The organism is Pelosinus baikalensis (assembly GCF_020819555.1).
GTDB lineage: Bacteria > Bacillota > Negativicutes > DSM-13327 > DSM-13327 > Pelosinus > Pelosinus baikalensis.
Genome location: NZ_JAJHJB010000029.1, coordinates 1 through 57,671 on the forward strand (window position 1 = coordinate 1; position 57,671 = coordinate 57,671).

Annotated in this window: 57 protein-coding genes and 1 pseudogene (1 of these 58 running past the window's edge); 16 read left to right on the forward strand and 42 right to left on the reverse strand. The window is 38.6% G+C overall.

From position 1 onward, the window contains the following. Positions 1 to 130 precede the first annotated feature (130 nt). From LMF89_RS17655 to LMF89_RS17670, 4 genes are all read right to left on the reverse strand, one after another. Positions 131 to 1,273, reverse strand: a complete 1,143-nt coding sequence (locus LMF89_RS17655; RefSeq protein ID WP_229536218.1) for a tRNA nucleotidyltransferase/poly(A) polymerase-related protein — start codon at positions 1,271 to 1,273, stop codon at positions 131 to 133. A gap of 211 nt (positions 1,274 to 1,484) precedes the next feature. Further along, positions 1,485 to 2,939 (reverse strand): DEAD/DEAH box helicase, encoded by a 1,455-nt coding sequence (locus tag LMF89_RS17660; protein WP_229536219.1) that lies wholly within the window; start codon positions 2,937 to 2,939, stop codon positions 1,485 to 1,487. A 140-nt stretch (positions 2,940 to 3,079) separates the two neighbouring features. Beyond that, positions 3,080 to 3,880, reverse strand: a complete 801-nt coding sequence (gene modA, locus LMF89_RS17665; RefSeq protein ID WP_229536220.1) for a molybdate ABC transporter substrate-binding protein — start codon at positions 3,878 to 3,880, stop codon at positions 3,080 to 3,082. 90 nt (positions 3,881 to 3,970) lie between these two features. Then, a complete protein-coding gene (locus tag LMF89_RS17670) occupies positions 3,971 to 4,777 on the reverse strand; it encodes a beta/alpha barrel domain-containing protein (RefSeq protein WP_229536221.1) in 807 nt (268 codons plus the stop codon). A 181-nt stretch (positions 4,778 to 4,958) separates the two neighbouring features. Between LMF89_RS17670 and LMF89_RS17675 the strand changes: the two genes are divergently transcribed. The 4 genes from LMF89_RS17675 (at position 4,959) to LMF89_RS17690 (ending at position 8,621) form a co-directional block, all read left to right on the forward strand. After that, a complete protein-coding gene (locus LMF89_RS17675) occupies positions 4,959 to 5,897 on the forward strand; it encodes a substrate-binding domain-containing protein (RefSeq protein WP_229536222.1) in 939 nt (312 codons plus the stop codon). 378 nt (positions 5,898 to 6,275) lie between these two features. Beyond that, a complete protein-coding gene (gene modA, locus LMF89_RS17680; protein ID WP_229536223.1) occupies positions 6,276 to 7,079 on the forward strand; it encodes a molybdate ABC transporter substrate-binding protein in 804 nt (267 codons plus the stop codon). A 151-nt stretch (positions 7,080 to 7,230) separates the two neighbouring features. After that, positions 7,231 to 7,899, forward strand: coding sequence for a molybdate ABC transporter permease subunit (modB, locus tag LMF89_RS17685; RefSeq protein ID WP_229536224.1), 669 nt, complete (start codon positions 7,231 to 7,233; stop codon positions 7,897 to 7,899). Positions 7,900 to 7,916: 17 nt separating this feature from the next. Then, entirely contained in the window at positions 7,917 to 8,621 is a 705-nt protein-coding gene (locus LMF89_RS17690) for an ATP-binding cassette domain-containing protein (RefSeq protein ID WP_229536225.1), read from the forward strand. Positions 8,622 to 8,863: 242 nt separating this feature from the next. Here the strand turns inward: LMF89_RS17690 and LMF89_RS17695 are convergent, their stop codons facing one another. The 17 genes from LMF89_RS17695 to LMF89_RS17775 form a co-directional block, all read right to left on the reverse strand. Continuing rightward, positions 8,864 to 9,067: a TOBE domain-containing protein gene (locus tag LMF89_RS17695; protein WP_007931475.1), complete on the reverse strand. Its 204-nt coding sequence runs from the start codon at positions 9,065 to 9,067 to the stop codon at positions 8,864 to 8,866. A gap of 155 nt (positions 9,068 to 9,222) precedes the next feature. After that, the gene (locus LMF89_RS17700; RefSeq protein WP_229536226.1) at positions 9,223 to 10,242 is read right to left on the reverse strand and encodes an ATP-binding cassette domain-containing protein; all 1,020 of its coding nucleotides are present in this window, start codon (positions 10,240 to 10,242) and stop codon (positions 9,223 to 9,225) included. A 52-nt stretch (positions 10,243 to 10,294) separates the two neighbouring features. Continuing rightward, positions 10,295 to 10,981: a GTP-binding protein gene (locus LMF89_RS17705; RefSeq protein ID WP_007955691.1), complete on the reverse strand. Its 687-nt coding sequence runs from the start codon at positions 10,979 to 10,981 to the stop codon at positions 10,295 to 10,297. Continuing rightward, positions 10,972 to 12,210 (reverse strand): ABC transporter substrate-binding protein, encoded by a 1,239-nt coding sequence (locus LMF89_RS17710; protein ID WP_229536227.1) that lies wholly within the window; start codon positions 12,208 to 12,210, stop codon positions 10,972 to 10,974. The genes LMF89_RS17705 and LMF89_RS17710 overlap by 10 nt, the downstream gene beginning before the upstream one ends. Positions 12,211 to 12,609: 399 nt before the next feature. Further along, on the reverse strand, positions 12,610 to 13,143 hold the full coding sequence (locus tag LMF89_RS17715) for a pyridoxamine 5'-phosphate oxidase family protein (RefSeq protein ID WP_229536228.1): 534 nt from the start codon (positions 13,141 to 13,143) through the stop codon (positions 12,610 to 12,612). Continuing rightward, positions 13,143 to 13,856, reverse strand: coding sequence for a type 1 glutamine amidotransferase (locus tag LMF89_RS17720; protein ID WP_229536229.1), 714 nt, complete (start codon positions 13,854 to 13,856; stop codon positions 13,143 to 13,145). The genes LMF89_RS17715 and LMF89_RS17720 overlap by 1 nt, the downstream gene beginning before the upstream one ends. A 40-nt stretch (positions 13,857 to 13,896) precedes the next feature. After that, entirely contained in the window at positions 13,897 to 14,442 is a 546-nt protein-coding gene (locus LMF89_RS17725) for a gamma-glutamylcyclotransferase family protein (protein WP_229536230.1), read from the reverse strand. Positions 14,443 to 14,486: 44 nt separating this feature from the next. Next, positions 14,487 to 14,921, reverse strand: coding sequence for a hypothetical protein (locus tag LMF89_RS17730; RefSeq protein WP_229536231.1), 435 nt, complete (start codon positions 14,919 to 14,921; stop codon positions 14,487 to 14,489). 30 nt (positions 14,922 to 14,951) lie between these two features. After that, positions 14,952 to 15,875, reverse strand: coding sequence for a nitrogenase cofactor biosynthesis protein NifB (nifB, locus tag LMF89_RS17735; RefSeq protein ID WP_229536273.1), 924 nt, complete (start codon positions 15,873 to 15,875; stop codon positions 14,952 to 14,954). 131 nt (positions 15,876 to 16,006) lie between these two features. Then, a complete protein-coding gene (gene anfK, locus LMF89_RS17740) occupies positions 16,007 to 17,395 on the reverse strand; it encodes a Fe-only nitrogenase subunit beta (RefSeq protein WP_229536232.1) in 1,389 nt (462 codons plus the stop codon). 70 nt (positions 17,396 to 17,465) lie between these two features. Beyond that, the gene (gene anfG / locus LMF89_RS17745) at positions 17,466 to 17,816 is read right to left on the reverse strand and encodes a Fe-only nitrogenase subunit delta (protein ID WP_007955671.1); all 351 of its coding nucleotides are present in this window, start codon (positions 17,814 to 17,816) and stop codon (positions 17,466 to 17,468) included. 17 nt (positions 17,817 to 17,833) lie between these two features. Continuing rightward, entirely contained in the window at positions 17,834 to 19,399 is a 1,566-nt protein-coding gene (gene anfD / locus LMF89_RS17750) for a nitrogenase iron-iron protein, alpha chain (protein WP_229536233.1), read from the reverse strand. 50 nt (positions 19,400 to 19,449) lie between these two features. Continuing rightward, the gene (locus LMF89_RS17755; RefSeq protein ID WP_229536234.1) at positions 19,450 to 19,857 is read right to left on the reverse strand and encodes a P-II family nitrogen regulator; all 408 of its coding nucleotides are present in this window, start codon (positions 19,855 to 19,857) and stop codon (positions 19,450 to 19,452) included. A 13-nt stretch (positions 19,858 to 19,870) separates the two neighbouring features. Beyond that, on the reverse strand, positions 19,871 to 20,197 hold the full coding sequence (locus tag LMF89_RS17760) for a P-II family nitrogen regulator (protein WP_229536235.1): 327 nt from the start codon (positions 20,195 to 20,197) through the stop codon (positions 19,871 to 19,873). Between the two features lie 33 nt (positions 20,198 to 20,230). Next, positions 20,231 to 21,058, reverse strand: coding sequence for a nitrogenase iron protein (gene nifH / locus LMF89_RS17765; RefSeq protein ID WP_229536236.1), 828 nt, complete (start codon positions 21,056 to 21,058; stop codon positions 20,231 to 20,233). A 387-nt stretch (positions 21,059 to 21,445) separates the two neighbouring features. After that, positions 21,446 to 22,426 carry a hypothetical protein gene (locus LMF89_RS17770; protein ID WP_229536237.1) on the reverse strand — a complete coding sequence of 327 codons (981 nt, stop codon included), beginning with the start codon at positions 22,424 to 22,426 and terminating at the stop codon, positions 21,446 to 21,448. Positions 22,427 to 22,730: 304 nt separating this feature from the next. Beyond that, positions 22,731 to 23,894: an aminotransferase class I/II-fold pyridoxal phosphate-dependent enzyme gene (locus LMF89_RS17775; RefSeq protein WP_229536238.1), complete on the reverse strand. Its 1,164-nt coding sequence runs from the start codon at positions 23,892 to 23,894 to the stop codon at positions 22,731 to 22,733. A 1,033-nt stretch (positions 23,895 to 24,927) separates the two neighbouring features. Here LMF89_RS17775 and LMF89_RS26320 point away from each other — a divergent pair. The 5 genes from LMF89_RS26320 to LMF89_RS17795 all read left to right on the forward strand — a co-directional run bounded on the left by LMF89_RS26320 (position 24,928) and on the right by LMF89_RS17795 (position 28,914). Further along, a complete protein-coding gene (locus LMF89_RS26320; RefSeq protein ID WP_369412637.1) occupies positions 24,928 to 25,128 on the forward strand; it encodes a transposase in 201 nt (66 codons plus the stop codon). A 227-nt stretch (positions 25,129 to 25,355) separates the two neighbouring features. Then, positions 25,356 to 25,526 carry a hypothetical protein gene (locus LMF89_RS17780; protein ID WP_229536239.1) on the forward strand — a complete coding sequence of 57 codons (171 nt, stop codon included), beginning with the start codon at positions 25,356 to 25,358 and terminating at the stop codon, positions 25,524 to 25,526. 282 nt (positions 25,527 to 25,808) lie between these two features. Next, entirely contained in the window at positions 25,809 to 26,489 is a 681-nt protein-coding gene (locus LMF89_RS17785) for a response regulator transcription factor (protein ID WP_229536240.1), read from the forward strand. 140 nt (positions 26,490 to 26,629) lie between these two features. Continuing rightward, the gene (locus LMF89_RS17790) at positions 26,630 to 27,979 is read left to right on the forward strand and encodes a sensor histidine kinase (RefSeq protein WP_229536241.1); all 1,350 of its coding nucleotides are present in this window, start codon (positions 26,630 to 26,632) and stop codon (positions 27,977 to 27,979) included. A gap of 227 nt (positions 27,980 to 28,206) precedes the next feature. Continuing rightward, positions 28,207 to 28,914, forward strand: a complete 708-nt coding sequence (locus LMF89_RS17795) for a hypothetical protein (RefSeq protein WP_229536242.1) — start codon at positions 28,207 to 28,209, stop codon at positions 28,912 to 28,914. A gap of 662 nt (positions 28,915 to 29,576) precedes the next feature. Here LMF89_RS17795 and LMF89_RS17800 read toward each other — a convergent pair. From LMF89_RS17800 to LMF89_RS17840, 9 genes are all read right to left on the reverse strand, one after another. Next, positions 29,577 to 29,849, reverse strand: coding sequence for a beta/alpha barrel domain-containing protein (locus tag LMF89_RS17800; protein ID WP_229536243.1), 273 nt, complete (start codon positions 29,847 to 29,849; stop codon positions 29,577 to 29,579). 57 nt (positions 29,850 to 29,906) lie between these two features. Then, a complete protein-coding gene (locus LMF89_RS17805; protein ID WP_229536244.1) occupies positions 29,907 to 30,848 on the reverse strand; it encodes a sugar kinase in 942 nt (313 codons plus the stop codon). Between the two features lie 243 nt (positions 30,849 to 31,091). After that, positions 31,092 to 32,498, reverse strand: coding sequence for a glucuronate isomerase (gene uxaC, locus LMF89_RS17810; RefSeq protein ID WP_229536245.1), 1,407 nt, complete (start codon positions 32,496 to 32,498; stop codon positions 31,092 to 31,094). Between the two features lie 22 nt (positions 32,499 to 32,520). Continuing rightward, positions 32,521 to 33,810 (reverse strand): MFS transporter, encoded by a 1,290-nt coding sequence (locus tag LMF89_RS17815; RefSeq protein WP_229536246.1) that lies wholly within the window; start codon positions 33,808 to 33,810, stop codon positions 32,521 to 32,523. A gap of 229 nt (positions 33,811 to 34,039) precedes the next feature. Beyond that, a complete protein-coding gene (locus LMF89_RS17820; protein WP_229536247.1) occupies positions 34,040 to 35,659 on the reverse strand; it encodes a mannitol dehydrogenase family protein in 1,620 nt (539 codons plus the stop codon). A gap of 22 nt (positions 35,660 to 35,681) precedes the next feature. Further along, positions 35,682 to 36,752, reverse strand: coding sequence for a mannonate dehydratase (gene uxuA, locus LMF89_RS17825; RefSeq protein WP_229536248.1), 1,071 nt, complete (start codon positions 36,750 to 36,752; stop codon positions 35,682 to 35,684). Between the two features lie 314 nt (positions 36,753 to 37,066). Beyond that, entirely contained in the window at positions 37,067 to 37,771 is a 705-nt protein-coding gene (locus tag LMF89_RS17830) for a GntR family transcriptional regulator (protein WP_229536249.1), read from the reverse strand. A 173-nt stretch (positions 37,772 to 37,944) separates the two neighbouring features. After that, positions 37,945 to 38,424, reverse strand: a complete 480-nt coding sequence (locus LMF89_RS17835; protein ID WP_229536250.1) for an MFS transporter — start codon at positions 38,422 to 38,424, stop codon at positions 37,945 to 37,947. A 315-nt stretch (positions 38,425 to 38,739) separates the two neighbouring features. Beyond that, complete coding sequence (locus tag LMF89_RS17840; protein ID WP_369412638.1) at positions 38,740 to 39,447, reverse strand: sugar O-acetyltransferase; 708 nt, start codon at positions 39,445 to 39,447, stop codon at positions 38,740 to 38,742. A 306-nt stretch (positions 39,448 to 39,753) separates the two neighbouring features. On the opposite strand from LMF89_RS17840, the pseudogene LMF89_RS17845 reads away from it, so the two are divergent. The 3 genes and pseudogenes from LMF89_RS17845 to LMF89_RS17855 form a co-directional block, all read left to right on the forward strand. Beyond that, positions 39,754 to 39,885, forward strand: a pseudogene (locus LMF89_RS17845) (winged helix-turn-helix transcriptional regulator); the annotation flags it as partial. Positions 39,886 to 40,404: 519 nt separating this feature from the next. Next, the gene (locus tag LMF89_RS17850) at positions 40,405 to 41,343 is read left to right on the forward strand and encodes a cation diffusion facilitator family transporter (RefSeq protein WP_229536251.1); all 939 of its coding nucleotides are present in this window, start codon (positions 40,405 to 40,407) and stop codon (positions 41,341 to 41,343) included. A gap of 225 nt (positions 41,344 to 41,568) precedes the next feature. Next, positions 41,569 to 42,357: a hypothetical protein gene (locus LMF89_RS17855; protein WP_229536252.1), complete on the forward strand. Its 789-nt coding sequence runs from the start codon at positions 41,569 to 41,571 to the stop codon at positions 42,355 to 42,357. 133 nt (positions 42,358 to 42,490) lie between these two features. Here the strand turns inward: LMF89_RS17855 and LMF89_RS17860 are convergent, their stop codons facing one another. The 5 genes from LMF89_RS17860 to fsa form a co-directional block, all read right to left on the reverse strand. Then, entirely contained in the window at positions 42,491 to 42,892 is a 402-nt protein-coding gene (locus LMF89_RS17860; protein WP_229536253.1) for a phosphoenolpyruvate-utilizing N-terminal domain-containing protein, read from the reverse strand. Then, on the reverse strand, positions 42,879 to 43,142 hold the full coding sequence (locus LMF89_RS17865) for an HPr family phosphocarrier protein (protein WP_229536254.1): 264 nt from the start codon (positions 43,140 to 43,142) through the stop codon (positions 42,879 to 42,881). Before LMF89_RS17865 ends, LMF89_RS17860 begins: the two co-directional genes overlap by 14 nt. Before the next feature lie 34 nt (positions 43,143 to 43,176). Next, the gene (locus LMF89_RS17870) at positions 43,177 to 44,112 is read right to left on the reverse strand and encodes a transketolase family protein (RefSeq protein WP_229536255.1); all 936 of its coding nucleotides are present in this window, start codon (positions 44,110 to 44,112) and stop codon (positions 43,177 to 43,179) included. A gap of 2 nt (positions 44,113 to 44,114) precedes the next feature. Continuing rightward, positions 44,115 to 44,945 carry a transketolase gene (locus LMF89_RS17875; RefSeq protein WP_229536256.1) on the reverse strand — a complete coding sequence of 277 codons (831 nt, stop codon included), beginning with the start codon at positions 44,943 to 44,945 and terminating at the stop codon, positions 44,115 to 44,117. Positions 44,946 to 45,025: 80 nt separating this feature from the next. Next, positions 45,026 to 45,673 (reverse strand): fructose-6-phosphate aldolase, encoded by a 648-nt coding sequence (fsa, locus tag LMF89_RS17880; protein ID WP_229536257.1) that lies wholly within the window; start codon positions 45,671 to 45,673, stop codon positions 45,026 to 45,028. A 393-nt stretch (positions 45,674 to 46,066) separates the two neighbouring features. Between fsa and LMF89_RS17885 the strand changes: the two genes are divergently transcribed. After that, complete coding sequence (locus LMF89_RS17885) at positions 46,067 to 46,831, forward strand: DeoR/GlpR family DNA-binding transcription regulator (protein ID WP_229536258.1); 765 nt, start codon at positions 46,067 to 46,069, stop codon at positions 46,829 to 46,831. 249 nt (positions 46,832 to 47,080) lie between these two features. On the opposite strand, the gene LMF89_RS17890 is transcribed toward LMF89_RS17885, so the two are convergent. Further along, complete coding sequence (locus LMF89_RS17890) at positions 47,081 to 48,121, reverse strand: zinc-dependent dehydrogenase (RefSeq protein ID WP_229536259.1); 1,041 nt, start codon at positions 48,119 to 48,121, stop codon at positions 47,081 to 47,083. 483 nt (positions 48,122 to 48,604) lie between these two features. Here LMF89_RS17890 and LMF89_RS17895 point away from each other — a divergent pair, with 483 nt between their 5' ends. Both LMF89_RS17895 and LMF89_RS17900 read left to right on the forward strand, forming a co-directional pair. After that, positions 48,605 to 49,057 (forward strand): RpiB/LacA/LacB family sugar-phosphate isomerase, encoded by a 453-nt coding sequence (locus LMF89_RS17895; protein WP_229536260.1) that lies wholly within the window; start codon positions 48,605 to 48,607, stop codon positions 49,055 to 49,057. Between the two features lie 87 nt (positions 49,058 to 49,144). Then, positions 49,145 to 49,828, forward strand: a complete 684-nt coding sequence (locus LMF89_RS17900) for a transaldolase family protein (protein ID WP_229536261.1) — start codon at positions 49,145 to 49,147, stop codon at positions 49,826 to 49,828. Positions 49,829 to 50,094: 266 nt separating this feature from the next. Here LMF89_RS17900 and LMF89_RS17905 read toward each other — a convergent pair whose 3' ends face one another. The 3 genes from LMF89_RS17905 to LMF89_RS17915 all read right to left on the reverse strand — a co-directional run bounded on the left by LMF89_RS17905 (position 50,095) and on the right by LMF89_RS17915 (position 54,571). Next, entirely contained in the window at positions 50,095 to 51,012 is a 918-nt protein-coding gene (locus LMF89_RS17905; protein WP_229536262.1) for a glycyl-radical enzyme activating protein, read from the reverse strand. Beyond that, complete coding sequence (locus tag LMF89_RS17910) at positions 51,012 to 53,435, reverse strand: glycyl radical protein (RefSeq protein ID WP_229536263.1); 2,424 nt, start codon at positions 53,433 to 53,435, stop codon at positions 51,012 to 51,014. Before LMF89_RS17910 ends, LMF89_RS17905 begins: the two co-directional genes overlap by 1 nt. 260 nt (positions 53,436 to 53,695) lie before the next feature. Beyond that, complete coding sequence (locus LMF89_RS17915) at positions 53,696 to 54,571, reverse strand: MurR/RpiR family transcriptional regulator (protein ID WP_229536264.1); 876 nt, start codon at positions 54,569 to 54,571, stop codon at positions 53,696 to 53,698. A 215-nt stretch (positions 54,572 to 54,786) separates the two neighbouring features. Between LMF89_RS17915 and deoC the strand changes: the two genes are divergently transcribed. Beyond that, positions 54,787 to 55,518 (forward strand): deoxyribose-phosphate aldolase, encoded by a 732-nt coding sequence (deoC, locus tag LMF89_RS17920; protein ID WP_229536265.1) that lies wholly within the window; start codon positions 54,787 to 54,789, stop codon positions 55,516 to 55,518. A gap of 116 nt (positions 55,519 to 55,634) precedes the next feature. Here deoC and LMF89_RS17925 read toward each other — a convergent pair whose 3' ends face one another. The 3 genes from LMF89_RS17925 to LMF89_RS17935 form a co-directional block, all read right to left on the reverse strand. Beyond that, positions 55,635 to 56,288 carry an HAD family hydrolase gene (locus tag LMF89_RS17925; protein WP_229536266.1) on the reverse strand — a complete coding sequence of 218 codons (654 nt, stop codon included), beginning with the start codon at positions 56,286 to 56,288 and terminating at the stop codon, positions 55,635 to 55,637. A 234-nt stretch (positions 56,289 to 56,522) separates the two neighbouring features. Further along, positions 56,523 to 57,344: an HAD-IIA family hydrolase gene (locus tag LMF89_RS17930; RefSeq protein ID WP_229536267.1), complete on the reverse strand. Its 822-nt coding sequence runs from the start codon at positions 57,342 to 57,344 to the stop codon at positions 56,523 to 56,525. A 19-nt stretch (positions 57,345 to 57,363) separates the two neighbouring features. Further along, a protein-coding gene (locus LMF89_RS17935; RefSeq protein ID WP_229536268.1) for a sn-glycerol-1-phosphate dehydrogenase crosses the window boundary here: on the reverse strand, positions 57,364 to 57,671 show its end. It continues 1,057 nt past the right edge of the window; the window shows 308 of its 1,365 coding nt (coding positions 1,058-1,365); its start codon lies off the right edge, out of view — the gene reads right to left on this strand; its stop codon occupies positions 57,364 to 57,366.

Sequence of the window (57,671 nt, forward strand, 5' to 3'; positions counted from 1 at the left end):
GACGTAATGTATTAAAAATAGACAGTGCCAAGGTAACATAAGCAAATTGTGTTACCTTGATGTTGTCTATTTCATCGAGTTCTGGTATAACTTAGCCATTTATCTACGCTTTATGGATGTAGAAGATTTTTTAATTGCTATTCAATTGTTTGGCGATAGCCTCTATATGTTTTTTTCGCAGCCATTCACCAATTTCTTTCCCCTGCAATGTTTTAGGGACACCCTCCCCTTGAGGCAAGACCATTGCAGCCTTTAGTGGCCCTAATGTTAAGATTTTTAATTTGGCTGCTGTAATAATAAGATCCAATTCTTCAATTTTGAGAGAACCACGCCTTAAATTTCCAATCGTATCTACGATCTTCTCAGGAGTGATTTCTTCTAAAAAGCCTGAGATTTGATTAACTCTAAGGGCCGCATCCAGCCAATCACCAGGCAGAGTCATTCTCTGATTCCATCGTGCTAAACGCATTTGATCCATCACTAAACCTAGGGATGCAAATCGTAATTTAGAGCTTGATGTAGCTTTTGCCACTAAATTAAGCCCAGCCATTGCCTTTTCAAAATCGTCTACAGACAACTCTGCAATTTCTTGAAAGGTAACCTCCAATAACTGCGTTTCTGCCAGAACTTTAAAAAATCGACCTGGTTCGGATGCCTCTGCTAAAACCTTGCCCAATTCCGCAATCATCCGTTCCACAGGCTCGTGAATCAACTCTTCCTTGACATCCCTGGCAAAAAGCAACGTAGCTGGATCTATTGCAAAACCAAACCGAGCGGATTGACCAGCAAGACGCAGAGCGCGCATTGGGTCATCGGAGAAATGCTGACTAGTCGCCCGTAATACCTTAGCCCTTATATCTTCTTGCCCTTGGAAAGGATCAATAATTTCTCCTGTTAAGCTATCTTGCGCCATGGAATTAACGGTAGTATCTCGTCTAAAAAGATCTTCCTCAATGGTGATCTTTGGCTTGGCTGATACTCTAAATCCTTTATAACCGCTGCCGACTTTCCACTCTGTCCTGGCAAAGGCGACTTCACGCTTTATACCGTCTATCGCCAGGCGAAAAACCGGAAAGGACTTACCACATTCTTCCGCCTTGGGAAATAGCATTTTAAAATTTTTCTTAACCATACCAACAACACTGAAATCAATATCTTTTGGTGTGATGCCCATAAAACTGTCCCGGACACAACCACCGACTCTAAACACACGCCCACCATTTTCTGCAATGATTTTGGCGAACTCTCTCTCTGTTAATACATTATCACTCATGATGTCTTCTTTCTCCTTTTATCTCCCTAAAAAATGCTGACACGTCCTTTAAAAAATATAAAACCAATCGAACCACAAAGACGCAAAGTTACACAAAGGATCTATTTCAATGTATTTTTAATGTTTTTTGTCATTGCGAGCATAGCGAAGCAATCCCCTGCTTGTCAGAGATTGCTTCACTTTGTTCGCAATGACAGATTTAGGCGCCCTATTAAATCCTCGAAAAGTTCACTTTTTTTGTTGTATATATTTTCCCCTTTATCTTTGTACTTTGAAGCGCCTCTATTACAAGGTCGCCTTTATCGGCGAGAATTTCAACGTAGGAACAGGTATCCTGGACATCAATAATACCAATATCATTGCCGCTAACGCCTGAAATAGCAGTGATTGCTCCTAGTATATCTCCTGGGCGCATCTTCGTCTTTTTCCCTGCATTAATCCGAATTCTCGTAATCTGTCTGTTTAACTTTTCACTTTTATCAATCTTTAATGCAGGCTCAAATCCATCATGAATACTAGAAATCAGCTGTCTCTCTTCTACTTCTGCCATCGTTGGCAGCTCTTTTTTCGGTATCTTATACTGAACATATTCCTCTATTCTCTGCAAATCCCTATATTCCATTCTCGTTACAAAAGTAATAGCTGTGCCTACATTCCCAGCCCGCCCTGTCCTGCCAATTCGATGTACGTAGCTTTCATTATCTAGTGGCATGTCATAATTAACCACAAGGGATATATCATCAATATGGATACCTCTTGCCGCCACATCCGTCGCAATCAAAAACTGAAACTCCCCTCTTTTAAAACTTTGAATGGAGTCCAAACGATCTCTTTGTTCCATACCGCCATGCAAGCTTCCGCAAGAATAGCCTTTCTCTTTCAACTTTGTCAACAGCATTTCCACCTTGTCTCTTGTATTGCAAAAGAGAATACAGGTGCCCGGTCTTTCTATCTGTAGTACTTGCGTAATCAGAGTAAGCTTTTCATTTTCTTCTACGCTATAATACCATTGTCCAATGTTCTGTAAACTATGATTTTCTGAATCAATTTCTACTTTTATCGGATTCTTCATATATTGCCTGCATATTTCCTGAATCTTTTCAGGCATGGTAGCAGAAAATAACATGGTAACCCTATCGTCGGGCAACATTTTTATGACAGCTTCCACCTGCTCAATAAAGCCCATATCCAGCATTTTATCTGCTTCATCAATAATCAGGTACTGCACTTCTTCTACATTCATACTTTTTCTTTCCAGATGATCTAAGGTTCTCCCGGGAGTACCAACGATCACATGCACTCTTTGCTTCAATTCCCTTTTTTGTATTTCCATTGATTGCCTGCCAACAACAGCAGCACATCTGATTCGTTTAAATCTGCCGATATTGGCAATATCCTGTTTTAACTGTACTGCCAATTCTCGTGTTGGCGTAAGAACCAGCACTTGAGGATTTTTTTGCTCTACTCTTATTTTTTCACAAATCGGGATAGCAAAAGCAGCTGTCTTACCGCTGCCCGTTTGGGACCTCACTATAATATCTTTCTGGGCAAGAGCCAAGGGTATGACTTTTTCCTGAACCTTAGTAAGTATCTCGTACCCTAATCCCTCTAATGCCTGTGCTATTTCTTTACTAAGAGCATACTTGTCCACACTTTGTTCGTCCATATAATTTTAAAACCTCATTTTTTCTTGAATTATAGTATCTCTACCCTACTTATCCTACCTATCATAGCATAGCTTTGAGTAATATAGAAAATGATCCCTACAAGTAGAGATCATTTTTATGATATTTATATGATTATCTTTTATTGCATCCCTTGGAAACCATATTTAGTAAACACTGCCATCCCATCAGAACTCGTCAAATATTGTAAAAATGCTTCTGCTTCTTTAGGATGCTTAGCACTACTCACGACAGCACCTAGAAATATGATTGGTTCATGGCTATTCGCTGGCGCTATGGCAGCGACTTTTACTTTGTCGCTTGCAGCTGCCACGGTAGAAAAGACAATTCCAGCCTCTACATTCCTTGTCTCCACATAAGTCAATACGCTATGAATGTCTTTAGGCATTACAGCTTTTTCTTTCACAGTTTCCCATACTTGTAATTTTTCTAGTACCTGTTTGGCATATTCCCCGGCTGGTACTGTCTCCGGCACACCCATGCCAAAGCGGGTAACACTTGCGTTAGTCAAATCTTGAAAGCTGTGCAACTCAAGTTGAGAAGTCTCAGGTACAATCAATACCAATTGGTTTCCGACTAAATTCTTGCGCGTAGCAGGAATAATTAGATTCTTTTTTTGCAATTCATCCATTTGTTTACTAGCAGCGGAAATAAATAAATCCGTTGGTGCCCCTTGCTCTATTAGAGTTTTTAATGCCCCTGAAGACGCCAAGTTAAATACAATTTTAACAGGATGATCCGCTTCATATTTTTTTTGAATTTCCTCTAGAGCATCTTTAAGTCCCATAGCTGCCGATATATTGATTTCTACCAGTTGATCTGGAGGAGGCGCAGGAGCCTCTGTCTTTCCACAGCCAGATAAAAGCATCATAGTACATACTAAAAGACATAGTTTGGTATATAGCCTATTCATTGACAACATGCATTCCTCCTTATTCATTGACTGCTTAATTACAAAGTGAAAGTCCATTATCAGAAAATATCCCGTTTAAGTGAAATTGAGATGGATTTATTAAATACGTTCAATTTTACAAGTGAAATCCAATGGAGCAGCATATAATACAGCGCTCAAGACAATTAGATCGACAAATTCTGCGAAATCCTTCACCCGAGATGCTCCTATGCCTCCAGCAACACCAACTTTTAATCGTGGGTTTAGTGTTTTAAGTTTTTGCACTACCGTTTGCAGTACCTCTGGTTCAAAATGATCGAGCAGGATAACATCGGAAAAGCTAGCACATTCATAAGCCTCCGCTTCATTACGCGGTTCAATTTCAATTTTATGATGAAAAGATTTTATATTCGTCGGCAGTTTCCCAAGCACTCGCAAATGATTTTGCGTAATCAATACCGTATCGCTCAAAGAATTACGGTGATATAATCCGCCCCCATCCTGAACCGCCTCAATTTCTTCTTGCCTCATCCCCAGGTGAGCTTTACGGCAGGCAACGACTATTTCAATCTCCGGATTAACCTGCCTCGCCGCACTCACAATGTTGTGAGTCTCAGTTGCAATCGCACAAAGAGCAGTGAGATACGTCTGACTAATCCGCCACATTTTAAACAATGTCTTTAAATCACCAACGGCTTCAATTAAAATATCGCCCTGCTTTACTAAAACACCTGGTTCTTGATAGAATGAGACTTGCAATTTTTGTCTTTCAAAGAATTCTTTGAGACGAATTGAGCCAGTTATCACGGCTTCCTCTCTTGTGATAAATTGCAAGCGCCCCAGTCCCGCTATGCCTAATAATTCTGTGGTAATATCAGCGTAAGGGCAATCTTCCTGTAAACCAATTTCTAATGGATAGATTTGCATGATTTTTCCTCCTATACCTTCTCGTTATTCAATCTAAATTTATTAAAAAACAACCATTTTTGAATGAACTCTGTCCAAATTTGTAAAATAGTTATTGTAGATTTGGATTGCCCGTTGTGAAATTATTAAAAATAAGATATGCTGTAAGCACTAATATAATGTAATTATGAGGTGAAACTACTTGTCTGATACTATATCGTACACCCCCGAAGAAGTAGCCAAAATACTCAAACTATCACGTTTTACGATCTATGAATTTATCAAACGCGGCGAATTAACCGCGTATCATATCGGACGCAAGCTGCGTATAGAAGCATCCGATTTAGATACTTTCATGAAAAAAGCGAAAGGCACTCCTCAGCCAGCCTCACCACAACCTACTCAACAAATGATTAATGTTCCTGTTTCTAGTCAGGATGGCTTGATCATTTATGGACAGGATGCTGCTCTTGATGTATTAACGCGTCATCTGGAAAAAAAGATGCCTCATGTTAGGTTTCTGCGTTCATACAACGGCAGTATGGATGGCCTAATTGCCCTCTATCGTGGTACAGCTAATTTGATTACCACTCACCTTTGGGACGGAGACACGGGAGAGTATAATACGCCTTATGTGCGTCACTTATTACCTGGTCAACGGGCTCTGATTATTAATTTAGTATATCGCCAAGAAGGCTTTTATGTAGCCCTAGGTAATCCTAAGAATATAAAAGACTGGCCCGATTTACTGCGATCTGACATTCGGTTCATTAACAGAGAACGCGGCTCCGGTGCCAGAGTACTGCTTGATGAGAAGTTTCAGCAGCTCAAGCTTGATCCTAGAGCCATTTCAAACTATAGCCAGGAAGAAACTAGTCATCTCGCCATCGCCAGCGCAGTTGCTCGAGGTGAGGCTGATGTTGGGTTAGGTATTGAAAAGGCGGCGATGCAGGTACAGAATGTCGAATTTATTCCCTTGCAAAAAGAACGTTATGATTTAGTTATGTTACGACATGATTTAGAGAAACCTCACTTCCAAGCCTTGATATCAATACTGCGTTCTTCTATATTCCGCAATGAAATCGCAGGTATGGGCGGCTATGATGTATCGCAAATGGGCGAAATAATGGCAGAACTGTAATATTTCATGTTTTTACAAAAGAAGTACCGGCTGAGAACGTAATAATGTTCAGCCGGTACTTCTTTGTACACACAATTTGGTTGCATTTCCACCAAACAGTATTATATTAAACTTAACCCAATTATAACTCACTGATATATATTATTCAATCCTTTTATAATATAAAAACAAAGACTTTTATATTGACTATGGTATCGTTTTGTAGTATTTTAATTATAAAGTTCACTATTACTTTGCATATATCCTGTTATTATAGTCATTGCTTTATTTAATATAAAAGATACGATGTTGTATCAACTAATCTAGTTCTGTTGGGCTATGTTAGTTGTTTTTTTATAGAGTGAACTATTCAAATTAAAAATTGGGGAGGAAAATTCAATGAAAAAACATTTGTTATTATTTTTAATGGCAGCCTTACTAATAATAGCTGCAATAACTACAGGATGTGGTGGCGAAAAAACAGCAACTCCAGCCACACCACCGCAGAAAGTTGAGCTAAACGTTTCTGCCGCTGTCAGTTTAAAGGATGCTCTTGCTGAAATCCAAAAGAATTATGAAACAAAAAATGCCAATGTTAAGCTAATCTATAATCTTGGAGCCTCAGGTGCTTTACAAAAGCAAATCGAACAAGGTGCTCCCGCTGACATTTTTGTGTCCGCAGCACCAAAACAGATGAATGACTTAGAAGAAAAAAACCTGGTGAATAAGGCTACACGTAAAAACTTAGTAGAGAACAAACTCGTTGTGATTGTTCCTACAGCCTCCACCCTCAACATCACAAAATATGAAGATTTAACAAAGAACGACGTTCAAAAAGTAAGTATTGGTGAAACAGGATCGGTACCAGCAGGACAATACGCACAGGAAGTTCTAAAAAAATTGGGAATCTGGGATAAAATACAAAGTAAAGCGGTCCTTGCCAAAGATGTTCGTACCGTCTTAACCTATGTGGAGACAGGCAACGTAGAAGCGGGTATCGTTTACAAAACGGATGCCGTATCCAGTGACAAAGTGAAAGTCGCAGCTACTGCACCAGAAGGATCTCACCAGCCAATTCTTTATCCAGCGGCAGTTTTATCAGGAACTAAGCAAGAAAAAGCAGCTACCGATTTTCTTGCCTATTTAAGCACTCCGGAATGCAAAACCATCTTTGAAAAATACGGTTTTACTATGAGTAAATAATCAGTTATAAACGCACTAACGATTACCGTCAGGACATTGTGAAAAAGGACGTTACGCAAAGAGCGATAGCATATTTCACTTTCCAGATATAAGCAATCCTTCGTGCGTTTTATATAATACAAATTTAATAAGATGGTGCAGGTGAAAACGTATGGTCGAATGGCAGCCCGTTATTCTTTCAATCAAGGTTGCATCTATTTCAGTGCTCTTTGTATTTTTTCTTGGCGTATTATCGGCTTATGTCATGCGCAGCACCGATATCCCAGGCAAAGCAGCCCTCGAATCTTTGTTTACTCTCCCTTTGGTCTTGCCTCCTGTCGTCATTGGTTTTTTACTGTTAATCTTAGTTGGTAAACAAGGACCGGTAGGAATTCTTCTAACGAAATATTTTGACATGCAAATTATTTTTACGCAATCTGCAGCTGTTCTGGCAGGTACTGTTGTATCCTTTCCGCTAATGTACCAGAGTACTAAGGCAGCCTTTGAAGGTATCGATAAAACACTAGAAGATGCTGCCCGTACTTTAGGAGCTAGCGAATGGCGGGTATTTTGGACGGTTACCATACCATTATCCTGGCCGGGACTAGTATCCGGTTTGGTACTATCCTTTGCAAGAACCTTAGGAGAATTTGGCGCTACCATTATGATTGCCGGTAATATCCCCGGCAAGACACAAACCATTCCATTGGCAATTTATTTTGCCACAGAATCAAATGACTTAATAACAGCAGGGATGTATGTAATCATTATCAGCGTAATCACCTTTTCTATTATTTTCGGATTGAACCATTGGAAGGGAAAAAACATTACTTTGCACTAAAAGGAAGGAACACGTTCATGCTAACAGTAGATATCAAAAAGAAATTATCTGATTTTACCCTAAATATCTCATTTACTGCTCCGAATAAAACCATTGTTTTATTCGGTCCTTCCGGCTGCGGTAAAACAACCATCTTGCGCTGTATTGCAGGTTTACTGAAACCAGATGAAGGCAGTATTGTTTCTAATGATACTGTTTTTTATTCTTCCACGAAAGCTATTCATTTACCACCTAAAAAGAGAAATGTCAGCTATATGTTTCAGGACTTCGCACTGTTTCCCCATATGAATGTTAAGCATAATATTTGGTATGGAGTAAAAACTCCCAGCCAAGAGGCTAATGAATTATACGAAAAGCTGATTACTTTATTAAAAATCGAACATCTCCCCCACCGCTCCATAAGCCAATTATCTGGCGGTGAAAAACAACGTGTGGCTATGGCTCGTGCATTAATGGCTGAGCCTCAGATCCTTTTACTCGACGAACCCTTATCTGCTCTAGATGCCCAAAGTCGCTACGAATTGCAGGATGAACTAAAAAGACTGCAGGAAATCTGGAACATTCCCTTCGTCCTTGTCACCCATTCACCAGAAGAAGCCCAGGCAATAGGCAGTGAAGTCTTATTTCTCCACCAAGGGCAGCAAGTGTCTGAGCCACCACCTTCTTGGAATATGAATGCCAATGGTAAACCAACTAGGAGTTCTTTTCAATATTTTTATTAGTCCATAACAAGAGAAAACTCTGATACATCCTTTAAAACATATAAAACGAATCGAACCACAAAGACGCAAAGGACACAAAGGGTTTATTAGAATTTATTTTTTGTGTTCTCCTTTGTGTGCCGCAAAGCGGCATTGTGTCTTTGTGGTTCATAAATTTCATATTTCCCTCCAACCAGATACTTACTAGCATATAAAAAAGAAGACGATTCGTAAAAATCGCCTTCTTTTTATATGTAAAATTATTATTTTATGATCATAACTTCTGTGGACTTGATCAAAGCAGTGACTTCATCACCCACTTTTAATCCCAAATCATCAATGGAATCTACAGTGATCGTAGAGACAATTTCGTCACCTTTATAGTCAACCACAACTTTGGCCATTACAGCGCCTTTAACCACTTCTTTGACAATGCCTTGCAATTTGTTTCTGCCGCTAATTTTCATAGTAATATCTCCTCTCTTAATATGTACTCGCCTGAAAGTGACAGGCTTTCTTATTCCAAATTTTAGCATTATTCTACATCATATTCAACATAAATATACCTAAAAAAAGTAATTTATTTGCTTATATTACAACTATTTTCCCACTCTTATTATTATCAGTTTATTTCTTCCAACGCCATTGGAATTTCATCAATTCGTCCACCACTGCGCAACACTTCTCGAATGGCTAACATCTTGCGATCGATTGCCGTTAGCAGAATTAAATTCCCTCGCTCTTTTTCAGATGTTAAAATAACCTTACTGATACCCCCATTCTTAATCACAATCCGTTTATCCCCCATTAATGCCAATATAGGATCATGAGTTGCCATTAATACGATTTTTTGCTTATCGATTAGCAGCCGCAAAGCATTTTGACGATCAATACCGGCATTTTCGATTTCGTCAATCAATACAATGGGGGACGAACTTAAATAAGCTGTATCGGCAATCATTAAAGCCCTAGACTGACCTCCACTTAAGGAGGTAACAGGTGTATCAGGGTTAAATTGTTCTCCGGCCAATTCATTGGCTTTGGCGATAATATGACTGGTTACTTCTTCTATATTCTCCAGCATCCTGCTTTCTGCATGCATACTGACAAATTCTTCTACAGATAGATCCATAATAAAATTCATATTTTGAGAAAGCTGGGCTACTAGCTTATGTTCAACAGAAAATCGGCATCTCATATCAGGCAGCTGTCCATTGATCAATATTTTGCGATTGGTCGGTGTATCATGTTGTGCTACCCATTCAATATCAGCAAGTAATCGGCTCTTGCCGGAACCAGTAGGTCCCACAATGCAGACAATTTCTCCCGCATGTATCGTTAGTTCTATGTCTTCGGCTTTTCCCTGCTTGTCCCTGCCGCCTATAATAGTAATGGACTCAATTTTAACCTTATCTTCTTTTAATTTTTCCATTTGCAGCATAAAAGAAAGAAACTGCTCTAGAAACTCTTGTCGACCAATCCCTAAATCTTGCAGCGTATCTTCCTCTATTGCAGCGAAATAAGTCCCAACAGAAGACTCCTCACTTTGCTGAAGATTTGGCAGCGACGAAAAAAAATCCGTCGCATAAGGATATGAACTAAACAATTCTTTTACTGTCATTACAGACAAACGATCCCACATGACAACCCCACCTTCCTAATAACAACCTACCTTACTACTATGCGATCTACTTCTAGCTAAGATCCATTTTGCGAACATTACCCATTTGAAAGTTCTGCCCGATACGAGTTTGTCCCAAGCAATAGGAACAAGTAGCTGCCGGCATGGAAAAGCGCAGATGATAATCTGTAAGGCTATCCACACCTTGAGCTCCTTTAAAGAGTTGACCAACTTCCCTAGCCCCCTGACCAGTAATACCATTTACATGGACAATGATTGCACTTGGATTTGCCTGCTTCACCCGAAAAGCAAAGACCTCCCGCTCCGCTTGGGAAACAATATCACCTTTCGTTATAATGACGATATCGGCTAATTTCAACATGGGTCCGACTTTTCTTGGGGTATTCACACCGCTCAAATTGTCAATCACGCAAACTGCCATGACATCACGAATATGAGGAGAACACCGATTGCACAAACCAGCACTCTCCGTAATTAACATATCTAAATTATTTTTTTGCGACCATGTTAAGCAATCCTGAACATTACTTACAAAAAAATGATCTGGACAAAGATTTCCCGACAGACCAATCTTTGCCTCGATGCCTTTTTTTTGATAGAGAATCTGATCCTGGGTAGACAAGCAATCAAACTTGATCACACCCACTTTCAGCGTTTCTTCCTGGAGAGTTTCAATGATCTTTAACATAACGGAAGTTTTCCCCGCCGAAGGTGGTCCGGCAACAGTAATTAGCTGCATACTTCTTTTCCTCCCTCACGATATACCCGCATAAAGGTATCATTCATGGTTTCCACGAGATATTTCATATCATTGCTTTTAATAAAATCCCAGCCCAGCCATTTTAATTTCACATGTTCAGGAAGGTTCACTTTTACATCCCCATGGGTCGCCGGGAAATAAGCTTCTGCGCAAATCCGTGCAATTTCTGGACCGGTCAGATACTCCGCTAATTCTTGCAGTTCTTGCATTTTATCCGCTTTGATCAATACAGATATGGGATAGGTTAAGATTCCATCTTCGGGCCATAGGATTCTTATATGGTTAGACTCCTTCATAGTTTTGTAAAAAAAGTAAGGCATAATATGAATGGGCGGCACATCTTTGCGGCTGCTGGTAAGCTCTTTTACCATTTGTGCCGGATGGAGTCCATACTTTACGGACCGTCCTAATTGCTCCACTCCCGCTGCCCCATAATCTTTATAATAGTTAAGCTGCACTACATCACAAAACGTGTCGCCATGACCACGCATCACTACTTTATTTTCATATTCAGGTTTTAATAAATCTCCCCAGGTCTTAGGCATAGGAATACTTCCTAAGCGATTTTTATCCACTACCATAACAAGAACATTGGCACCAATCACTGTAAAATGTCCATCAGGATCAATGATACCAGCCTCAGCCAAACGAGAATTTACTGGACGATTGATCACGTCAGCAAAGACTCCTTTGGCAACAAAACGATCCATGAATTTTTTATAAAAAAAGCCATAGCCAGCAGTCATGATGATATCAGGTATTTCATCAGCCTCTTCAAAATGCTCCAGATAATCTTCATAATCTAAATGATCATTAAAAAAGGATTCGATGCAGTAATTCAGGGGCAGATTTTTTTCTTCACGCAAGTAGTCCAGAAATAATTTTAATTCCCCTTGCATGGGAACTTTTAATGGGCAAGGCAATAGGGACAGCATATTTAAGTGGTTTGAGTCATTTTCAAGCACTGTAGTTTGTAAGTTCTTATATCTGCCCGTTTCTGCAATTTTTCCTTGCAGCAGCTTCATAAAAGATTCTTCGTTTATATTTTTACTTTTTAAGGCCGTTTTTAACTTTAATACCACTCCCAACTGCTGTATTACCGTATCATCAGCAAAAATGGAGAAACCATTATTAATAAATACCTCCCGTGTTTCAGGATAGTTCTTAATAATTTCACCAATTGTCATCGTCAGTTGTATTTGCTCCATATCCTTCCCTCCCTTTTCCTATCGCATCATTTACAGAATATCCGTTTTTCTAGTTTTACTAACTTTTTTCTCTTACCTAAAATTAAAACCGGTTCAAGAGTGCATCAGCACATCCGACCGGTACGTCATTGTACACAAAGGATGATTTTAGTTTATTTTCATTATACCCATATGTTTCATCGCTTTCAATCTATTTATTCCCATAGAGAAGCCAACATCCTGCTGCACAGCAAAATGTTGGCTTCTCTATGTAGACTAAAAAAAGAGATCAATGTTTTTAACCGCAGAGGCGCAGAGAACACAGAGGAGCGTACTCTGCGCCTCTGCGGTTAAATCCTTCGTTCCTCTCTTTCCTTCTATAAAAACATCTCTGACAATAACAGAGTCTCTATCATAGGATTACTGTGCTTCGCCATTAAACAATTGATTAGCTGCCACCGCGTTTTCTTTCGCTGTCATGTCCTGTGGCGTTAGCCGATAAACTGCAACCCCATTCCCATCCATTCCCGATCGATACTTCTCAATCAAAGTGCTGGTTAAGGGATGGCTGTAATATTGGGGCATAAATTTTTCAAGCAGTTTCTGGAGAACTGCGGCAGCCTCTTCAGAATCAGTCACCTTTGCCACCTGGCCGAAAAGCATTACGCTCATATAGGATGTATCAGCATGGCAGGGAACCGGATCCATCACAGTCCCGTGTTCTTTATAGATTGTGAAACTAACAGGGGGATTTTTGGAAAGGATACTTACCTTTTTCCCTGAACCCATGCCGTGAAAGTAAATAGAGCCGTTGTGCCATACATAATTCACTGGAACGGCATAGGGCAAACTATCGCTGATCATTCCCAGTACCCCTGTTCTTTCTTGTAAAAGAAAGGTTTCGATTTTATTTTGATCTGTGCAATTTCTCTTGGTATAACTAACCTGATGCATCAAAGCTCCCCCTCTCGATCCATTTTTTCCAGTTGTGTAAGAAACTGATTCATCCACTTATTATTTTGCTCGATATATTCAGGGTGAGCTAGGAGCTCTTCCGGCGTCTGCACATAAAGATCCGATATCATTTCGTCGCGGCAATTTTCCACAAGACCTTCTATGATGGACAATGTGTTCTCCATATGATATTGAAATCCAAATACTCTTTTTTTATAAATGAAGGCCTGATGTCTGCAGGCTTGACTTTGGGCAATACACTCTGCATCTTCCGGCAGAACGCTGAAGGTATCCCCATGCCACTGAAATACGACTGACTGCTCAGGAAAAAAAGAAAACAAAGGTGATAACCGCGCTGCTTCACTCAAGCGGATAGGAAACCAGCCAATTTCCTTATAAGGGTTTTGCGTAACCTTGCCGCCTATCGCATCGGCAATCAATTGACCTCCCAGGCATAAACCAATAATTACTTTACCAGATGCAATAGCTTCTCGGATGAACGCCTTTTCAACGGCAAGCCATGGATATTTCTCTTCTTCATAGATATTCATTGGACCACCCATGACCACAAGCCAATCAAAATCCTGCTGTTTTGGCAATGAGGCATTTTGATACAATTGTGTATTGGTTATAACATGGTCATTTTCTTTTGCCCATGTTAAAATACTGCCGGGATTTTCAAATGGAACATGCTGCAAATAATGGAGTCTCATGCTTGTTTCTATCCTTTCATAACTGAATTTAAAGAGAATATCATTCACCACAATCGCTACAGGTTACGTTCATATAACTGAACTTCGATTTTCTCACGAGAGGCACCGCATAAGCAGCGGGTTTGGTTATTCTATTCTGCAATAGTGCTATATACCCTTCCGGTAAGCCTTGCTCTTTTGCACCTTGTATAATGAAACTTAAATATTCTGCACTAGGAGACGTCTCTTCGCCACCTTTATCTTTTTTATAAATCACAGCATCAATTGCTCTTTGCTCACTATCGATTACATCCAAGGGATAGTGAAAATACTGTCCTGTTCCATCAAAGCGGGCATCTACATAAAAGTCTAGCTGCTCCCAATCAGAAAACTGTAATTCATATAACACGCCCCAAACTTCCGAATCAAGATCAGTAACGACCGTTTCTTGTCCTCCGTCCCATATGGCAGAATATCCATAAAATTCGACTCTGTACCCAGGTAAACGAGCAATTCCAAGTACTTTAGGGCTCAAACATCGTTGCTTCATTTGCGCCAAATTCATATTCGAACCATAGGCGAAATAATGATGAGCAATATTTTTCATATTTTTCTCCTCTTTTTTGTCACTACTCTTTCTTGTATTTACTACTACATAGTCATTCGGCAAACTGATCCTACCACTGGACGATAAGGAAACAAAGGTCTATTGCTTGCCTTCGCAACTAAATCGGCTAATGAACCTAAATGACTTGCTTCAATGCCGCAATGATACCCATAAAATTTTTCCAAGGAAGCCACAACCTCCTCTAAGGATGCATTTCCCGCCCGTTCACCAATCCCTGCTAAGGTAAAATATAGTTGATGCAGCTCTAAATCAGATAATGGTCTTTTTTGCACAGATGCGAGTCTCCTGACTTTTTCTATTGAAACACCATCATTTGGCAAATAACCCAGTGATACATCGATATTTGCGATTCCATATTTTTTCAAAATCGGTATCATCAACTCAATAGCATCCATTGATGTACCTAAGCGTAATGCTTCATTGATCGTCTGATCAGACACCATAACCATCTGTCTCATTTGGACCACTCCTTCCAATACTAACTATCATTACATTACCCGTTGAAAAACGGTAAGGGATTCATCATGATCCCGAAATTCTTGGGAACGATCCTCGCCAAGCAATCCGATAGCATCCGCACGGCATTGTTTACAGTGGCGCATTTGCATGACATCTAATTCACAGGAATTTCTCATCTCATTGACATCTTTCATGGTAGTTTGAGGGAAATTTTCAAACACACTGCCCGGTGCTGGAATCAAGGGCATAATATTGGTAATATAAACACCAAGTTCCTTCATCTTCTTAACCACTTCTGGAATGTGATGATCATTGATGCCCTTTAACATTACAATATTAATTTTTACAATAATCCCCTGGCTTGTGAGTTTTGAAATACCAGCCAATTGGTTTTCGATCAGAATGGCAACGCCCGCTTCTCCTTCATAATGCCGTCCTTTGTAATTAATATGTTTATAGATCTTTGCCCCAATAACAGGGTCTAAACAATTTACCGTTACTGTAACATGGCTCACGCCGAGTTCTACAATTTCCTGGGCATATTCAGGCAATAGCAAGCCATTTGTTGAAAGACAAAAAACAATCTGCGGGTTTTCCTTACGAATCAATCCTATGGTCTGCCTTGTATTTTCCCAATCAGCTAAAGCATCCCCAGGTCCTGCAATCCCTACTACACTAAGCTCTCCAACCTTTTCACTTACCCTATCAAACTTTTTCTTGGCCGCTTGTGGCGTAAGTATTTCACTGGTTACACCTGGACGACTCTCATTTACACAATCAAATTTACGATTACAATAATTACAGCTAATATTACAGTAGGGTGCAACTGGCAAATGCATCCTAGCAAATTTTTGATGAGCGTCAAAGGAGTAACAGGGATGCTTCTGAGTTTTCTCCAATATAGCAGCAGCCGTTTGCATTTTTGTATCCGACGTTGAACCTGGGCAAACCATATTTTTCACCTCAAACTTCTTCTATAATGGTTCTGCCAGAACCTGATCATCATCAGGAACTGGCAGAATCCTACAAATTACCGTTAACTTTGCAATGATTGACCTTTTAGAATCAAATGCATTACATGCTCTTACCAAACATTGAGAACCCATTCCTTGTTCTTCTTGTATTCCATGTCGGTAAACAGCGTATTTGCCATTTCTTCCCCTATCCATGTGGCACCTGCATAGCCGACAACGGGATGACGATACAGTCCTGCACGGTCGTAAGTGGGGAAACCTACACGTACCATGGGAATATTGTAATCGATGGAGATAAACCGTCCCTTAGAATGACCCAGAATCAGATCAAGTTCAAGTCCCTCGTTCTTAATCCGGTTTTCCAGTTCCCACAAATCGGCATTCATAATGACTTCCATCTCAAAGGAAACGCTTTCCTGAAGTGCTTTAATACGGGGATCGTTGGGGTAGGACGTATTATCGTCACCCAATAGCAGCAACACGGGTTTCATCTCCAGATCAAGACAGAACTCTGCAAGACCAATAACAAGATCAGCATTCCCATAGATAGCAACTTTCTTATCAGCGAAAAACATATGAGTAAGATCCGTCAACGCATCAAGGGCGATACCACGTTCGCGAACAAGAGACGCAGGAATTGGTTTGCCGGTCATTTTCTTTACATTCTGAAGAAAGATATCCGTATTGCGGATGCCGATAGGAGTCGGCCCAATGATAGTCGGAATATCAAATTCATTTTCAAGATATTTGGCAGCCTGAGCGCCTTCATATCTGTTTAACGCAATAGTTCCCAGAGCATCCGCTGTTTCGGTTAGATCCTTAATTGTTGTATTACCATAGGATACCGAGTTACCATCTGGCATCAGCGGAGAATCAAAGCTCTCGATTTCAAACAGTACAGTCGCATCTACCTGCATTTCTGCTAGAAGATGTTTAAGTGCTGTTACATCCCCCGGATTCACCCATCCAGTAATCAGGTTAATTTTCCCATTTGGTTTATCTTTTTTTGCAAAATGACTTACAATATCCTTTACTGCAACATCGTAACCACTTACCATACTCCCCTTAAAGCTAGGAGAATGAATGGGAATGAGATGAACCTCCCGACCGGCATACTTTTCTTTCAAAAGTCCATTATTCAGCTTCAAAACGACACCATCAATGTCATCGCCGATAACTTCCGTTGAGCAAGTGGAAATGATGGGTATAACTTTCACATGAGGATACCGCATTAAGAGGACATCGACGGCTTCTTCAACACGATGAGTGGCACCAAATACTGCACCATCTTCATGCAGAGAGGAAGACGCAAGCTCAAAACTCTCTTTAAAATGCTGGGAGAACAGCAGGCGGACGAACATAACGCACCCCTGACCTCCATGAACGATCCCAATACATTCCTTTATTCCTATACTGGCATACTGCGCGCCACAAGGCTGGCATGTTAATATTGGATTGATAACGCCGGCACGCTCTTTGTTTTTTACTTCACATTGCATAGAAATACTCCTTCCTTTTCGTTTCATTTTGCGTCCGCCGTGACGGCACAGTTTTTTTGATTGTTAGGCTTTAATAATGCGGGTCAGTAAGTTCTGCATTAAGGGATCCCTTAATCGTTAGGTAGTCTATGCGATCTTTGAGTTCCTGCATAAGTAGCTTAATTTCTTCTTTGTCCAGCGTAGCCATCCATGAATAACGAGATTTGAAAGCATCAGCCAAATATACAGCATCTACCCAATAACATTTATCCGTCGGAGTTTCTTTCTTCACAGGTTCTTCACACAATATCTGCATGGTTTTCGTCAGGATTCCCTCGTTTTGTTTCTCTCTGTCCCAGGACCGGGAATGAAACTGCCACAGACATTTTTTCATAATATAATCTACCAGCTGCTCAACTCTGTCTTTCATCATATCTTCCATAAATATCCTCCCCTCCCTCATACTGCTGAGAGTTTCTTTTGCGCTGGGAAATCGGGATATGTTTTTCCACGCAATTCTGAAATGATGTCATATTTACCCGTATATTCTCTCAAATCCTTTGAAGAAGTTACCTCTTCACTCAAATTCATATCAGAGATCATCTTTTGTGTTAAGAATTTTGTCTCTGTAGGTATTTCATCCTTGCTGATATCAATTAAGGAAAGCTGATGAATTGGCGAATAAATCGCATTGTAGATATCCCGCGCAAACCTGACCCAGCCTTCATATCCTTTCCAGGGACCATTGTGATACGCATGGGCGTTAAGGTATGGTACCCGAATCTTTTTGGCAACCTCACCTGGACGCTTCCCAGTGAATATAATGTCAGGCTTCAGCATCTCCATGGCTTCGAGTCCTTCAAGTTCATTGGGATCATCGATGGCGAGGGTACCTTCTTCACACCGGGAAATACCCTTTTCCATGTCACCCTGATGACCAAATTTCGTATACACAGAGACGACTTCAAGTCCCATCTCATCATGAATTACATGCGCCCAGTGCCAGAGTTTTGAGCCACCCGGCCAGAGACATACTTTTTTACCTTTCAGCCTTTCTTTATACCATTCGAGTTCTGGTTTCCATTTGGCGGTTTCTTCATCAATGATGGCTTGGGCTCTATCTTCGATTCCAAAGAACAAGCCAACCTTTCTGAGTGATGCCGACATTGGTTCGAAGCCAAACCCATCGATATCAAGGCGCGGAGTACCATATCTTACTTTGAGCTCATTGCAGATATACTCGGCGGAGCGAGCACATTCAAGTACGTTAAGATGCGCCCGGTGCATAGATCTGAGGTCATCGTAGGATCCGTTACCCGTAAAGGTGGACAGAACTTGAATGCCCATTTTTTTGAAATAATCCACCATGACTTCCTGATCACCCTGAATATTGTATTCACCCACATAATTGATAACGTAGTCACTGGTGATTTTGGGTTCCACATTTCCTACCTTCTGATTAATCCAGGCGATATTGATTTTGTGATGTCCTCCTGACTGGCTCGGTCCTCCGAAGCCAGGAGAATTGCAAACGAAGATATCTACTTCCGGCATTTCCTCCATCACTTCTGCCGCAATGGCATTAATATCGTCCCCGATCAGTGCGGAAGCACAGGTTTGGTAAAGAGTCATCCGCTTAATACTAGGAAATGCTTTAAATGCCTCAATAATATTCTGTTTGAGCAGTTTTTCGGCACCAAATATGATGTGTTTTTCCTTCATATCTGTGGCATAGGTATATTTAAGCTGAAAGTTATCGTTATCGCTGATATAGCGTTTGGTTTGCCAGGTGTCATAGGTACATCCAACTGGTCCATGGCTCATATGAATAACATCTTTCATCGGTGTACCGATAACATGCTTTGCTCCGCAGTAGGCGCAGCCACGTTCTGAAATCGACCCCGGAATGGTGTTGAGGTATCCGAGAGGAAGAGCCGAAGTTATATCCTCGCCAGAACCTTTTACAACAGCGTGTTTTTCTCTTTCAGGAATGCACTCGCTACATTTAAATTTATGATATGGCATATTGGGTTCCTCCTCTTTTTTACTAACTTAATCATCTAACAATCATTTCACTATATTGCCGCATCTCCAGATTCCTTCGTTCTCACCCTTACTGCGTCAAGCACTGGCAATACAAAGATTTTCCCGTCACCAACATTGTAATCGGTTTTATTAGCTTCAATGATGGCCGCGACAATCTTAGGCACATCTTCATCATGAGCTAAAACAGTAAACATCCTGCGGGGGAATAAACGAGTCCCGTCTAAGAATTCGGTTATCAGCTTTTCCGTATTATAATCATCTTTCTGAGCTAAGGCTAATAGGGTTGCTCTACGTTCAGCAATTACAGCTTTATCCTCTACTAATCTGCCCCGCCCCATGACCTTCAAGGCTGTAAAACCGGCAGCCCCGACTTGTACCAATGCCTTTTTGGTAGCGCTGACCTTATTGATCCTTACTACAGCTATAATTTCTTTCATAACACCGCCTCCCCTATAACCCAGCAACGCCGCTGGAAACGGTATATACTTCGTCCGTAGAACTTATAAATATTTTCCCGTCGCCAAAAGCTCCCTCTTCACCGGTCTTAGCATGACGGATAATAACATCCAGTACATCCTCTTTATCTTCATCATGAATGACTAACATAATAAGACTTTTCGGAATTTCATCATATATAACATCGCCAAACTTGATCCCCTTTTGTTTCCCGCGACCTACAACATCTACTACAGTAGCAGCATGAAACCCAGCGCTGGAAAGTTCGTCAAGAACTACTTCTTTTTTATCTGGTCTAACAATTGCTCTAACCATAATCATATATGCGCTCTCCTCCTATTTTTTTGTTGTCAATTAATCAGCAATGCCGTATTTAACAACCATGGCTTCTAATTCATCCATGCTAAGAGGTTTCGGAATCACAAAATTCTTATTCTCGATAATCTTGCGTGCCAGCTCTCCGTATTCTTGCGCTTGGTTGCACTCAGCATCGTACTCAACCACTGTTTTTTTGTTGAATTCCGCTTTTTGAACAATATTATCGCGAGGTACAAAGTGAATCATTTGTGTTCCGATTGCAGCTGTAAATTCTTCTAAAAATTCTCTTTCCTTATCGACTTTACGACTGTTGCAAATGACTCCGCCAAGACGAACACCGCTTTGTTTTGCATATTTCACAAGACCTTTGCAAATATTGTTGGCTGCGTAGATAGCCATCATTTCTCCCGAAGCAACGATATATACTTCTTGTGCTTTACCATCACGGATCGGCATTGCAAAGCCACCACATACGACGTCACCTAGTACATCAAAAAATACAAAGTCTAAATCAGACGTATAAGCACCATTCTTTTCCATAAGGTCAATCGCTGTGATTACACCACGACCTGCGCACCCTACCCCAGGTTCCGGACCACCTGATTCCACGCAGCGAATTCCCAAGAACCCATCCTTTACAACTTTCTCAACGGTGATTTTTTCTTCCCCTTCATCACGCAGCATATCCATTAATGTTTTTTGATTCATTCCACCAAGAATCAGACGAGTAGAATCGGCCTTTGGATCACATCCATGTATAAATACTTTTTGATCGTAGAAATGCGCCATTGCTCCTGCTGTATTTTGTTGAGTAGTAGACTTGCCAATACCGCCTTTACCATATATTGCAATTTTTCTTGTCATTTTCAAAATCCACCTTTCAAAATTTTTTAAGCTTCATGAATTGGTACTTTTTTTCTCGCCTAAATTGTCCAGCTCATTCCTTTTTTCACCCTCTTGTTGAAAAAAGAAAACCAACGTGTTATAATGTGAAACGGGTAAATCGAATGAACCTAGTGCCACTGGGATTAGGAAGTTTGCCTCGCTTCATGAGTACCACGAATACTCATGAAGCATTTTTGTTGCAAAATCTATAAAACCACCCCCTTTAATTAATAATGAAGCCGATTGATATATGAAAAATGGGTAAACGAAATAGACCTAGCGCCACTGGAATTAGAATTTCGACCCCCTTTATGAGTACCACGAATACTCATGGAGCTTTTTGTTATTGTTTTGGATTCGTCGGTCTTAATTACAGTTGATTTCCAAAGGTCTCCTGTCCGTACTTTCTAAATCATCCAGATATCCTAATAGATTACGCCTTTGATGAAAAGGACAGGCAGAGTTGTATTTGATCATCCTCCGATCAAAAGCTGGCTGAATCATTAATAGAGATACATCAAGCGCCTCTGCATCTTTGAAAAAATCATCTAAGAAATCCTGCTTAAAACGTTGTATAATGCCAAATTCATGTTTAGGGTCCAACCACTCGATGCTCATTGCTAAAACACTTCCGCGGATACTCGATTCTTCTGCCTCCCAATGTTCCCGAGTGGATTTGATCGAATGCAAAATAGCACGAACCTTATAACCTCTTTTGCGATAAAATGGAACTATTTTTTCCTGCAGCAGTTTCAACCCTATTTCTCCTGAACAACGACGGCTTACTTTGCCAAAAGCATAACCATTAAATAAATCAAATACGAAGTGGAGATAAAACATTTTATTTAACTTTCGAAAAAAAATACATTCATATACAAGTAAATCACCAGGTCTAGCTGCTAGAAACTCTCGGTCACGAAAGGCTAGATTCAGTCTTTCGATAAACTGTACTTGTTTTTTATCTAATTTAATTTCCTTATTAAAATAGAGCCGCATTAACTCCAGGCAAACATCTTCCCGACTATCAATGCCACACTCTCTACGCAGACCTTTTAACTCTTCCATTGTCATAAAAATACCATGCTTATTCAAAAAATCCAATATACGAAAATCATTCCAAAAGGGATACTTCAAGCAGATAGTCATTAGTAACTCACTACGTTTTTCTCTAGTAAATTTGTTACTCGTTACAGGAGGCATAGCCTCAGAAACAACAGCAACTTCTTTGCTTTCCTTTCTATACGAATTCCTAGTAAACCCAATCGACCCATCTGGTGCATCCGCTTCCACATCACCCATTATCACTAGCTGCAATCCTGTCAAAACAAATGTGCTATCACCCGGCACTATACTCCCCCCCTTATAAAAGTAATAGCCGACCAGAATGCACACAGGCATTCGGTCGGCACTTCGTTGTACTCTTAACCAAAGACAACTTAAACGTCATTAACTTAACTTGTTTAGATTATATATCATGTTTTTATACATTGCAATACATTTAAGTTAGTTTTATTATTGTTGTTATATTCTGATTTTCATCTCTTATTCTCTATAATTCATGAACCTGCAAATATCAACAGCCTCATCCCCTTGACCGTCCTAGCGAAAAACAACTTTGATTTTTACCCCCGAGAAACTCTATGCGTCCTGTTTATCTTAGCCATTTCTTTATTCTTGCCACCGCTTCCGTCAATCTCTCTTCTGGCTGTACTAAGGCAATTCTGACAAAACCCTCCCCGCAATCACCAAAGGCTTTACCCGGAACTACTGCTACACCTGTATGGTTGAGCAGGTCAACAGTAAAATCAAAAGAACTTTGCTTTGTTGGCACCTTAGCCCATATATACATGGACGCTTTTGGACGTTCTACATGCCATCCTATACTATTAAAACCATCCACAATGATATCACGGCGCCTTTGATAAGCAGCGGCCGTTTCTCTTACACAATCCTGGAGACCTGTTAACGCAGCAATAGCAGCAAGCTGCACGGGCGCAAATATGCCATAGTCAAAATTCGATTTTAGACGGCCCAGCAACGATATAACCTGGGAATTACCAACAACATATGCAATACGACAGCCGCACATGTTATAGCTTTTAGACAGGGAATTAAACTCGATGCCAATTTCTTTCGCCCCTGGAATACTTAAAAAGCTCTCAGGACGATAATCATCAAAAACTAATTCACTATATGCAAAATCACTACAAACCACAAACTGATACTGATGTGCCAATGCTACCACTTTTTCATAAAACTCACGTGTTGCCGTAGCAGCTAAAGGGTTATTAGGATAATTCAAAATCATTAGTTTAGTACGTTTTAATATCTCTTCGTCAATCCCATCCAAATCTGGCAGGTAATTATTTTCGGGAGTTAAACACATCTTATGCAGCTGGGCGCCAGCAATATATGGACCTGTGCTGAAAATAGGATATCCCGGATCAGGAATAAGCACTACATCTCCCGGATTCACTAGGCAAAGTCCAATATGAGCCAATCCTTCCTGAGAACCAATCAGAGAATGGACTTCGGTATCGGGATCTAATTGTACATCAAATTTTTTATCATACCACCCGGCAATCGCCTTGAGCAGTTCCGGCTTACCTTTTGATAACGTATAGCCATAATTATCACCGCACTCCACTGCCTGTTTCATGGCTTCTACAATATGGGGTGCCGGAGCCATATCTGGATTTCCAATGGAAAGTTGAATGATATCCACGCCAGAGGCTGCCACCTTCTTCTGCAATTCCGCTAACTGTGAAAAAATCGCCGATGTTAGACCCATCATACGATCAGCTTGTTGAATCATAGTATCTTCCATCTCCTCAAAAAGTTTTAATCATTTTATCCCTCAGTTAACATTAGCTTTTTGTAATATTTCTCCATACATTATTACAGCTTCTGTAACCATAAACCTATCATATTTATCCAATAACTTTGTACAGTTTTCTACGTCTACTCTCTACACTCCTGCAAAAACGAATCAATATGAAAAAATATCCAAGTAAATTACTCAACTAACACAAAGCGAATCACTGCAAATCTGACCCGTCAATAGTTTACTGCTTATTTAACGAAGCAAAGTACGCGTCCTATTACTTCTTTAAAATGGAAAAAGTTCATACGATGGTCTTCAGACTTTTATCATGGGATCTTTTGAGCAAAAAACTGCATAGATACAAGGAAGCAAGCGTCACCTCGACTTTCTTCCTCGTATCTAATTGTTGTAACTGATTGCGAGGGGAAGCAACACTACATACTAACGACTGCATAATAAATTTTATGGCATCGGAAAATCCTTGATTATAATAGATCTCCCCTGCAATGGTTTCTTGCTGTAAAATTCTCATGCATTTTGTTTATTTTTCAACTCTTTCTTTTGTTAAGGTTTCCGATAACGTTTTTTTCTAAACTATTATTTTCTCGCTCTGCCCCCTAATACTTTTCCGAGACTTTTTCTAAATTTCTTAAGTCCTCCGAATCGTGCATAAGTCTTAACTCTAGCATGGTCGTTTCAAAAATACTCATAATATCCGCTCCCTCTTTTAAGGTTCAACTTGCAATATTTAGCTGCTTGTTGAGCCTTTTGGCGTGCAAAACTTCTGATTGAGCACTTAACAAGCCGTCCCAATAAATCCTTCTAACGATGTGCGATGATTCTTTTCTACTATAGACACCAATTTATATTCCCCCATTCGGGCTGTATGAGGATCGAACCCCTTCAGTGGGATAAATCCATCGAACAACCTTTTTAAGGATCAATTGGTTGATTTTTCATTCATTCGTGAAATTTCGTCAGATAAGAGTCGTTATGCAGAAGAGCTCGAATTCATGCTTAAAATTTGCCTTCTGGAATATTTCTACAATTTTCCGATGTCCAGGTTATTGAGCACATCCAAGTAAATCTTGCCCATCGCTGGTTTTTAAGATTAAATATCGATGAGGAACCGCCAGATGATTCCACTATCAGTTATTTCCGTGGAACTCGCATCGATCTTCATTGTTTCAAAAGATATTCCAACGTTTGGTTGACCAATGTATAGAATTAGGTATTGTTTCTACTCAACTAAAACGCTGCATTGGGATTCTACTCATATTATTGCTAATGTCGCTATTCCGACTTTGCTATCTCTTGTTCGTCAGGCCATTGAAAAGCTCATATTAGAATATTGGTTTATCCTTTCATTATTTTAAGATCAAATCCCATTCTGATATTGCACAGAAGATACTAAATAACTTACAAGAATAAGATAGATTTAAAAGTGAAGTCGTGGAAACTGACGGATATTTACTGACGGTATTGCGATATATTCATCAAAATCCACTAAAAGCCGGAAAAGTAAAAAGTATAGCACAACATAAGTGGAGCAGTTATGCTGAGTACATAGGGCAGAGCAAAATCGTTGAAGCTGGTTTTATAGCAGAACGTTATTATCTTTAATAACGAAAAAACTCCTGTCAATTTTTTATGGAAATTGGCAGGAGTTTTTTCGTTATATGGTAAATATAGTTCTTATAAAAGATAATTTAGAACTATTGAACACCAGCAGAATGTGACTTGGAAGATACGTCACTTGTAATATTTACAATAAACCTACTCGATTATTGGCACTATGCAAAAACCATCTAGTAGGATTTCTACAACTGATAAGACTTGGAATGAACCAAGTCTTATTTGCTATTTGCAGAATAAATAATACTCTTGAAAGGTGGAGGAAGTCGAATGAAGATTTTAGTGGTTGAGGACGATGAAATGTTAAGGAGTGCTATTACTTCTGTACTCACAGGTGAAGGATATAGTGTGGAAGATACAGGCTATGGTGATGAAGGTTTATTCTTAGCTGAGCAGGTGATATATGATTTGTTAGTATTAGACATTATGCTTCATGGCATGAGTGGTCTTGAGATTGTAAAACAATTACGTGAAAAAACAATTCATGTCCCTGTACTATTTCTTACAGCTAAGGACAGTATCGAGGACCGTGTAACAGGCTTAAATATAGGAGCCGATGATTATTTGGTAAAACCTTTTGCCGTAGCTGAACTTTTGGCTAGGATCAAGGTTTTGCTACGACGCAAAGGGAGCACTTCAAAAGAACTGTTTGCTTATAAGAACATATCTCTTAACCCTAAATTGCAAGAAGCATATTATGAATCACAGGCTATAGGGCTAACAGTTAAAGAATACGATTTATTAGAGTATTTAGTTGTAAACCATGAACGTATTTTGACACGGGAACAGATATTTGATCGGCTTTGGGGTTATGAATCAGACAGTAGCTACGGAATCGTGGATGTATATGTTCATCATATACGAAAAAAGATGGCAGTAACTGGTTGTGACCATTTCATCCGGACGGTTCGTGGTGTGGGTTATATGTTGAAAGAGAATTCTCAGAAATAGATTCTATATGTAACGCATTAAGAAAGTAACATCTATATTGTTGTCAGGAATGGAATAAACCCCATATCCTACTTCTGACGATTATTTTTAAGAGTATTTAACGCGGATATTTACGATATTGGACAGATGGGATAGGTTTTATGTTGAAAAAGGATTCGACTATGTTTAGGAAAGTGATGTTAAAGTTGACGGTGCTCAATTCAGCAGTGCTGCTAATAGTATTCATTATATATGGCATCGTGATATATATATATATTGATAATAATTTGTTTAAGGATATTGATTCTTCTATGGTGGAGGCCATAACAGACTTTAGCGACTATAATAAAGTAATATTTCCTCAACTTCAACTTCAAAACGATAAATTTAAGTCGCCATATTTGGAAGAACAAAGACGAAAACCGCACCCCTTATTTGATCTGAGAATTTTAGTTGTGGCTGAAGATGTGGACGGTCGCATATTAATTCCAGAACCAAATGAAAAAATCAATATTGAAGACATCACAACGCTATTAGCAAATACTAGTGATGGTAGTCCCCAGAGTAAAACAATAAACGGGCATGATTACCGCATCTTAAGTATTTCATATCCAGCAGATCGCTATCCTACTGTGCGAGTAGGGAAAGCAAAAATTATTGCTGCAAAAAAAATAATCGCTATTACTGTTGTTGATCCTGAAATAAGTATGATAAATCGTTTAATGGTAATAATTATGGCGGGAACAGCAAGTGGTTTTTTTGTAATTATATGGGCAGGCCATTATTTAGCGCGACGTGCTCTTGTGCCAATTAAGGCTTCTTGGGATAAGCAACAGCAATTTGTAACAGATGCTTCTCATGAGTTGCGAACACCGATTGCTGTCATTAAAACCAATACAGAGCTTCTGCTCCATCATCCTGAGCATATCATCGAAGAGGAAAGTGTTAGGATAGCAGGGATTTTAAAGGAGTCCACCCGTATGGGGAATTTGGTTGCTACCTTACTTACTTTGGCCAGAGCCGATTCCAATCAGATAGAAATGAATTTTCGTGGGGTACTGCTCCCAGACCTTCTTCATGATATCATCGAACAAATTCAGCCTATTGCAGAGATGAAGGGAATCCACATATATACTGAATTTGATCCACAAATCGAAGTAAGAGGTGACAGGGAAAGATTGTACCAGCTATTTGTCATATTGCTGGACAATGCAGTTAAATACACACCTGCAAAAGGACACATTACAATTACTAGCCATATTAACAAAGGATCAGTACATGTTTCAGTACAAGATACAGGTATCGGTATTTCGAAAGAAGATATACCCTTTATTTTTGAGCGTTTTTACAGGGGGGACAAGGTCAGGTCCTGTGATGATGGTGGGAGTGGTCTGGGACTGGCAATCGCAAAATGGATTATTGACAAACATAGAGGGAAAATACGTGTCGACAGTATTAAAGGAGAAGGTACTAAATTTTATTTGCAATTACCTTTAGAGAAAAAGGTATAAAAAGATGGCTTTACTTGTGAAAGCAAGGTTATTTATTACTCCTTGTCAACATCTTCCCTAGACAGGATGAGATATGCATGCGCCAGCGTGAATGCCTCCATCTTGCTTCTTTGAGCTGCAGTGCAGAAGGTTGCACTATTATTTTCTTTTGTTAACTTAAGAAAAATTTAAGAATACAATGGCATAATTAAGTTGTAAGTAAATAACATAAGGATAGGTGATTAACAATGAAAAAGAAATCAGTATTGGCCCTTACCCTAGGTCTTGGTTTGGCAGCTGGAAGTTTCACAATAGGAACATCTACAATCGTCCATGCCAATCAAAAACCAGCAGGGATTCAAAATATGCAGACGGATCATGAAAAGTCTATGCAAGACCGACCGATTCCCCAAGAAATATTGACACTGCTACAGATTGATGAGCAAACCTTCAAACAGGAACAAAGTAGTGGTAAATCACTTGCACAAATAGCGGCAGCCCATAATGTGCCTCGGCAGGCTGTAGTTGACTTGGTTGTGAAAGATATGAATCAGCAAATTGATAAGGGTTTGGCAGAGAAACGTATTACTGTGGTACAAGCTAATGAAATGAAAGCCAATGCTGTAGAACAAGCACAGAAAGTGGTTGATGGACAACCGATAGGGACTCCAATTCCCCAAGAAATATTGACACTTCTACAGATTGATGAGCAAACCTTTGAACAGGAACAAAGTAGTGGTAAATCACTAGCGCAAATAGCGGCAGCCCATAATGTATCTCGGCAGGCTGTAGTTGACTTGGTTGTGAAAGATATGAATCAGCAAATCGATAAAGGCTTGGCAGAGAAACGTATTACTGTGGCACAAGCTAATGAAATGAAAGCCAATGCTGTAGAAGAAGCACAGAAGGTGGTTGATAAAAAGATGGTGGGGCAACCTGCTAATCCTCAAAGATGATATGCTATATATGACGCATTAAAAGTAACATCTATATTGTTGGTCTGTCAGGAATGGGATGTAATATCCTATTCCTGACGATTGCTTTTAAGAATATTTAATGCGTTATATATAAATTAATTATATAATGGGAAAAATCCTACTAATTTTTAATTGAGAGAAATCGTAATTGGCATTTTTTTAACATCCTTTTACTTAACCGGTCATCTAATTTTGTCTGATAGGTAAACTCCGTTCTTTTAATTTTATCTTGCTCTACTCCACTGCTCCCATCCCTGTAATGACCCCGGGAGCAGTGGTTGTATATTGTTTCCATTGTCATCAGGTGTACATCACAGTGAGCAGCAATATAAGTCAAGAACTTATTATTTTACTGTCAGGAACAGTATACTCCTCCTTGCAAAGCATGATCCTGCCGGGCCAATAATGTGTTTAGTAAACCGCGCAATGCATTCGTCAAGTGTTATCAAATTCATCAAGTCCCATTCTGATTGCACAGAAGATACTAAATAACTTACAAGAATAAAAAAGCATACCTCTTTGATAAGCCTTAAATTTAAAAATTCATTCTTTTTGCAATTATGTACAGAAAAAATTGTATCCTGTCTTTTATAGACGGAATACGATTTACTATGAAGACTCCCACCTTCTACAAGTGGGAGTTAAGTGCGACCTGCTAAGATCGCAATTCTTGCTGTTTCCGGATCAAGGACAGTACCCGCACCAACAATCATTTCATCCCTTTTGTAGTTCTTGGCCAAATCTTCTATCACTTGACTTGCACCCGGAATGGTAAAAGTAATTTCAATAGCGTTTACTCCACCTTTTCTGCAAGCTTCGGCTATTTGTAAGGCCTGTTCTGAACTGTCAGCACGAACAACCGCCACCACTCCAGACTGGGTTATTCTTCTAAGGATATTAAGTTTAGGTATCATATCAATTTCTCTCCTCAATAATTTTTTTTATGGCCTATCTTCATTTGAATCTAACAATTACCTGCTAAGATATTCGTCAAGTTCTTTACGTGTGGGATAACCATCAGAATCCCCTTTTACCATAACTGCAAGGGAGCCAATTGCATTTCCGCGGCGAACGGATTCATTTAGAGGCAATCCCTCAAGAATCCCGGAAAGTACACCGACTGCAAAACCATCACCAGCACCAACAGTATCTACAACGCGTTTGACTTGGAAACCCTTTTCATACCCACTAATAATCTCATCATCTGTCATTGAGTAATAGGCTCCCGTTGCGCCGTCTTTCATAATGACAAAGCGAATTCCTTTGGAATGAAAAGCTGCTGAAATATCCTTCCAATCTAAGCTCCCTACTAATAGCTCCGCTTCCTGGATTCCAGGCAGTATAATATCGGCTTGCTGTGCAATTTCTAATAACATGCGCCTTGATTCCTCCCCCTTCCAAAGCTGTTTGCGTATGTTAGGATCAAAGACTACAAGTAAACCTTTCTTCTTGGCAATAGCAATGGCGGCAAATACTGTTTCCTGGCATTCTAGACTTAACATGGGAAAGATACCTGTAATATGGAGTATTTTTGCATTATCAAAATAACTATCAACTAATGCCGATGGATTCATATGACTAGCAGCTGATTTCTCTCGATAATAATAAATTTTAGGATCACCGATGTCACTTTGCTCTTTTATCATCATACCTGTTCGATAACTTGGAGATATCGTAACAAGTGAAGTATCTACGCCCTCACCACGAATGGTATTCCGTATATATGTACCAAAGGGATCATCACCAATGGAACTAATCCATCCAGCCTGATGACCTAAACGGGATAAACCAATGGCTACATTCGATTCTGCTCCCGCAACTTTACGAGTAAAGCTTGTTACAAATTCTAACGGTCCACTTTGCTCTGCAATCATTAGAGCCATGCTCTCACCAATCGTTATTACTGCTGGCATCTGCTTTTCAGCACCTCATTTCAAATGTTTGTCTAATCGAAACCCTCGTATGTTTTCTTCCCCTACGCTTTAAAAGTCTACTTTATCCTGATAGGTCTCATCTTCTCCAATCATAAAAGCCTTCCAAGTTAATCGTCGGAAGGCTTTTATCTCTATCCTAATACGATAAAGTCGAGTGTATTTATAGACAAGCATAAGCAGATTTTTGATATTAAACTTATTTGTAATGTTTAAGGGTGAGGTTTACTCTACTTCAACATTCAAGTAATCTTTAATATTATTAAAACATATCCCTTTTATCATTTTACCTAAAAAATCAAAATCTTGATAATAACTACCTTTTTCTACCCAGTTGCCCACAAGATTACATACAATTCGTCTAAAATATTCATGCCTTGTGTAAGAAATAAAACTTCTAGAATCGGTTAGCATCCCAACAAACCGGGAAAATAATCCAATGCTTGACAGAGCCTTCATTTGGTCGATCATGCCCTCTTCATGGTCATTAAACCACCATGCCGATCCAAACTGAACCTTCCCTGGTATATCACTTTGAAAATTCCCAGCCATCGCAGCCAGCATATAATTATCTCTAGGATTCAAACCATACAAGATCGTTTTAGGAAGTAACTGTACAGCATCCAGTGCATCTAAAAACTTTGCTAATTCATTGGCAAAGTTAAAGTCTGCTATCGTATCAAAACCAGTATTGATGCCAATCGAATGCAGCATTCTAGTGTTTGTATTTCGTATCGCACCAATATGAATTTGCATAGCCCATCCATGCTGTGCATATTCTTTGCCTAGGAAAATTAAGATTGCAGAACGAAATTTGATTTGTTCTTCTAGCGATATCGATTGATTATCAAAACGTTTATTAAAGATGTCATATATTTCGTCTTTATTGGATTCCATGTAAAAATGCTCCGATAAACCATGATCTGATAAACGGCAGCCAACTTTGTGAAAATCCTGTATTCTATGTTTCAGCGCTTCAAGATAATCTTCAAATGTATGAATGGTAATACCCGCAATATCCCCTAACTTATTTATCCATTTCTGAAAATTTTCATGACCAACTTCTAAAGCCATATCAGGTCTAAAGGTTGGCAGAACCATTACGTCAAATGTTTGATCCGCCTTTATTTTCTCGTGATATTCTAAGGATTCTACTGGATCATCGGTTGTGCAAAGGGCTTTCACATTCGATCTTCTGATAAGATTTCTTGCTGAAAACTCTTCCTGTTGAAGCAACGCATTACATTTTTCCCAGATTGCATCTGCAGTTTCCAATGTTAAATGATACTGAATTCCAAAGTAGTGTCTAAGTTCAAAATAGGTCCACTGAAATAGAGGATTGCCAACTGTATACGGAACCGTTTCAGCCCATTTCTGAAACTTCTCATAATCACTTTTATTACCTGTAATATACTCTTCCGATATGCCGTTAGCTCTTAATGCTCTCCATTTGTAATGATCTCCACTTAGCCAGAGCTGTGTTATATTCTCAAACTTTTTGTCATCTGCAATTTCTTGAACAGGGAGATGGCAATGATAATCAAAAATAGGCATATCTTTTGCATACTCAAAATATAACTTTTTAGCAGTTTCTGTCTCCAAAAGATAATTTTCATCCATAAATCCATTCATGTATATCACCTACCATTCATTTTTATACAATTACTTCCTGATTCTTAGGAACTTTAGGTCCATTTACGAAGAAAGCAACAGCTAATGCGCCTATCATTGCCAGACTTGCTGCCAACACAAATGCAGATGTATATTGACCAGTCGTTTGTACCAGCCATCCCGTTATTGATGGTCCCAGAATTCCGGAAACATTGGCCATTGCATGAATAAATCCACTGGTTCCGCCAACTCTATCGCTTGGCACAATATCTTGGATAATAGCCCAATACGTTGTAGCCTGTAAATATAAAAAGCAAATACCTACGGTCATTAGAGAAACTGCAGACACCACGTCATTAACAAAACCGGTTAAGCCAACACATATCGCAGCTAGCATCAGACAAGTCACTAAAACTACCTTTCTGGAAAAGAGCAATTTTCCTGTCTTCCTGTAGATATAGTCAATAATAATACTGCCAAGAAGTTGACCGATAGCTCCCGCTATCCATGGAATCATCGCCGCAAAACCCATTTCTTTAATACTCAGATGCCTTGCATCTACTAGATAGGTAGGAAACCATGTAAGAAAAAAGAATAGTGTATAATTATATCCAAACATCCCTAACAACAAAGCAAATATCCTCTTTTGCTTAATAATCGATATCAGTGAAACCTTAACTTGAGTTGAAGTCGTTGGCTCAGTACTTGATATTTCGATCCTGCCAGCATTTATTTCTGCTGCTTCTTCGTTAGAAACCATAGGATGGTCTTCTGGTTTATCAGCACTTACCTTCCACCATATTAATGCCCATATTAAACCAATTGTCCCTAAAATAATGAAGGTTGCTTCCCACCCCCACGCCAACGAGGCAAATGCGACAATTGGAGCAGATAACGCTCCGCCAACGGGAGCCCCCCCATTACAAATCCCAACTGCAGTCGCTCTTTCTTTGACAGGTATCCAATTGTTCATAGTCTTATTTGTGGTGGCGGTAATTGGCCCTTCACCAAAGCCAAAGAAAAGTCGGACGATAAGCAATGAAACAAAACTATATGCTCCTGCTGTTAGTCCACAAAAAAGCGACCAAACAACCATGGCCGAACCCATAACTTTCTTTGGTCCCACTTTATCTGAAAGATAACCGCCTACAAAATTAAAAAGGGCATAACCTACAAAAAAACTACTCAAAATCAACCCTGATTCAAATGGTGTCAGTTCAAATCGTTTATTCAATATTGGTAAGGCAACTGACATGGCTGTTCTATCAACATAGTTTAGAGCATTACCTAGAAATAACATGAGTACAATGTTCCACCGATACTTTTTAAACATTTTTAAATCCCTCCTAATAATAATTCAGCAAATTTAATATGTTTGGATAAGTGTAAAGATTTTGTTTTTTCTCTTTATACTTACATACGAATTAATAGCTAAGATAACTTATTAGATCACAAGTAAGAAAACAGGATACATACTCTATAAGATAAACCCAGAAGCGTATTTGAGCCGATGCTCCTGGGTTTATCTGCTATATACATCTTATATAATGATATGGAATTCTTTAATTCTTTAAATGTTTTTGTAAGGTAGCTTTTACAGCACCTGAGCCAGAAATCATTTCTTTAAAATAGCCTTCAATCTTCTCTCCTAGTCCAACGCTATAAAGATTTACACCAAATATTTCTTCATTGGAAAGTATCGGCTGCAAAGAATCTCCCACAGATTCTACATCCCCTATTTTTATTCCTGAAATATAGGCTGTTAAGGTAGATAACAATGGATCAGAACTTAAGCTCATTTCATTATCTTGGTCATCAAGCCCCATCAAATACCTGCACCATCCGGCAATTACCAAAGGAATAAAGGTAAGGCTTGCTGGATCCAAATCGGCCCTTTCAGAGTACGCTTTGATTGTCTCGCCAAAACGTATTGCTACTTTTTGTGATGTGTCGGATGCAATCCGTTGTGGAGTATCGGGAATATAAGGATTAGGAAACCTTACTTCAATCACTTCTTTAATAAAAGCTTTTGGATCCACAATTTGTGGATTTATAACTACCGGCATACCTTCTTCATAGCCTATTTTTTCTACCAATTTTTTTAAAATAGGATCTTTCATCTCGTCGGCGATCAACGTATACCCTAACAAACAACCAAAAACTGCAAGAGAAGTATGCAGAGGATTTAGGCAGGTACACACCTTCATCTTCTCAACTCTATCTACGGTCTGTCTATCAGTAAAGATCACGCCTACATGCTCTAGTGGCATACGTCCATTGGGAAACTTATCTTCTATTACTAAGTACTGAGGCTTTTCAGCATTCACAAAAGGAGCGATAAATGTGTTTTTTGTTGTACAAAGAATATCTGTACTTCCAAAACCACTTTGATTCAATGTGTTTTTAACGCTTTCGGCAGGTCTAGGCGTAATTTTATCGATCATACTCCAGGGAAAAGATACTTTTTCTGGAGTATTTATATAGTTCAAAAATCCCTCTTCAACCAAACCTAGCTCAACCCATTTTCTACAAATTGCTTCTACAGCACTATAAAGTTTATCTCCATTATGGGAACAGTTATCCATACTAACAAAAGCAATTCGCAGCTCTCCGTGTTGATAACGTGTGTAAGCTAATGATGCAATTTTAGCCATAACACTTTTTGGATTTTCCGGTCCCTTATTCATATCTTCCTGAACATCGGCAGAATAATTTCCAGCCGCATTCTTTAAACTATAACCTTTTTCTGTAATTGTAAAACTTGCTAACTGTAGCGAAGGTTTCGAAAAGATGGTTTGTATTCTCTGCCAGTCATTTGCTCTTGAGGGGTCTCCCACTAGACTTTCGCCTATGCTGCCAATAATTTTTTTATCCAAACTACCATCGGTATTCATAATAGCTAATAAACCTAAATTATCATAAGGAGTATATATTTCATCGATAATTTCACTATCATAGGTTTCCACTACAACAATTCCTGAATCTACTGTTCCTGAATTCAGAAGTGATTGTTGCAGCATAGCAATAAATCCTCTAAAGATATTGCCAGCCCCGAAGTGTACCCATGTAGGATTTTCTTTTGTCAAGGCGGTCATTTTCTCATGATTAAATTTCAAATTTTCTATGCCCGCTTGTTCCCATAGGCTGGTATTTTTTATACTTTCTTTGTTTAGAACTAACATGAAAAAACTCCTTTCACTTTCATTACTTACTCGCGCCTCTCACAATAGCATCCCAAAGACCACACAAATAATTGGCCCCTAAGGCTCTATCATATAAGCCGTAACCCGGTCTGCCTTTTTCATCCCAGATCATCCGACCATGATCAGGACGGATCGGTCCGGTAAAACCAATATCATAGAATGCCTTCATAATTTCATACATATCAAGGGAACCTTCATCAGCTTTGTGAGCCGTCTCATTGAAGATCCCAGGCTCATGAACTTGTACATTACGCACATGTCCAAAAGCAACCCGATCGCCGAAGTAGCGGATAATTTCAGGTATATTATTTTCTAGATTGGCTCCCAATGAACCACTGCATATAGTCAAACCATTGCTGGTGCTATCAACCATATCTACAATCCTTTTTAGATTTTTCTTGGAGGTTACAATTCTAGGAAGACCAAATACGGAATAAGGGGGATCATCAGGATGGATTGCCATTTTGATACCATATTCTTCTGCAGCAGGTACTACCGCTTTCAAGAAGTACTGCAAATGACCAAACAGTTTTTCTTCATCAATATCTTTATATAAATCAAAAAGATGTTTTAACTCTTTTAAGCGCCATTCTTCCCAGCCTGGGAGCTCGAACCCATTGGAATTTGCCTGCATTTCTTCCACCAATTTTTGCGGATCTTTGCCTTGAATTAATCTAACATCAAAGTCTAAAGCAGTTGAACCATCTGAAAGTACTTTAGCCAAATCGGTTCGTGTCCAGTCAAATACTGGCATAAAATTATAGCAGACAACCTTCACTCCAGCCTGACCAAGGTGCTTTAACGAAGTGATGTAATTTTCAATATACTGATCTCGTGATGAAAGCCCCAACTTAATATCTTCATGAATATTAACACTTTCGATCGTTTCCAATAATAATCCCTGATCTTCGATCTCCTTCTTCAATGCAAGGATTTTATCTAATGGCCAAATTTCACCAACAGGAACATCAAATAATGCTCCTACTACTCCTTTCATCCCAGGAATTTGACGGATATTCTGTAAGGATATGGAATCATTTTCTTTGCCGTACCAACGAAATGACATAATCATTTACATTCGGACCCCCTTTGAAATTGAAATAGCAAACTGATTTCATTAACTGCATCTGCAATGATATTAATGATAAATTCACCAAGTAACGAATTCATTAATGATATCTGCTTGTTAATCAGATATTATCATACTACCATACTAGTGTAAATACCATTTAACAGTATCTTTTAATAAAATCTGATTTTTAAGTTTTTTTTAGAACATTATTGCAATTAAATATAGCTGCCTAAAAGGCAAAAATCCTTTTAAGCAGCTATGTTGTGCAATACTTATAAAATTACAGAATGTGAATTCCTCTATCAAAACTAAATTTATAGCAATGTCGATTGCTTTTGTTTAAAATAATCAGCATAATCTCTATATAAATCCTGAATATCAAATTTCACTTTATTCAAGTGGCGGTCAATCGTCCGCATTCCCAAATCTACATCTTTTTCTTTAATCGCTAGAATCAGTTCCTTATGTTGCTTTAAGACGGGCGATACATCATACCCACCAGCCATATTTAACATTCTGACTCGATTATAATGTGTATTCATCTGCTGAATCATGGACCAAATCCGTGCCTTCTTGCAGCCTACAAAGATAATTTTATGCATTTCTTCATCTAGTTCATAAAACCGCAAATAGTTTTTTTCCTTAAAGCATAATTCTTGCAAAGCAATATTGGATTGAAGTTCAAAAAGCTTATCACTTGGAAAATCAACACAAGCCATAGCCATAACTGCTTTCTCAACCGTTTCGCGCAAAAACTTGGATTCCTCAACATTCTCAATATCAATAAGGGATACATATGTTCCTTTCTGTGGTAAAATATCGAGCAAATATTCCTGAGATAATTGGATAAATGCTTCCCGAACTGGAGTTCGGCTTACATTTAATAACTGCGCTATGTCTTTTTCCGATAAAGCACTTCCTGGAATAAGTTTTAGTTCCATTATATTAAATTTTAAAAATCGATATACATATTCTCGCGTAGATTCACGAGGATTTTTTTCAATTATACTTACTTCCATAGTGTTCCTCCAAATTATCTTCATTGATATACTAATACATTAGTATATCAATATTTCCTCTATATTTCCAGCTAAAATATAATGAAAGAAATATATAACAAGGCTTAAACGAAATCTTAACTAGACTATTCCCGTCTGACTAAAAAGAAATACGATGCCAACAAGAGGTGCCATCAGCCCTCCAAAGACAAAAGACAAAACTCCAATAAGAGCTGATGCACTGCCTGCCGCTTTGCTTGATCCTGCATGGCCAAGGAAAAACTACTGGTACCAACAATCCCAACGCTGGAAACCACCACAAATAATGGCAGTAATATAGAGTAAAGTCCTCCCCCAATTAGGATCATAAGCAGCAGCAATCCCCCTCCTGCAAAAGAAAGCGTCAGCCCAGCAACCAAAAGTTTCTTCTCAGGAATTCGCCCTGCAAGTCGTCCTCTAATTTGTCCGGCAATAATGATGCCAATGCTGTTAATTCCAAAGAGCAAGCTAAACATCTGGGGTGAAACACCAAAAATGTTTTGCAGGATAAAAGGAGAACCAGAGATATAAGCAAACATGCCAGCCATTACAAAACCTTGTCCTAGTGCATATCCCATAAAAGTTCGATTTTTTATTAATTGACGAAAGGTAAGGATCGCTAAAAGGTCCCACAAATAATTGCCCCAAGGCAATCCCCAGCAGACACGACGTCAAACTCAACTGCGCTAAAGAGGTACTGGAATTTAGCTCAGTGACCAGATTCGGCAATGCAGGCAAATACATATCAATGGATAAAGGTCCAAAAGAAGCCAGCGCTCCTAAGAGAAACGCAATCCATAAGACAGAGGATTTCCCCTTATTTTTTATTACATTCTCCTGATAAATGAAATAGAATGAACCTCTGCCAATGTGATGATAGAGTTGATTGTTTTGTAGTATGAAAATGTATAAGTTTTAGGGATGAAGCACTTGAAAAGATTTTCTAATCTTTATACTATTACAGGTTTTATTATCCGGACCGGATTTCCGCCTGCGACCACATTGTCCGGAATATTTTTGGTAACCACCGTACCGGAGGCTATTACGACATTATTCCCAATTGTAACACCGGGATTTATAATCGAACCACCGCCAAGCCAGACATTGTTCCCGATGGTCACCGGTTTACCATATTCCACGCCAGAATTTCTCTCATAAGGATCAAGCGGATGCGTTGCGGTGTAAATATGTACACCGGGTGCCATAAAACAGTTGTCACCAATGCATACTTCACATACATCCAGGATGACACAGTTAAAATTGGCATAAAAGTTTTCTCCCACATGAATGTTGTACCCGTAATCACAGCGAAAATCAGGCTCAACAAATAGTTCTGCCCCGGTTGATCCAAACAGCTGCTTTAACAGGTCGCCCCTTTTCTCCGACTCGGTTTCCAAGGTGTTATTAATCAAACGTGTTAGCTGCCTGGCGTTTCTCCTGTCTGCAATCAGTTCCGGATCCCAGGCACTATACATTTCGCCGTCAATCATTTTTTGTTTTTCCGTTTTTCCCTGCAACATGACTCTCCCCCTTTTATCCCATTCATTTGCCTGCCAGCAAATATGCCCTAGCTTCGTAGGGCTGCAGCATAATACGTTCAATAGCTTCATCGCAATATCTGGATCATCCACCAGAATTAAGCCATAGAAACCATGCACAATAACCAGATAGCATAACTCCCTGTGAAAATTAATTAAACGCTTAGCTTATTTATAGAGTATCATATATTCCATATTTTGTTATTTTTTTATTTCATCTCAGCCTTTGCTGGCATACAATTTCGCTCCAAATAAGCGTCTCAAGCTGTTCATCCTTGACAGCAACCCACTAATATGAAGCTACGATCGAGTAGCCGGGAATTTTTCCACAGTTGCTTAAGTTTTAAAGATGCTTCAAGAAGTTATTCTACCTTATTGGATGCTGCTACCCAATTCCCTTGCGTTCGCTAAGCTTAAATGCCCTTTGATGTTTCCGTAATTCGCAAAGAATACCCTCAAGTTCCACCTAAGGTTGAATATTATTTATCTAAAAGAGGGCAATCCCTTATTCCCATATTGGATGTAATGTGCTTTTGGGGTCAGGAGAACCAATTATAGAATGTGTAATATTGATTACATAAAAACACTCCACTTCTAATTTTCTTGACATTTCTGAACCAAGGATAATTACTCCATCATAGGTAATAATAACTTATATAGCAAAGGAAAATGCCAATAATAAATATTGACGGCAATACTCATCTTTCTGAGTTACTTCAGTCAGATGGGTTATTTATATTAATATCTGCTAAATGAGTGTCTGCTAGAATATTCATAAGTGACCAATTAGATTACCTTTACAAGAAAGGAATATTTATTTTTATTACCTTCATTGATATTCTATTACATCTTTTCCTTCAACTCAGTAAAATCGTCAGAGCGTGTGAAAAGCACTCTCTTTTTTTACAGTAAAGTGTCTTAATACGACCTTACTCATCACACAGTTTAGTGAACTCTCTAAATGCTATTTTTAAAGCGTCACCTTACTTTGTGATATAATGTAAACAGAAGGATTTCCTTATCGTCCGACGAAAACCAGGAAATAAAAGCAGTGAATAACGTACAAGGAGGCATCATATGGGGCATCATCATGGTCATAGCCATGAAGGACCTCTTCATGGAAAAAACAACCGCACCGCACTCACAATATCACTGATCATCACCGCAGGTATCATGGTTCTTGAATTTCTGGGGGGATTGTTTACAAATAGTCTTGCTTTGCTCTCTGATGCCGGACACATGCTCAGTGACACCACCTCGCTGGGATTAAGTCTGTTTGCAACTGTTTTGGCACTCAAACCGCCGTCACCCCAAAAAACCTATGGATTTTACCGTTTTGAAATACTGGCTGCTTTTTTCAATGGATTGACTTTATTTATTATTGCCGGCTTGATTGTTTGGGAAGCCTACGGACGCTTTTTCGCACCGCCGTCAGTCAATAGTATCTACATGATCGCCATTGCTGCGATCGGCTTGCTTGCCAACTTATTAAGTGCCTTCGTATTGACGAAAAAGGGAAACATGGACAAGAGCATTAATCTCCGCAGTGCATATCTTCATATTCTTGGCGATGCCCTCGGCTCTGTCGGGGCCATAATCGCAGGGCTATTGATGTATTTCTTCTCCTGGTATACGGCTGATCCCATCATCAGCGTCATTGTTGCACTGTTAATTCTACGAAGCGCGTGGGGTGTGATCAATGAATCGGTGAACATTCTGCTCGAAGGAACGCCTCCTACAATCAACTGGATGGAAGTAAGAGAATCTCTGCAACGTATCGATGGCGTTCGTAATGTCCACGACCTGCACATCTGGACAATCACCTCCGGTCTCGACTCACTAAGCTGCCATCTGTTAATTGAAGGGAGCCAAGACGCCCAAACCATCCTGCAGGAGGCAATCAGCATCATTCGCGACCAGTTTCAAATTAACCACACTACGATCCAAATTGAAATAGCAGACTTCAATCATGAAACATGCCTGCAGATAACTCCACCCCTCCATGCACGAACCTAAGGACAATGTATATAAAAAGCCTTCCAGCGGTAACGCCGGAAGGCTTTTTATATACATTGACAAACAGACTCTACGTTTCCTAATTTTAGCATTTTTTATTAATACTTCATTTATTCTGTTATAACATGTACCATCATTAAACACTTTTTTCTTGTTTAATTTTCCATGAATTTTGACGATGACTTTTTGGAAGACTAAAAATAAAATCAAAGGAGGAGGATACGTATGGAAAGAAAATTATCAAGACGAAAAACGCCCCGTGGAAAATATAAAAAATACGCTGCTGCTTTAGCAGGTGCTGCTATCATGGCAGGTGCTGCTGGTACTGCTCTTCCTGCTACCACTTATGCTTCTGAAAATCCTAATATTCATCCTATAAAAATAGAGCAAACCAAAGCAAGTGCCAGCTATGATACCAGATATAATGATAGTTCCCACTATAACACGAGGCAGAACAACGGCTCCAGCTATGATACTCGGTATAATGGCAGTAATAACAAAAATGTTACTAGAGCAAGCAATGATGCCACCTACGCTCCCAGACATAATACCAGTGCTAGCTATGACACCCGCTATGATGGCGATGGTAGTAAATATGATACTAGATATCACAACAGAGACGGTAAATATGACACCCGGTATAATAATAGAAATGGCTGGCATAGACACAATCATAGCTGGCCCAGCTCTAATGACAACCGGGCATTGTACAAAGATGGTCAAATCTATTATAGCAGTGATAACAATCGCTATAATGACTATTATGAATACGGCAATTACCAAACCAGCCCTATAACCGTTGCTAAAGATTCTGCAGCCAGATACGGATTTGACGCAAGCCGTGATTCTTTTTCCCTTCTTTCCCAATCAGGCAATCGGGCCACAGTCCAAGTGGTAAAACAAGATACCAATCAACGCTTTAAAATGGATCTTGTGAGAAGCCAAGACGGTGATTGGAATATTACTGGTGTACGTGGAACAGGCAATGCAAATTTAGCAGCAATGTACCGTTAAAATTCGGCACTTTCCCCTTTAACATCATAAAAGATATATAAAAAAATAGCTAGAAACCTTTTCAATAAGGTTTCTAGCTATTTTACTATAAGATGATTAACGATACTAAATTACGAATGGGATTCAAGGTAATTTAGCTCCTTGTCATCTGCAACTGGCGCATTAAACGATTGCCAATTTCCTTAATATTTACTGCTCGCTGCCGCATATAATCATTCTCGAGAAGAACTAGCATCGAAACAATTTCATTCACAGTATATTCCACTGCTGCTTCTGCACTGGCATGATTCTTATTGATGAAAGTCATAACAGAATCACTAAAGGATCGAGCACTCACTAATTCCTTATGAACAGCTAAAACTTCAGCCTGCCCTTCTTTATCTTTTTCATTTAACTGCTGCAAGCTGGTAATCTCTGCTTCCACTGCCTGCTGTGCCGCTAAAAAGCGGTTTTTTTCTTTTGCTTTTTGACTCATAATAATTCCTGAAGAAGCTGCAGGTTCTTCTCCTTTAGCTATGTTATTACTCTTCGCCAAACTTATCATCCACAATTTTCTTCAAAGCAGCGCCTGCTTCAGCAGCATCGGGCCCATCAATTTTCACTGTGATTGTATCTCCTTTTTTTACACTTAATCCCATAAGATTAATTAGACTTTTTCCATTAGCCTGCTTATTCTCTTTTATTATCGTAATACTGGATTTAAAGGTAGAACATTTTTGAGCAAAAATAGCTGCTGGTCTTGCGTGCAGCCCTGCCTTATTTTTAATTTGTAAAGTGAGTTCCATTACAATTCCCCCTTCTTTTCATAGGATCGTAAATCTATGCTTTTCTAGCAATGACTTTCTTAACAGCTAATACCACATCATCCACAGTAAGCCCGTACTTTTTCAAAAGCTCTTTTGGAATACCTGATTCACCGAAGGTATCACGTACTCCAACACGTTCCATCGGTACAGGAAACTTCTCCACCAGCACTTCTGCTACTGCACTGGAGAGCCCCCCAATAATGCTGTGTTCTTCACAAGTAACAATAGCACCTGTTTGCTCTGCTGCTTTTACAATCGCGTCTTTATCAATTGGTTTTATTGTATGAATATTCAGTACTCTAACACTGAAACCTTCTGCTTGTAATTTTTCAGCAGCCTCTTTAGCAATATGAACCATTATTCCTGTTGCAACAATGGTTGCATCCGTTCCTTCCACTAAGCAAACAGCTTTGCCATGCTCAAACCTATATTCTTCTGTAAATAAATCAGGTACTGCCATACGTCCTAAACGAATATAAACAGGTCCATCATACTCAGCAGCGAATTGTATTGCTTGGCAGGTTTCAGTCCCATCAGCCGGTACTAACACCGTCATATTAGGAATACTGCGCATTAAAGAGATATCTTCAATCGACTGATGAGAAGCCCCATCCTCCCCCACTGTCAAACCAGCATGAGTGGCGGCAATTTTCACATTTAGTTTCGGGTAGCAAATCGAATTCCGTATTTGTTCGTAAGCACGTCCACTTGCAAACATAGCAAATGTAGAGATGAAAGGAATTTTTCCCGCTGCTGCCAAACCTGCAGCAACTCCCGCTAAATTCTGTTCTGCAATACCAACATTAAAAAATCGTTCAGGGTAACTTTTAGCAAATACGCAGGTTTTCGTTGATTTGGATAAATCCGCATCCAACACTACAATATTAGAGCAAAGGCCACCCATTTTTTCTAATGCCTCACCATAGGCCTCTCGTGTAGCTTTTGCCATTTCTACAGCCCTCCCCTTGACAACTCAAATAAAAATTCTTCGCATTCGCTAATGGATGGAGCTTTCCCATGCCATTCTGCTGCATTCTCCATCTTTCTGATACATTTTCCCTTAATGGTAGTAGCAATAATTGCAGTCGGCTTATCAAGAACTTCTTTGGCACTTTGAACAGCACAATGGATTTCTTCGAGATCATGACCATCGATCTCAAGAACATTCCAGCCAAAAGCACGCCATTTTTCTGGAATAGGCAGAGGTGATAACACTTCAGAAATCAAACCGTCAATTTGAAGGCCATTAAAATCAATAAAAATGGTAAGATTATTCAATTTATAATGAGATGCAAACATTGCTGCTTCCCATATTTGTCCTTCTTCTAGTTCGCCGTCGCCCAACAATGCAAAAACGCGATAATCGCTGCCATCGATTTTACCAGCTAAAGCCATTCCAGCTGCAGCACTCAATCCTTGTCCCAAAGATCCTGTAGACATATCCACGCCAGGAATTCCTTTCATATCAGGATGTCCCTGCAATCGACTATTTATCTTACGCAATGTTAATAATTCATCCGCAGAAAAGAACCCTCTTTCTGATAACGCAGCATATAATACGGGTGCGGCATGTCCTTTACTTAAAACAAATCGATCCCGCTTAGGGTTTTTACTATTTGAAGGATCAATATTCATTTCTTGAAAATATAGATAGGTCAGAATTTCAACTGCCGACAGGGAACCACCCGGATGACCGGATTGTGCTTGTGTAATCATACGAATAATATTTTTACGTATATTCAATGTTGTCTCAGTCAAACTATTAATTAATTCAATATTCACTCTATTTGTGATACCTCCTGATTGTCATTAGATGAGACACGGCCAATTAAGGCCGTATTTCACCTTTCAACTTTTAATATTTATTTATTTTTAACTTTTTCCCAATCTGCTAAGAATTTGCTGATACCGGCATCGGTTAAAGGATGCTTAGCCATCTGTTCAATTACACTATAAGGCATAGTACCAATATGAGCACCTGCTAAGGCTGCTTGTGTAGCATGGCGGACGGTACGAATGCTCGCAGCAATAATTTCCGTCTTAAAACCATAGATTTTAAAAATAGTAGCAATTTCTTCAACCACTTTTAAACCATCTTCATTAATATCTTCTAAGCGTCCGATAAAAGGACTTACGTAGCTGGCACCTGCAGATGCAGCTAGCAAAGCTTGATTGGAAGAGAAGATCAACGTAACATTTGTTTTAATACCTTTTGCTGCCAATACCTTAACAGCTTTCAATCCTTCAATTGTCATAGGAATTTTAATAACAATATTAGGGTTTAATGCAGCTAAAGGCAATGCTTCTTCCACCATTTTGTCTGCTTCCAGGCTAATAACCTCAGCACTAATAGGACCGTCAACGATCGCGCATATCTCTTGCACAACCTCTTGAAAATTACGTCCTTCTTTAGCTATCAAGGAAGGATTGGTAGTAACTCCGCGAATAACTCCCAGATCATTTGCTTTAGCAATGTCACTAACATTTGCAGTATCAATAAATATTTTCATCAAAATCTCCCCTTTTACATATTTTTTTCCAATTTGAGTTAAGATACACATTATAATGATATTGTACAGCATTCTTAAATATCGTGAACCACAATATATTTAATAATGCAAGTTCTTACTTACATTTTATCACTAGACTTTACTTTGTCAACCATTTTATTATTTTTTATCTTATTTTTACTATCTTTTTTCTTGCTTTTTCTTTTTATTGTTTATTATTTTTTCTTTTAATGAATCTAGTATTGATTGTTTTCTTAGTTTTTGCTATGATAACTGTAATTGTAAATATACAACTTTTAGGGAATTTACTTAGCCGTAATCATTTGCCATACTATATTTTATATACTTTGCTTATAGAGTAAAAACGTGATAAGCGATCAACAAGGAGAAACTATGTTTTTAATTGAAAGAAGAAAAAAAATTCTCGAATTTCTCAGTAGCCATGGAAAAGCTACAGTGAAAGAACTGTCATCATTTTCGGGTGTTACAGAGGTCACTCTGCGCAATGACCTGAAAACGATGGAAGAAGAAGGTCTTATTAAGAGATTTCACGGTGGTGCTATTATCTCCGAACAAGTTGATCCAGAAAACTTTTTTTCGGTACGAGAGCAAAAGAATCCGAATCAAAAATCCGCCATTGCCAAAAAAGCAGCTGAATTGGTTACTAATGGTCAATGCATTCTTTTAGATGGAAGCTCTACCATACGTGAATTTGCTAAACTATTAAAAACTATGCCAGTACGTTTAACAGTAATTACGAATGGCATCTATACAGCTCTCGAATTGAGAGATAATCCTTTAATAACAGTGATTCTGCTTGGTGGAGTCATCCGAGTTGGCTCAACAGCTCTTGAGGGAACATTAGGAACCAACATCTTAAATCAACTTAAAATTGATATCATGTTCACTTCAGCCAGCGGTTTTACGATAAAAGACGGGCTGATGGATTTCAATGTATATGAGGTAGATCTGAAAAAACGGATGGTTGAGTCTTCAGCCAAATTGGTTACTCTCATGGATTCCAGTAAATTCGACACTTCTTCTCTGGCTTCTTTTGCTGCTACTGATCAAATGGATACCCTTATCACCGACGACAGTGCACCAGCAGAAATAATTGCACAATTACGAAATATGAATATCAATGTTCTAATTGGCTAGGAAGGTCAATGAATAAGAAAAACGCTACGCGTCCTTTAAAAAACCGATAAAGCGAAAAGGAACCACAAAGACGCAAAGGACGCAAAGGGTTTTTATTTATTTTTTCGTGCACTTCTTAGCGTGCCGTGTTAGCGGCATTGTGCCTTTGTGGTTCATAATATCTCACCTTTTTCGCACCTAAAAACTTATAATTTCTATGCTTATAAGAAAATCACTGTTTGCTCTTCATCAAGCAAACAGTGATTTTCTTTATACTTTTACGACAATTTTTAACCCTTCGCCTTTTTTCACCATACCGAATCCCTCAACCAGCCGTTCCATTGGCAAGACATTCGTAATGATTTTCTTCCCATCTACAATTTTCTTAGCCAATAACTGATAGGCTATCATATGCTGAGGTATGGTTGAAGCATAGGCTCCATAAACAGATATTTCTCTATAATGGACAAGATTCATATCTAAAGGATTTATAGCATGATCTTTAGGCAAACCTGCAAATAAGCTAAGTCTTCCGCCTTTTTTAAGAACTTGCAGTCCTTGTGACTGGGCAATAGGAACTGAGCAAGCAGTAATTGCCACATCGACCCCCTTACCATTGGTAAGAGACATTACTTTTTGCATAAGATCTACACTTTTTGAATTAATAAGATAATCAGCTCCACATTTTCCCGCAAGTTCCAGCCGATCCTGTGCTACATCTGCAAGAATAATTTTTGCTGCCCCCTTTGCTTTAGCCAAGGCTACATGCATAGCACCAATTGCTCCTGCCCCAATGACCAAAACTTCATCACCAATGCCAATCTGCAAATGCTCTTGACCATTAATAACACAAGATAAAGGTTCTGTAAGAGTAGCATCCACTAGATCTGCAGTATCATCCAGCTTTATCACATTGCCTCGATTTACAGCTTGAGCAGGTATTTTTATATATTCAGCAAAGCCACCATCCAGAGAATAGCCAAACAATAATACTTCTTCACAAAGATTGCTTTTGCCTTGCAAACAGTAATGACATTTCCCACAAGTCATTTGAGGAACTACTAACACCTTATCCCCAACCTGATAATCTTCCACTTCACTCCCGATATTTTCTATGATCCCGGTCAGCTCGTGACCTGTAATCCTTGGAGGAGTTACATTTGCCTGGCCAAAGTTATAAATCCTTACATCAGTACCGCAAATTGCACAATATTTTACTCGGATAAGAATATCGCCTTTGTCGATATTAGGTACTTCTCGACTCTCAAATTTTACATTTTGCGGACCATAAAATACTGCTGCTTTCATCATACTAGACATCTCCCATCCTTGATTTTTCTTTTCACCGTTTTCAACTCATTGCATTTACCCATTGTAATAATCATATATCTTCTTCAATTATACAACTTTTCATTTTCTTTTTGTTTCTTTTTTTTCTACTTTTTACTCATTTTTACTATTTTTAATAAAGATTATTTTATTTTTCAATATAAAATATAATCAATACCTATTGACGATTGTTTCTTTTTTTCATATAATGAACTCAAAAGCAAACAAATAATAAGTAATAGAAAGAAAAAGAAAATCTTATAATCCATTAGAGTAAAATATTCCGCTAGATACCTTCCTCTTTTCAAAAAGAACTGAATACCTTTTCCAAAGGAAAAAACAAAGTGATATACACCTAATGATTTAGATCACTTTCATAAATAAAGTCAAGAATTTCAATGAAAGGAGGCAGCTTTCTTAACAACAGTTTGAATAATAAGAAATAATTTATGAGGTGAAAAACAAATGAAAATTGCAATTGGCTGTGATAACGCCGCTTTTGAATTAAAAAATATCCTTAAAAAATATATGGAAGAGCTAGGACATGAAGTAATAGATTTCGGAATTCCTTCTGCAGATGATTCAACCTTTTATCCTAATATTGCTGAAACAGTTGCTGAAAGCGTTAAAAAGGGTGAATCTGCTAGAGGCATGCTGCTATGTGGAACTGGTATCGGCATGTGCATTACTGCTAATAAAGTCCCTGGTATTTTTGCAGCCTTATGTCATGATACTTTTTCTGCTGAAAGATCCATTAAGAGCAACAATGCTCAAATTATTACAATGGGCGCCAGAGTTATCGGCCCTGAATTAGCTAAAGTAATCACCAAAACCTGGCTTGCTTCTGAATTCACGCCTGGATCTTCAACGCCCAAAATTAATTTGGTAGCTGATATTGACAAGAAATATAGAGGCTAGTATCTTTATAGTGTTATAACGTTTCTAGCGAGGAGCATCAAAAGCTCCTCGTTAGTATTTTATATTATATTTCAGGAGGTATAGCTAATGAAAATCTTACTGGATACTGCCGATATTGATTTTATAAGAAAGGCCAATGACACCTATGTCATTGATGGTGTTACAACTAACCCCAGTATTTTAGCGAAACAAAAGATAGACTATGTAGATGTTTTACAAGAAATTCGTTCTATTTTAAGTGATGAAAAAACATTGCATGCACAAGTCATCAATCAAGATGCCGAAAAAATTATCGAAGAGGCAGAGTTCTTACATAATACTTTTCGAGGAAATATTTATGTAAAAATTCCCGTTATTCCTGAAGGCTACAAAGCAATAAAATACCTTACGGAACGAAACATTAAAGTCACCGCTACAGCAGTGTTCACCCCCCAGCAGGCATTAATGGCGGCTAAAGCAGGAGCCAGTTATGTTGCTCCTTATGTAAATCGAATTGATAACATTTCTGGCAACGGAGTAAACGTAGTAGCCGATATTGTTACCATCTTTCAAACGTATCATTTCCAGACCCAAGTTCTGGCAGCAAGCTTTAAAAATACGGAGCAAATTCAAAAAATTTGCTTAGCTGGAGCCCAGGCAGTGACGGTCAATGAAGATGTCTTTAGTAAATTATTCTCCCACCCGCTGACAGATTGGAGTGTTAATACGTTCACGGAAGACTGGCAAAAAACTTATGGTCAAAAAATTATGAGTGATTTCTTATCTGACTAAACCGCTCTAAGACTCCCATCTTCTAGAAAGTGGGAGTCTTAGAGTGATTTAGTCCTAAGGATAAGTGCAACTAAGATTCAGTTGGAGTTAAAATTCCATCTGAATGAAATCTACTTTATAAAAAACTTCTATTCTATTTCCATAGAGCTTTAAAGCTCTATGGGTTTTTCTTTACACTAACAAGTTTCGGGCTGTTATACTACTCTGCTAAATGAACATCGCTAAAGATCAGACAATCTATGCGGTGTTCTTTTCATTCTATCTAGTTATTGAAGAATCGCTGCATTCAAGCCGAGTTCACATGCCATTTTTTTTACTTTTTCTAATAATGAGTAATTATTACAAATAATTTGCTGTATCGGATTTTCTATCCCTAATCTTGCATACTTGCCGCTTCCAAGATTATGGTATTCTAAAATATCCACTCTTTTCACGCTTGGTCCCAAACTTTTAATAAATACTATGCGTTGATAGACATCATCCATATCATCATTAAATCCTGGTACAATGATCATTCTGATAATAATATCTTTATTCATTTTAGAAATGTGCTTTATATTACTTAAAATCAATGTATTATCAACGGCTGTGCAAATTTTGTGAATTTCTCCTGCATATGCTTTAATATCATATAGCACCATATCCACATGTTCTACAATAACCTTCATTTTTTCCCAACAAAGATTCCCTGCTGTATCGAGTGCAATATGAATGCCTTGTGCATGGAGACGTTGGGCAACATCAACAATAAAATCACCCTGTAAGATTGAATCGCCGCCAGAAAACGTCACTCCACCATTAGAAACGCTATAAAACTCTTTATCACGCATTAGTTTGTGTACCAATTCCTCTGATGATATCTCAAAACCAATCTTTTCATATGCGTTCTGCGGACAGATCTCAGCGCATTCTGCTAAATTGCTGCACATTTGACGATCAATTCGGCATCCCTTTTCAGCAAATGTTATGGAATGATTAGATGCAATTTCAACACAAGCGCCACAATGTATGCATTTATGTTCAAAATGCATATATTTTACGTCTGGAGTGAGCAACTCTGGATTTGAACACCATTTGCATTTCAAATTGCATCCCATAAAAAATACTGTACTACGTATTCCTGGTCCATCCTTCGTTGAATAAAGCTGTATTGTTGAAATATATCCTTTTTTTTCATCACTCATCACATACACCACTCGTTTTCTGTACGGGCAATAATTGCATTTTGTGCTTCAGGCATTAAGGCAACAAACTGCGCGCAATATCCAGCGACTCTTACAATTAAATCAGTATAGTTTTCCGGGTGCTCTTTCGCATCTAAAAGAGTTTTGGAATCAACGACATTAAATTGGTTATGGTAAATTCCTTTTAAAATACACGCCTGAAGAAAATTTACAAATTTATTTAAGTTCTCATCTCCAGCTAAAGAGCCTGGAGAAAATCTCATATTTAACAATTGCCCAGCAGCAACTTTAGAATTGGGTAATTTCGCTACAGAATTAATTACAGCTGTCGGTCCACGCATATCTGTTCCCTGTGTAGGTGAACATCCTTCATTTAATGGGCTTTTTGCGGTTCGCCCATCTGGAGTTGATCCAACATCCAATCCATTGGGGACATACGACGTGATATTGCTCGTAGACATCGTATAACAGCTTATTTCAGGTCCTTTTCCCGTACGTTCTGTTTTATAAGCTGGTAAGAGTTTCAAATAGGAATCAAAAACATCTTTCACAATGTAGTCTACATAATCATCATCATTTCCGAATTTAGGCGCATTTTTAACTAATTTATGGATATATGACGCTTCTCTACCTTGCCAATTATTATTTATAGCAGACAGCAATTGCTCCCAGGTAATCTTTTGCTCATCAAAAATTAATTTTTTAATAGCGGCAAGAGAATTTCCCACTACACAAGGTCCTATATTCGATTGAGAAATTACATCATACTTACATCCACCATTTTTGAGAGTTTTACCTAATTCCATACAATTATCAATAAAGCAGGATGCAAAAGGAGAGGCATCATATTTTGCCAAAGAACGATCACAAATTGCATCACATTCCACAGCCAGATCCGAATAATATTTGAGCAATTTTTCCCAGGCATCCCAAACTTCATCATATGATTCATAATTAATCTCACGATCGGTTCTTCCATTAAGACTGATAAGCTGAATCCCTGAATTTGGATCTTTTCCGTTATTTAAAACAAGCTCCAGCACTTTACCCCAGTTTACATATGTCATACCTGTTGCTCGATGTCCATATTTTCCCGGAACTCCAGTTTCAACGCAACCTATTGCGCAATAGTCCAATGCATCTTCTTTAGGAATCCCTAAATCCATTAGACCTCGCACAGCTACCTCATCATTAAACATAGAGGGCATTCCACAACCAGTACGAATTAGTTTTGCTGCTAATTTTAATAAATCAGCAGGAGTATCTTGATTATACCGCATAGAAAAATTAGGCTCAGCCATTGACGTAAGATTCATTGCTTCTATACAAAGATAAGACAATTCATTGCTTCCATCTGCTCCATCTGGCTTTCTCCCACCGATCATAAGATTGGAATAAAGAGGATACCCTTGAGAAAATTTGGTATGACCATATGGCCTTACTTTATTATGACTACTATTCATCAGAAACATATGCGTGATGATTTCTAAAGCTTTTTCTTTGGTTAAAATACCATTTTGAATATCGCTATGATATAAATCAATCATATATTGATCAAATCTTCCATAGCAGAAAGAATGACCATTGCTTTCAAGCATTTGGAGAACATGTACCAGGTAGCAAACTTCACAGCCCTCATAGAAGTTCTGTACAGGGCGCTCCATTAAAGTTTCGCACATTTTTCCAATCTTCCATAGTTCCGCTTTACGTTTTTCGTCTTTTTCGCCTTCAGCCATCTGATAGGCAAGTTGAGAAAATCGTTTAATGTAAACTAACGCGCCTTCTAGAGTGATAATAACGGATTGATAAAAGATCTGCGCTTCATGATCAATGGTTTCATTCAGCTTTTGCTGTGCATCCCGTATAATAGCTCTAAACCCTTTTTCTAGAATTAATTCATGCTTTGGCACAATATGTCCATCACCGGACATTGATATACCGCCTCGATGAAGTACGCCCTGTTTTTCTGATAAAACAATAGTTTCAGGTGTATTTCTAAATACCTCATCCTGATGGGTATTATTCCGCCAGTAAGACGCAATACCTGACAAATCTTTTTTTACTTTTTCTGAAATTTGAAATACATCACCACTTCGTTGGTGGAATTCATCCAATTCATCAATAATCCAGTTGATTGAATATTCAGGGAAAATCGGTGCTGCAAAATTACAGTTTGCCTGATTGCCAAAGATTAAACTATCATTTTCAATGTAGATAGACATATGTTTTAAAATATGTGCAAAAGCTTTTGCCTTGCGTAAAACATAGTCTTCGCCTTCTGTTGATTGAAACGATTCTGTTATCAATAAGGCTCTTTCGCTACAAATACTCGCCTGGCGTTTTTCCATTTTTTTCTGCATTCTTGCTATTCTCTTTAAATCAATATCATTCATTTGTGGAACGAAGTCTAAAAAAGGTTTCATTTTGGGCATCTCCTTTCTTTTTTTCATAAAATATGCCATCAGATTAAGACCATTAACTTACTGCTTTGTAAGTTTTTGACCGATGAATCGAATCTTTCAATTTTATTATATGGTAGTTTTACTACTTTGTAAATATTTAAAAGTAGTTTTATTTCTTTTTATCAGCTTTACTATAAAAAAAGAGGACTGCATGATGAACAAGTTACTTTGCATCACACAGCCCCCTTTATAGAATTGCTTTAATTCGATGAAATCTTCTGTTAATAATTTTTCTTTTCAACTAATAAATTTATTTTATCTAAGCGGTTAGTATACTTACTATAATCACTAAGAAGCAGCCCCATATATAGCATGTCAACTATCGCTAACTGAGAAATACGTGAAACCATTGTTTCACTATAAAATGTAGTTTCAAAATCACCTGTAAACAATTGAATATCAGCATATTTTGATATTTCAGATGCTTTATAATTAGATAAGGCTATTGTTCTAGCCCCATTTTCTTTTGCAATTTTCAACGTATCAATAACATCTTTGGTACTACCTGAGTGAGAAATGGCAATGGCTACATCATCTTTTGTTAGATGAGTTGCGCTGATTTGTTGTAAATGATTATCATTAAATGCTCGTGCATTTAAACCAATCCTCATCAGCTTATTCATTAAATCATTTGTAATGCTGCCAGAATTTCCAACGCCATAAATATCGATAATATTAGCCTCGCTCAAGGATTTAACAGCTTTTAGATATTCGCTAATATCAATAATTCTTAAAGTATCTTGAAGTGCTTTCATCGTTATGTGAATCATTTTTCCAGGAATATCTTCTAATTTGTCATCTTTGTTAACATGTAGATCAATTAAGAGAGAGACATTATTATCTTGGATAACTGTCTTCTTTCCCCAATCTTTCATAATACTAAGCTTCAAATCACTATAACCAGAAAACCCAACACGTTTAGTAAACCGTACTACTGTTGGTTCGCTTACTTGAGACTTTTGAGCTAAATCGGTAAGGGGGAGTCTTGTAACTTCATGACCATGCTCCAAAACATAGTCGGCTACTTTTTTTTCTGATTTACTTAAATGATTATAAACTGTTTTGATTTTATCTTCAAATGTTCTTTCACTATTCACACTATAGCCCCTTTCAGAATGACTATGAATCCCAATATTAAATAAAAGTATAACCAATAATTAGCATTATACATTAGTAGTAATACAAAATCAAATTCAATTATGTAGTATTAATACTATTTTTATATTGTTTTTGTAGAAAAAATACATTATAATATTAATCAAGGAGGGCACCTATTACTAATAATAAATGCGAAAATATAGGTGTAAAAGAAATGAAACATAAAAAAGCAATTGAAATGACAGCAGAGGAATTATCCCGTTATATTGACCAATCAGTCTTGAAACCAGAATTTACGGAATTAGAAATTAAAAAATATATTCAGGAAGGCATAAATTACCGATGCGCTACAGTTTGTATTAATCCAGCTTCATTGGATCTTGCGGCTGAATTAACCAAAGGTACGGATACGAAAATTTGTGTTGTTTGTGATTTTCCCTTTGGACTGAGTACGACAGCATCTAAAGCCATGCAGGCAGAAGAATACTGCAAACGTGGCGATATATATGAACTAGATATCGTCGCAAACTACGGTTGGATTCGCAGCGGAAAATGGGATGATGTAACAGCGGATATAAAAGCGGTTGTTGATGTCTGCCATAAGTACGGTACTGCAGTGAAAGTAATTTTCGAAACCGATGCATTGACTGCGGATGAGGTGAAACAATCCTGCGAATGTGCCATTGCAGCAAAAGCTGATTTTGTCAAAACAAGTACTGGGTTCCTAGCGGGATTTGAAGCACACGGTGCGACACCAGAAATCATTCAGGTAATGATGGATACCTGCCAAGGGAGGATTAAAATAAAAGGTAGTGGATGCATCCGTACGCGGGAACATTTTTTACAGCTAATTGATATGGGGATTGATAGAATGGGCGTTGGCTATAAGTCAACACCTGTTGTATTAGGAGATAGTACAGAAACAGCAAGTCAAGAAACGTATTAAATACTCCCAATATAAGGGGCTGCCTCGCTACGATTAAAAAATCGTAGTGAGGCAGCCCTAGTTGCTTACTTTGTGCCATGAGGAAGTTCCAATTGCGTAGAATTCGCAGCCGATCCCTAAAATATAATATTATAAATGCCTTGTGGTCGCTTTACGACGTAAGTGGCATTATGATGTCTTAATTCTGCTTCATCGCGAAACCCCCACAACACGCCGATACTATCCATACCAGCATTTTGCGCTGTAATCATATCTGTTTTAGAATCACCGATATATAATACTTCTTTGGGATCAAGCTGCATTTGCTTGGCAATTTCTAAGGCAGCTTGCGGATCGGGTTTTTTAGCAAAGCCGGAACGCTCGCCATAAATAGCACTGAAAACAATATCAGGAAACAGATAGCGCAGTAGATTATTGGTATAATCATTACGCTTGTTGGAATTTACGGCTATTGGTATCCCCTTATTATTGAGCGCTTTCAACAAAGAAACTATTCCGCCATATGGTTTTGTTTCCTTCTTGTAGTTTTCATGATAAGCTTTGATAAATTTCCCTAACCCTTCCTCAATGATTGCCGGTTCTGTATCCTCCGGCATACTTTGTTCAATCAGGTTGCGAAAACCTTTACCAATTTTGGTTCGATACTCTTCTTTTGTATGTGTAGGATACCCATAGCTGGCAAGAACTTCATTCACACTATTGGCAATATCACTCAGAGTATCCAGTAAAGTGCCATCCAAATCAAAGATAATCCCTTTATATCTGCTCATTGATAATCACCTTTCTCCTGAATTCTGCCATGGTTTTCAATAGAGGTAATTTCCTGATACATTAAATATTATGGATTATTAACATGAAACATTCATAAAACAACAATAGCAAAACCGTAGCCGTCTTGAACCACAAAGACGCAAAGGACACAAAGGAGTCTATTTTCAACTTATCTTTGTGTTCTTTGCGTACTCTGTATTTCAACATTCTCCTTAAAGAAACGTATGAACACTTTAACAAGTTTCTTCTAATGCTTCCTTCACTTGCTTTAATGAAGGGAATACAAGAGTAGGCTTTACCTCACTCCCTGGAATGTCCACTAATTGACTTTCGCCAGACAGTACTAGAATCGTTGTCACATTATTTCCTTTTCCAAGAGCAATATCTGTATATAGTCGATCTCCAACAATCGCAATCTCCTCTTCTTTGCAGCCAGTATTCTCTAATATATACTGCAGCGTATGAGCTGTAGGCTTACCAAAATACTCAGGTTTAACACCAGTAGATGCCGTAATCAATGCGCATATTGCTCCGCAGTCTGGAATATATCCACCTTCTATCGGACAATTAAAATCAGGATTAACAGCTAAGAACCTCGCTCCATTTCGAATAAAGGTACATGCTTTTGTTAGATTATCATACGCCAGAGAAGTATCAAAGCCGACTACCACAATATCCGGATTCTCATCTACTAATAAGATCCCAGCTTCCTTAAAATCATTTTGCAGATATTCATTACCCAGTACAAAGACAGTTTGATCTGCCGCATGTTTTTTCAGATAATTGATAATAACATGATTGGAAATAAGCATCATATCTTCTTCTACGTGGTACCCCATATTACGAATACGGTCCACGTATACCTTGGTATTCTTGGAAGAGTTGTTCGTAAAAAATTTAAATTTTATTTTATTCTTTTCCAACGTGTGCAAAAAGTCTATAGCACCGTCTAAAATTCGTTTCCCCAAATATACAGTGCCATCTAAATCCATAACGAAACATTTGATTTTTCTTAATATCTCTTGCTGCTGTGTCGTATTTATTACTGGCTCCATCAACATGACTCCTTCCTATTTAGATATATTTTTTAATATCGTTGGTGAACTCTTCTAATAGTCCCAAGTCCGATAATAAGTTAAGAATGGTATAACGCGGACGTACTTCTTTTGCTACCAAAACGCTATCCAGCACCGTTCTTTGGTCAACACCAACTTCCTCCGGCTTAATGGGTGCTCCAGCACTCTTCATTAAGCTTTCAACTCGGTTTGCTCTTTCTGCCTCCTTGGCAATTTCAATAATCTGCAGGAAATTTTCCTTGATTACTTCAATTCTAGAAATTCTTGCTTCTATGGAATTTCTACCATCCTTTTCGCTCATAGACA

Excerpts from the sequence above, each read along its gene's own strand:
- LMF89_RS17855 (WP_229536252.1), top strand. The coding sequence starts at position 41,569 with ATGGAAAGAAAATTATCAAGACGAAAAACGCCCCGTGGAAAATATAAA.
- anfK (WP_229536232.1), bottom strand. The coding sequence starts at position 17,395 with ATGCAATGTGAAGTAAAAAACAAAGAGCGTGCCGGCGTTATCAATCCA.
- LMF89_RS17715 (WP_229536228.1), bottom strand. The coding sequence starts at position 13,143 with ATGCATCAGGTTAGTTATACCAAGAGAAATTGCACAGATCAAAATAAA.
- LMF89_RS17720 (WP_229536229.1), bottom strand. The coding sequence starts at position 13,856 with ATGAGACTCCATTATTTGCAGCATGTTCCATTTGAAAATCCCGGCAGT.
- LMF89_RS17755 (WP_229536234.1), bottom strand. The coding sequence starts at position 19,857 with ATGAAAGAAATTATAGCTGTAGTAAGGATCAATAAGGTCAGCGCTACC.
- LMF89_RS17710 (WP_229536227.1), bottom strand. The coding sequence starts at position 12,210 with ATGGAGCAAATACAACTGACGATGACAATTGGTGAAATTATTAAGAAC.
- LMF89_RS17785 (WP_229536240.1), top strand. The coding sequence starts at position 25,809 with ATGAAGATTTTAGTGGTTGAGGACGATGAAATGTTAAGGAGTGCTATT.
- nifH (WP_229536236.1), bottom strand. The coding sequence starts at position 21,058 with ATGACAAGAAAAATTGCAATATATGGTAAAGGCGGTATTGGCAAGTCT.
- LMF89_RS17890 (WP_229536259.1), bottom strand. The coding sequence starts at position 48,121 with ATGATGAAAGCAGCAGTATTTTATGGTCCGCAAAATGTAAAATTTGAG.
- LMF89_RS17900 (WP_229536261.1), top strand. The coding sequence starts at position 49,145 with ATGAAAATCTTACTGGATACTGCCGATATTGATTTTATAAGAAAGGCC.
- LMF89_RS17790 (WP_229536241.1), top strand. The coding sequence starts at position 26,630 with ATGTTGAAAAAGGATTCGACTATGTTTAGGAAAGTGATGTTAAAGTTG.
- LMF89_RS17695 (WP_007931475.1), bottom strand. The coding sequence starts at position 9,067 with ATGAAAATTAGCGGCAGAAACAAATTGCAAGGCATTGTCAAAGAAGTG.
- modA (WP_229536223.1), top strand. The coding sequence starts at position 6,276 with ATGAAAAAACATTTGTTATTATTTTTAATGGCAGCCTTACTAATAATA.
- LMF89_RS17690 (WP_229536225.1), top strand. The coding sequence starts at position 7,917 with ATGCTAACAGTAGATATCAAAAAGAAATTATCTGATTTTACCCTAAAT.
- LMF89_RS17805 (WP_229536244.1), bottom strand. The coding sequence starts at position 30,848 with ATGCCAGCAGTAATAACGATTGGTGAGAGCATGGCTCTAATGATTGCA.
- LMF89_RS17760 (WP_229536235.1), bottom strand. The coding sequence starts at position 20,197 with ATGATTATGGTTAGAGCAATTGTTAGACCAGATAAAAAAGAAGTAGTT.
- LMF89_RS17910 (WP_229536263.1), bottom strand. The coding sequence starts at position 53,435 with ATGAAACCTTTTTTAGACTTCGTTCCACAAATGAATGATATTGATTTA.
- LMF89_RS17655 (WP_229536218.1), bottom strand. The coding sequence starts at position 1,273 with ATGAGTGATAATGTATTAACAGAGAGAGAGTTCGCCAAAATCATTGCA.
- modA (WP_229536220.1), bottom strand. The coding sequence starts at position 3,880 with ATGTTGTCAATGAATAGGCTATATACCAAACTATGTCTTTTAGTATGT.
- LMF89_RS17865 (WP_229536254.1), bottom strand. The coding sequence starts at position 43,142 with ATGGAACTCACTTTACAAATTAAAAATAAGGCAGGGCTGCACGCAAGA.
- LMF89_RS17660 (WP_229536219.1), bottom strand. The coding sequence starts at position 2,939 with ATGGACGAACAAAGTGTGGACAAGTATGCTCTTAGTAAAGAAATAGCA.
- modB (WP_229536224.1), top strand. The coding sequence starts at position 7,231 with ATGGTCGAATGGCAGCCCGTTATTCTTTCAATCAAGGTTGCATCTATT.
- LMF89_RS17850 (WP_229536251.1), top strand. The coding sequence starts at position 40,405 with ATGGGGCATCATCATGGTCATAGCCATGAAGGACCTCTTCATGGAAAA.
- LMF89_RS17700 (WP_229536226.1), bottom strand. The coding sequence starts at position 10,242 with ATGTGGGATCGTTTGTCTGTAATGACAGTAAAAGAATTGTTTAGTTCA.
- LMF89_RS17930 (WP_229536267.1), bottom strand. The coding sequence starts at position 57,344 with ATGGAGCCAGTAATAAATACGACACAGCAGCAAGAGATATTAAGAAAA.
- LMF89_RS17815 (WP_229536246.1), bottom strand. The coding sequence starts at position 33,810 with ATGTTTAAAAAGTATCGGTGGAACATTGTACTCATGTTATTTCTAGGT.
- anfG (WP_007955671.1), bottom strand. The coding sequence starts at position 17,816 with ATGGAAGATATGATGAAAGACAGAGTTGAGCAGCTGGTAGATTATATT.
- LMF89_RS17885 (WP_229536258.1), top strand. The coding sequence starts at position 46,067 with ATGTTTTTAATTGAAAGAAGAAAAAAAATTCTCGAATTTCTCAGTAGC.
- LMF89_RS17670 (WP_229536221.1), bottom strand. The coding sequence starts at position 4,777 with ATGCAAATCTATCCATTAGAAATTGGTTTACAGGAAGATTGCCCTTAC.
- LMF89_RS17820 (WP_229536247.1), bottom strand. The coding sequence starts at position 35,659 with ATGTTAGTTCTAAACAAAGAAAGTATAAAAAATACCAGCCTATGGGAA.
- LMF89_RS17925 (WP_229536266.1), bottom strand. The coding sequence starts at position 56,288 with ATGAGCAGATATAAAGGGATTATCTTTGATTTGGATGGCACTTTACTG.
- LMF89_RS17730 (WP_229536231.1), bottom strand. The coding sequence starts at position 14,921 with ATGAGACAGATGGTTATGGTGTCTGATCAGACGATCAATGAAGCATTA.
- LMF89_RS17895 (WP_229536260.1), top strand. The coding sequence starts at position 48,605 with ATGAAAATTGCAATTGGCTGTGATAACGCCGCTTTTGAATTAAAAAAT.
- anfD (WP_229536233.1), bottom strand. The coding sequence starts at position 19,399 with ATGCCATATCATAAATTTAAATGTAGCGAGTGCATTCCTGAAAGAGAA.
- LMF89_RS17795 (WP_229536242.1), top strand. The coding sequence starts at position 28,207 with ATGAAAAAGAAATCAGTATTGGCCCTTACCCTAGGTCTTGGTTTGGCA.
- LMF89_RS17870 (WP_229536255.1), bottom strand. The coding sequence starts at position 44,112 with ATGGCAAAAGCTACACGAGAGGCCTATGGTGAGGCATTAGAAAAAATG.
- fsa (WP_229536257.1), bottom strand. The coding sequence starts at position 45,673 with ATGAAAATATTTATTGATACTGCAAATGTTAGTGACATTGCTAAAGCA.
- LMF89_RS17705 (WP_007955691.1), bottom strand. The coding sequence starts at position 10,981 with ATGCAGCTAATTACTGTTGCCGGACCACCTTCGGCGGGGAAAACTTCC.
- LMF89_RS17725 (WP_229536230.1), bottom strand. The coding sequence starts at position 14,442 with ATGAAAAATATTGCTCATCATTATTTCGCCTATGGTTCGAATATGAAT.
- LMF89_RS17830 (WP_229536249.1), bottom strand. The coding sequence starts at position 37,771 with ATGGAAGTAAGTATAATTGAAAAAAATCCTCGTGAATCTACGCGAGAA.
- deoC (WP_229536265.1), top strand. The coding sequence starts at position 54,787 with ATGAAACATAAAAAAGCAATTGAAATGACAGCAGAGGAATTATCCCGT.
- LMF89_RS17905 (WP_229536262.1), bottom strand. The coding sequence starts at position 51,012 with ATGAGTGATGAAAAAAAAGGATATATTTCAACAATACAGCTTTATTCA.
- LMF89_RS17775 (WP_229536238.1), bottom strand. The coding sequence starts at position 23,894 with ATGATTCAACAAGCTGATCGTATGATGGGTCTAACATCGGCGATTTTT.
- uxaC (WP_229536245.1), bottom strand. The coding sequence starts at position 32,498 with ATGAATGGATTTATGGATGAAAATTATCTTTTGGAGACAGAAACTGCT.
- nifB (WP_229536273.1), bottom strand. The coding sequence starts at position 15,875 with ATGGTTTGCCCAGGTTCAACGTCGGATACAAAAATGCAAACGGCTGCT.
- LMF89_RS17800 (WP_229536243.1), bottom strand. The coding sequence starts at position 29,849 with ATGATACCTAAACTTAATATCCTTAGAAGAATAACCCAGTCTGGAGTG.
- uxuA (WP_229536248.1), bottom strand. The coding sequence starts at position 36,752 with ATGATTATGTCATTTCGTTGGTACGGCAAAGAAAATGATTCCATATCC.